Below are 57,393 nucleotides of genomic sequence, written 5' to 3' on the forward strand. Positions count from 1 at the left end.
CTGGCTGGTATTTACCGATGCGGACCGGGTCAGCGACGTCAACGCCTTCCTTCGCGGCGAGCGGGCGAGAGCGGTGGCGGACAATGTATCGCTTGCCCAGCTGAGCCGCTGTTTTAGCGACACGACCTTCACCTTCGAAAACACCGCCACGCTGACGTATCAGGAGATGCGGGTTTGCATGCTGTTTCATAAAGGATTTAGCCCGGCACGTATCGCGCAAATCCTCAATAAATCACCAAAAACGATCTACACCCACAAGCGTAACGCGATGAACAAATTTTGCTGCCATACCCTGGCGGAGTTTCATCGGAAGCTCTGCCTGCTGGACGCTCAGTCCTCTTCTTTGTCAATGCACCGTTAATCACGTTAGGAAATACAATCATGAGAATTATCTCCACCGCTGTATGTTGTTCAGTTCTCCTGCTTCCTGCCGCTGCAATCGCCGCAGACAACAGCACCGCGAGCGCGACGATGCACGTCTCACTGGAGGTGGTAAAGTCCTGCACCCTCAACGCCAACGATCTCAACTTCTCGCGCCACGGTACGGATGAAGCCGGTGAAATTGAGGCCAGGACGCAGGTCGATATCGTCTGCACCAACGGTACCCCGTTCACCCTTTCCGCGACCAGCAGCGACAGCAGCGAGAACGGGACCTTCTGGCTGAAGCCGGAAAACGGCGAAACGGGCGCGCAAAAGATTGCGTGGAAGCTGTTTGCTGACGAAGGCAAACAGACGCAAATCACCGGCACCGGGGGGCTCACCGATACCGGCAACGGGATGAAACAGGAAGAGACGCTGTATGGCGTGATTGATGCTGGCGCCCTGACGACTGCCCAGGCGGGTACCTACAGCGACGATGTTACCTTAAACCTGGAGTACTGATCGTGCGTCGCTTTCTTCCCTGCTTCATTATCTGGCTCATGATGCTGGCGCTGCTGTCACGCTACGCGCTGGCCGCCACGCTTCAGGTCGCGCCCGTGACGCTCGACATGCAGAGCGGTCAACGCGCAACGGCCGTTTACCTCACAAACAGCGGGAAAACGGCCATCCACGCTCAGATACGGGTGTACGAATGGTCCCAGAAAAACGGCAAGGATGTGCTGGAAGCGACCGAGGAAGTCGTCAGCAGCCCGGCGATGACCTCGCTGGCGCCGGGCCAGCAGCAACTGGTGCGTATTATCGTGATGCAGCCGGGTGCTCATGAACAGGAGCAAAGCTACCGGCTGATCATCGATGAGCTGCCAGACGCCGCGTCCCGTGCGGCCAACCCCAGCGCGGTCCACTTTCTGCTGCGCTATTCGATTCCGGTCTTCATCGCCGGAAGCCAGACAACGCCCGTCAGCCAGGCTGTCCTGAGCTGCGAACAGGCCGACATTCCGGCCACGCTGCGCTGCTATAACGCCGGAAACCGCCATATTCGCCTCAGCCACCTTCAGGTGCTGACGGCCGACGGGCAGGTTGCTGCCGCAGTCAAAGGACTGGCGGGCTATGTGCTGCCGGGACAGACCGCGCTTGTGCCGCTTAAGCAGACTCCCCGCCACGCGCTTAGCACGTTACGCGCCTACATCAATGACGATCGCCATGCCAGCCAGATCCCACTGCGCCCGCTCGCTGCTCGCGCTCCTGCTTTGGCTACCGCTCATGCTGCCAGCAGCCCGGGCTGAACCTCCGGTTGACGCCGTTCAGTGGCTGGCCATTACCGTAAACCACGCCCCGCGTGGCGAGCTGTGGGCCTGCCGCGTAGAGGGCGATGCGCTGTGGATTGGCCGCAGCGACATCGCAAAGCTGGGGCTTCGCGCCCCGGAAGGCCGCAGCGAGTGGGTTGAACTGACGTCCCTGCCGGGCCTGAAGGTCAGCCTCGACGTGCTTTCGCAGCAGGTGTCCATCAGCGCCGAGGCGAAGGCGCTTGAGGGAGAGCAGCACGTGACGTTCGGGAGGCCTCCCTCGCAGTACCGCTATCCTGAAGCGCAGCCCGTCAGCGCTTTTACGCTCGGGTACGCGCTCTATGCCAGCGAGTCCGAGGGAAAACGCCAGCTTAACGCGCAAACCACGCTGTCCGCCTCCGGGCCGCTGCCCGGCCTGTTCAGCAGCAGCTTTTCCAGCCATGCCGGGGAGGAAAACAGCGCGGGTCGCCCCACCCATACGCGCCTTGAAACCCGCTGGCAGCGGGATAACACAGACTCGCTGACCAGCCTGGCCCTGGGAGACAGCATCACCACCGGTACCCGCTGGAGCCGCCAGGTTCGCTTTGGCGGGCTGCACTGGGCGCGCAACTTTGAGCTCAATCCGCAGCTCAACACCGAACCGCGCAGCCGCTACAGCGACACGGCCGTGCTGCCTTCAACGGTCGATCTTTACATCGACGGCCTTAAGCAGAGCAGCCAGCAGGTAACGCCGGGAGATTTTCTGCTCGATACCCTGCCCGCCTTTACCGGCAGCGGGCAGGCGCAGGTGGTGATTACCGACATCAACGGCCAGCGGCGCACCGTTCAGCTCGATTTGTACGGCGCGCCGGGAATGCTGGCGGAGGGGCTCAGCAGCGGCTCGCTGGACATCGGCTGGATGCGGCAAAACTATTCGCTGCGCTCCGATGATTATGCCGCCTCGCCGATGCTCGACGCCGGCTGGCGCTATGGCGTGAATAACCAGCTAACGCTGGCGCTGCATACGGAACAGCAGCGAAAGCTGCGCAACGTGGGAACAGGCGCAGACTGGCTGATCTCTCCCAGTGCGGGCATTCTCAGCCCGCACGTTGCCCTGAGCGACAGCGCCTACGGTAAGGGGATGCAGTGGGGCATCGGCTGGCAGTGGAACGGTAACGGAACAGGATTTTCCGCCAGCACCGTTCGTACCGATGCCGCCTTCGCCGATAACGCCCGCATGAGCGGAGCCGAGCCCGTCCGGCGCAGCGACAGCGTATGGGTCAGCCACGCATTTCCCCACTTCGGCACGCTGGGTGCGGGCTGGGTGCAGCAAAATATACAGGGCAACCGGCAGCGCTATCTCAATGCCTCCTGGTCCGTTTCGCTCCCGGCCCATCTCTCTACCACGCTGAGCTATACCCGCTCGTTTACGGACGGGTCGAGCAACATCCAGCTTATGCTCTCCGTCCCGCTGGGCCGCCAGAATACCCTCTCGGTTCAGGCCAGCCGGGAAAGGCCGCGCGTGGACTATCGTCACCAGCCAGACAATCAGGCGGGCGGCTGGTCCTGGCAGCTGGGGCAGGGCTTTGGCCAAAACCGGGAAAGGTATGCAGACGTGGGCTACCTTGGCCGCGCCGGAGAGTGGCACGTCGGGCTGGAGCAGAGCACTAACGCGGTCAACCAGTACGCCTCGGCCGAAGGCAGCCTGACGCTGCTGGACAACAGCCTGCACGCTTTACGCTACAGCCAGCAGGGGCTGGCGCTGGTCTCCACGCGCGGTATCGGGCACGTGCCGGTGATGCTGGAAAACCGCCGGGCGGGCGAGACCGATGAGAAGGGATACCTTCTGCTGACCGACCTGCCGCGCTACCACAACAGCAAAGTCAGCATCGATCCGCTGGATCTGCCGCCCGACGTCATCGCCCCCGTCACCGACATGTATGCCAGACCGGGCAACAGCAGCGCGGTAAAAGTCGATTTTAACGTCCACCGCGCCGTGACGGTTCAGGCCCGGCTGGTCGACAGGCGCCGCCAGCCGCTGCCGCTGGGCAGCGTCGTTTCAACGCCACACGGCGCCACTATCGTGGGTCGCGACGGGTTTATCTGGCTTGAAGATCCGCCCCTGCCGGGCGAGCTGGTGGTGAAAACCGGTGAAGGCGAGTGTCGGGTCACGCTTCCGGCCCCGCGCACCGCGTCAACCGTAATCAATATTGGAGAACAGCTGTGTCAATAAAAACGCCGTTAACATTGTTGCTTGTGCTGTCCATGAAGGCGATGGCGGCAGCGTGCTGGATTACCTCCCCCGCGGTGATTAACTTCGGCAACGTCGTGCCGGGTAACGCCGCCTCGACCAACACCGAGGTAAAGTTTAGCTGTCAGGCCGATAACTTCGGCACGGCAGAGTACATCAACGTCTGTCTGAGCAGCATCGACGCCCCGCCCTTTCAGATGCTTTCGACGGGCGACCAGGAGGGAAAGCAGTACACCCTGCTGTTTCGCCTGCTTAACGGCCTCGCGCGATCGCAGGAGCTGGGCCCCGCCAGCCGCGGGGATCTCATCCAGCAGACCATCACGGCGCGAAGCAACGCCAGCGTCAGCGGCAGCTTTCCGCTTATCGCCACCCTGCCGGCGGGGCAAAGCCAGCTCCCCGCGACCCACTATTACAACTACAACATGAACCTGCGCATCGCCTGGCACAGCGCTACCCGCCAGGATGCCCTGCAAAGCTGTGCTGATGGCTCCGCAGAGGGGGAACAGGTGCAGGGCGGGAGCAATGCGCAGGCCGAAATCAGCGAGGGATGCTACATAGAGCGTGTCACCCCGCTGAACTTCGGCACCCTGACCAGCACCACCGCGCTGCGCCCCACGCGCTCGACGGCGACCCTCACCACGCGCTGCCCGGCCGGAACCGCATTCACGCTTGCCATGGGGAAAGGCAATCATGCCAGCGGCGACTGGCGGCAGCTTTGCAACGATGAGGGGCAGTGCCTGCGCTATGGGCTCTGGCAGGATGCGGGGGCGACGCAGCGCTGGGGCGATCAAAGCAGCGGCGATACGCTGAACGTCACCAACCCCGCCGGCGGCACGCAGGACTTCACCGTTTACGGGGAGGTTCCGGCCCAGCCCCTGAGCGGGACGGGGGAGTTCATTGACGACGTGATAGTCACGCTGACTTATTAAACTCACCAAAAAACCGTCTGGATCAATGTTATCGGTAACAGTGGCGCTAAAATAACCAACAACGCTGTTTGCTCAGGCGTAATGCCTGTTTTTTTTAATTGAATATCTCTGTTTGTATTACAACAACTTATGAAATACCTGCTTGCTGACGCCCTCGTTTACAACGACGAGGACGGTACCATTGCTCCTGTTAATGCGCCAGACGAGGATGCGCAGATCCTCACCTGTACGGCCAATACCATCCTGAAGCTGCTGGTGAAGCATCACGGGAACGTCGTCGAACGGGAAACGTTCCTCCATGAGGTCTGGGATCGGCGCGGGCTTCAGGGATCCAACAACTCGTTAAACCAGTACATCAGCATCTTGCGCAAAATGCTGGCCAGCCTGCTTCCCGACGTGCTGTTTATCGTCACGGTGCCGAAAACGGGCTTTATGCTCTGCGCGGACGTCACGGTCACGGCGCTGGAGGAAGAGGCGCCAGAGGGCGTAACGGCGAAACCGACATGGCGCGTTCGTCCGGAACTGCTGTTCTGCGGCGCGCTCACGCTGGCGATTGTTGCGCTGTGCGTCTGGATAACGGCCATTAAGCCAGATGCCCCGCAGAGTGAAATTCACCTGCTTACCCATATCGACACGTGTCCGGTTTACACCTTTACGCCGCTGGCGGATGTGTTCCACGACAGGGCAATTGCCCTGGCGCAAAAGCTTCAGCAGGACGGTCATCTCCCGTGTCTGAAAAATTCGATCTTTTACATGCACATCCAGAGAACGCTTTTCTACGGTCACGAAGGGCGGCTGGTGCTATCCCAGTGCTCGCTCACGCACGATAAAGCCAGCGCCTGTCGTACGCTTTACTATTACGAGTGGTGATATGAAACACAAAAAAGTGTGGCTAATACTGGTCCTCAACCTGCTGCTTCTGGGCGCCGCGCTGGCGTGGTATTACTACACGCCCCCGCTGTCGGTGGCCTGCGATGGCAACCTGACCTTCTCCGACAGGCGCGACAACCATGAATTCACGTTCGACGGGGAGATCATAATGCGTTTTCACCCGGATAAAACGGGCTACATCACGCTTAACGGCAACGTCGAGAATGCCCCGAACAGCTGGGAGGTTTCTCGTCAGGAGATGTTTAAATGGCGGCACGTGGAGGGAGAGCTGTATGAAATTATTATTCAAAAAGTGGAGCGCTTCAGCCATGACGCCATGCCGCCGGGGGTATTTGAAAAGTACGTCGCGGGCCTGACGCTGGGGAAAAAAAGGCTCCTGACGATAGAGCGCACGCCGCAGAGCGCGCTGGTGATCAGCAATTTTTACTCGCCGGTGCTGGTTTGCTCGGAGTAATAGCGGTCGCTCAGGCTATACTTCCCGCCATGAACATTGAAATCCGCCCCACAACCTGCGATGACGCAACCGCCCTGCCCGCGATCGAACGCGCGGCCGGGCAGCGGTTTCGCGACGTTCCTGAGCTGGCCTGGCTTGCCGACGGCGACGTAATTTCGGTTGAGGATCACCTCGGCTATGCCGCGCGGGGATTAAGCTGGCTGGCGCTGGCTGACGGGTGCCCGGTGGGCTTTATTCTCGCCGAAGCCCATCCATCATCGCTGTTTATCGTGGAACTGTCGGTTGATCTGGACTGGCAGGGACAGGGGATCGGACGCCAGTTGATTAACCGTGTTGCAGAGCGTGCCCGCGCGCTGGGGCTCGCCTCGCTGACGTTAACGACGTTTCGTGATGTCCCGTGGAACGCGCCGTTCTATGCGCGGCTGGGGTTTGACATGATGGCAACGCTGACGCCGGAGCTGCGTCAGAAACGTGAGGAAGAGGCGGCGCACGGTTTAGCGTATGGTTCCCGCTGCGCCATGCGCCTGCCTCTGTAAAATCGCCCGGTGGCGCTACGCTTACCGGGCCTACAAAAAACGCGTTCCGTAGCCGCGATCCCACACCGTAGGCCGGGTAAGGCGTAGCCGCCACCCGGCAACACGCACATCCCGTAGGCCGGGTCAGGCGCAGCCGCCACCCAGCAAAACGCACGCGATCAGAACGTTTCCCAGTTATCACCCGCATCTGCGGTCGCCGGTTTACGCGCTATCACCGGTGCGGCAACGCTTTTCGCGGAGGCAAACTCGCGCGCCTTCATCTGCTCCTGCTGGATACGGAACACCGCAACGGCCTGCGTCAGACGGCTCGCCTGCTCTTCCAGTGCCGCCGCCGCCGCTGCTGACTCTTCTACCAGCGAGGCGTTCTGCTGGGTCACGCGGTCCATCTCCGCCACCGCCAGGCCGACCTGGTCGATACCGCGGCTCTGCTCGTCAGACGCAGAGGCAATCTCGCCCATGATGTCCGTCACGCGGGTAACCGCATTCACGATTTCACCCATGGTTTCACCGGCGCTTTCCACCAGCGTTGAACCCACTTCCACCCGGCCAACGGAGTCCTCAATCAGGCTCTTGATCTCGCGCGCCGCCTGGGCGCTACGCTGCGCCAGGTTTCGCACTTCACCCGCAACTACCGCAAAACCACGGCCCTGCTCACCCGCACGCGCCGCTTCTACCGCCGCGTTCAGCGCCAGAATGTTGGTCTGGAAGGCAATGCCGTCGATTACGCTGATAATATCGGCAATCTTCTGCGAACTGCCAGCGATGTCGCGCATGGTCTGCACCACGTTATCCACCACTTTACCGCCTTTTTGCGCCGTCTCAGAGGCGCTCAGCGCCAGGTTGCTCGCCTGACGGGCGTTCTCGGCGTTCTGCTTCACGGTGGCAGTCAGCTGTTCCATGCTGGCCGCCGTCTCTTCCAGAGAGGCAGCCTGCTGCTCGGTACGGGATGAGAGATCGTTATTGCCCATCGAGATCTCGCTCGCGCCGCTGTAAATGGCGTTTGCGCCGTTACGCACGTCACCCACGGTACGCACCAGTTCACCCTGCATATGGCGCAGGGAGTCGGCCAGTTCGCCCATCTCGTTGGAGCCTTCCACGTCGATGCGCTTCACCAGGTCGCCGCTCGCGATATGACGAATGCTGTCGATCAGACGGTTCAGCGGCGATATCAGCGCCTGCTTAATGCCCAGCCAGACGGCGACAATCACCACCAGCACGGCAACCAGCACGCTAATCAGCACCCAGATAGCCTGGCGGTAAGAACTGTTGCTGTCTTCAACCGCGGTCTGGTACAGCGCGTCGTTCTGTTGCAGGTAGGCGACGTACTGCTTCTCAAAGCCGTCCTGATAGCTCTGGGTCGGCTGGTCGAAGAACGCATTGATCTTGCCTGCCCCCAGCAGCTGGATCAGCTCGGCCAGCGCGCCGTGGTAGATATCGTAATTACGTTTAATCTCCAGCGCCGCAGCGTCGCTCTGACGCGGGTCGCGCGGCAGCGCTTCGTAATCCGCCCAGTTTTTTTCCGCCTGCTTCAGGGACGCAGACGCAATTTGCATCAGCTCGGCGACGGTAGAGCCGCTGCCGATATTGTTCTGATCCATCATGTAGCGGATACCCGCGCGGTTCAGGGTATTACGGGTTTGCAACAGCGCCACCCAGCTACCGTTCAGGGTGGATTGTTGCTGGCGAATGGTTTGCAGGACGGTGAAATTCTCTTTGTCATGCTTCAGGGCATTGAAGAAAAGACCACCGGATGTGAGTTGTAAAAGGCCAAATATCGCTAAAACCAGCAGTAAGCTGGTGACAATCTTGATTCGGTTTAACATGTTTTCTCTTTCCTCAGACAGATACAGAATATTCGGCCTGGCATGAGAAAACTTTACGAAAATCATCCTGGAATTTAGGGTTTTTACGCTTCGTCCCGCGCGGCGATATGTCGGTTTCCGAGTTCAATAAACTCTTCCAGCAGCGCCGTGAGCTGCTTCATCTTCTCCGGCGTATATTCCGCCTCAATCTGCTGGTACGCCTCTTCCACCTGCGCCTGAGCACGCTGGTACAGCGCGTTACCTTCTTTCGTCAGCGACACGTACAGCTTGCGCTGGTCGTTCACCGGCTTTAAGCGCAGCACCAGACCGTCGCGCTCCATGCGCGTCAGAATGCCGGTCAGGCTCGGGCGCAAAATGCAGGTGCGAAACGCCAGATCGTGAAAATCCATGGAGGGATGCTCGGCCAGCACGCGGACGATACGCCACTGCTGCTCGGTCAGATTATGCTGCTTCACTATTGGGCGGAAGTAGCCCATCGCCGCTTCACGCGCCTGCAACAGCGCGATGGTTAATGAATCATGCATAGCCTTCCCCTTACATCATTAACAACTAAACAATTCAAAACAGATGCTTTTATCAACAGCACGTTTTTACCTAAAAAGTCTAACAGAAACAACTCGCTTTTTTTAATCCATTGATTCAATGATATATTTACCTGTTTATGTAAATTTATTGTTACTCATATCACAAATTATTCACTTCTGATTGCGAAACGTTCAGCAAAAGCATAAAACCAGATCATTAACATATTAATGAAATCCGCACCGGATATCCGGTCTGAGGAGTATGGGAATGAAAGGTACTGTTTTTGCCGTGGCGCTAAACCACCAGAGCCAGCGTGCTGCCTGGGCAGAGGCGTTTGAAAAAGCCCCCTATAACGCGCCGCCAAAAACGGCGGTGTGGTTTATCAAGCCACACAACACCGTTATCCGCGCAGGCGAACCGATTCCTTTCCCGCAGGGGGAAACGGTGTTAAGCGGTGCGACGGTGGCGCTGGTGGTAGGAAAAACCGCCAGCAAAGTACGCGCTGAAGAGGCGGCGGCGTACATCGCCGGGTATGCGCTGGCCAACGAAATCAGCCTGCCGGAGGAGAGCTTTTATCGCCCGGCCATTAAGGCCAAATGTCGGGATGGATTTTGCCCGCTCGGCGAGCCTGTCGCCGTTGATAGCGTGGACAACCTGACCATCATCACCGAGATCAACGGCCGCGAAGCGGACCACTGGAATACCGCCGATCTGCACCGCAACGCCGCCGAACTGCTGAGCGCCCTGAGCGAATTTGCCACCCTGAACCCCGGCGATGCCATATTGCTCGGCACGCCGCAAAGCCGCGTCGAGATCCGTCCGGGCGATCGGGTACGCATTCTGGCAGAAGGTTTCCCGCCGCTGGAAAACCCGGTGGTGGATGAGCGCGACGTCGCCCTTACCCGTACCGCGCCGCCGCACGCCACGCTGTTCGCACTCGGCCTTAACTACGCCGATCACGCCAGCGAGCTGGATTTCAAACCGCCCACCGAACCGCTGGTGTTTATCAAAGCGCCGAACACCTTTAACGGCGACAACCAGACCTCGGAGCGTCCAAACAATATCGAATACATGCACTACGAGGCGGAGTTGGTGGTGGTTATCGGTAAAACCGCGCGTAAGGTGAGCGAAGCCGAGGCGATGGAGTATGTCGCGGGCTATACGGTCTGCAACGACTACGCCATCCGCGACTACCTGGAAAACTACTACCGCCCGAACCTGCGGGTAAAAAGCCGCGACGGGCTGACCCCCATCAGCCCGCACGTCGTGCCGAAATCAGCGATTCCCGATCCGCACAACCTTCGTCTTCGCACCTACGTCAACGGCGAACTGCGTCAGGAAGGCACCACCGCCGATCTCATTTTCAGCATCCCCTACCTGATTGCGTATCTGAGCGATTTTATGACCCTGCAACCCGGCGACATGATTGCCACCGGCACACCGAAGGGGCTATCCGACGTGGTGCCGGGCGATGAAGTGGTGGTGGAGGTGGAAGGCGTGGGCCGCCTGGTAAACCGAATTGTCAGTGAGGAGACAGCAAAATGAAAAAGATTAACCACTGGATCAACGGTAAAAACGTCGCCGGAAGTGAGTACTTCCACACCACTAACCCGGCCTCCGGCGAGGTATTAGCGGAAGTCGCCTCCGGCGGTGAAGCGGAAATTCATCAGGCCGTTGCCGCCGCTAAAGAGGCGTTCCCGAAATGGGCCAACCTGCCGATGAAGGAGCGCGCGCGCCTGATGCGTCGCCTGGGCGAACTGATTGACCAGAACGTGCCGGACATTGCCGCAATGGAAACCGCCGACACCGGCCTGCCGATCCATCAGACCAAAAACGTGCTCATTCCGCGCGCCTCGCACAACTTCGAGTTTTTCGCTGAGGTGTGCCAGCAGATGAACGGCAAAACCTACCCGGTCGACGACAAGATGCTCAACTACACGCTGGTGCAGCCGGTGGGCGTCTGCGCGCTGGTGTCGCCGTGGAACGTGCCGTTTATGACCGCCACCTGGAAGGTCGCGCCCTGTCTCGCGCTGGGCAACACCGCGGTGCTGAAGATGTCTGAACTTTCGCCGCTGACCGCCGACCGTCTGGGCGAGCTGGCGCTGGAGGCGGGCATTCCGGCGGGCGTGCTGAACGTGGTGCAGGGCTACGGCGCCACGGCGGGCGATGCACTGGTGCGCCACCACGACGTGCGCGCCGTCTCCTTCACCGGCGGCACCGCCACCGGGCGCAACATCATGAAAAACGCCGGGCTGAAGAAATACTCCATGGAGCTGGGCGGCAAATCCCCGGTGCTGATTTTTGAAGATGCGGATATCGAGCGCGCCCTGGACGCCGCGCTGTTCACCATCTTCTCCATCAACGGCGAGCGCTGCACCGCCGGCTCGCGCATTTTCATCCAGCAGAGCATCTACCCGGAATTCGTCAAGCGCTTTGCCGAGCGCGCCAACCGCCTGCGCGTGGGCGACCCGACCGATCCGAACACCCAGATTGGCGCGCTCATCAGCCAACAGCACTGGGAAAAAGTCTCCGGCTATATCCGCCTCGGCATTGAAGAAGGCGCAACCCTGCTGGCGGGCGGCCCGGACAAACCGACCGACCTGCCCGCGCACCTGAAAGGCGGCAACTTCCTGCGCCCGACGGTGCTGGCGGACGTCGACAACCGCATGCGCGTGGCGCAGGAGGAGATCTTCGGGCCGGTGGCCTGCCTGCTGCCGTTTAAGGACGAAGCGGAAGGCCTGCGCCTGGCGAACGACGTGGAGTACGGCCTGGCGTCGTACATCTGGACCCAGGACGTCAGCAAGGTGCTCCGTCTGGCGCGCAACATTGAAGCGGGCATGGTGTTCGTGAACACCCAGAACGTGCGCGACCTGCGCCAGCCGTTTGGCGGCGTGAAGGCCTCCGGCACCGGGCGCGAAGGCGGCGAGTACAGCTTTGAGGTGTTCGCGGAGATGAAGAACGTCTGCATCTCCATGGGCGACCATCCGATTCCAAAATGGGGGATCTGACAATGGGCAAGCTAGCGTTAGCGGCAAAAATCACCCACGTGCCGTCGATGTACCTTTCCGAGCTGCCGGGGAAAAACCACGGCTGCCGCCAGTCGGCCATCGACGGGCATAAAGAGATCAGCAAGCGCTGCCGCGAGCTGGGCGTGGACACCATCATCGTGTTCGACACCCACTGGCTGGTAAACAGCGCGTACCACATCAACTGTGCGGATCATTTTTCAGGCGTCTACACCAGCAACGAGCTGCCGCACTTTATCCGCGACATGACGTATGACTACGACGGCAACCCTGAGCTCGGGCAGCTGATCGCCGACGAAGCGGTGAAGCTCGGCGTGCGCGCCAAGGCGCACAACATCCCGAGCCTCAAGCTGGAGTACGGCACCCTGGTACCGATGCGCTACATGAACGCGGATAAGCACTTCAAAGTGATCTCCATCTCCGCGTTCTGCACGGTTCACGATTTCGCCGACAGCCGCAGGCTGGGCGAGGCCATCGTCAGCGCCATCGAAAAGTACGACGGCACCGTGGCGGTGCTCGCCAGCGGCTCGCTGTCGCACAGGTTTATCGACGACCAGCGCGCCGAGGAAGGGATGAACAGCTACACCCGCGAGTTCGACCGCCAGATGGACGAGCGCGTGGTCAAGCTGTGGCGCGAAGGCCAGTTTAAAGAGTTTTGCAGCATGCTGCCGGAGTATGCCGACTACTGCTACGGCGAGGGCAACATGCACGACACGGTGATGCTGCTGGGGATGCTCGGCTGGGACAACTACAACGGCAAGGTGGAGTTTCTCACCGAGCTGTTCGCCAGCTCCGGCACCGGCCAGGTTAACGCCGTTTTCCCGCTGCCCGCGTAAGGAGTCGTTATGCCGCACTTTATTGCTGAATGTACCGACAACATCCGCGCGCAGGCCGACCTGCCGGGGCTGTTCGCCAAAGTGAACGAGGCGCTGGCCGCCACGGGGATCTTCCCGCTCGGCGGCATCCGCAGCCGCGCCCACTGGCTGGACACCTGGCAGATGGCGGACGGTAAGCATGATTACGCCTTTGTGCATATGACGCTGAAGATCGGCGCGGGCCGGAGCCTGGAGAGCCGGGAAGCCGTGGGGGAGATGCTGTTTGCGCTGATCAAAGCGCATTTTGCAGAGCTGATGGCGGAGCGCTATCTGGCGCTGTCTTTCGAGCTCGACGAGCTGCACCCGACGCTCAATTACAAACAAAACAACGTACACGCGTTGTTTAAGTAGACATCTTTTTCGCCCGGTGGCGCTTCGCTTACCGGGCCTACAACGGCTCGAACGTAGGCCGGGATCGCTACGCGCCACCCGGCAACAGCCGCACAAAGGATACGCCATGCTCGACAAACACACCCATACCCTGATCGCCCACCGCCTGCATCAGGCGGAACAGTCCCGGGAGCAGATCCGCGCGATCTCGCTGGAGTACCCGGAGATCACGATTGAAGACGCCTACGCCGTACAGCGCGAATGGGTGAGCCTGAAAATTGCCGAAGGCCGCGTGCTGAAAGGCCACAAGATTGGCCTCACCTCGAAGGCGATGCAGGCCAGCTCGCAAATCAGCGAGCCGGACTACGGCGCGCTGCTGGACGACATGTTCTTCCACGACGGCAGCGACATCCCCGTTGACCGCTTTATCGTCCCGCGCATTGAAGTGGAGCTGGCCTTCGTGCTGGCAAAACCGCTGCGCGGCCCGAACTGCACGATCTTCGACGTTTACAACGCCACGGACTACGTGATCCCCGCGCTGGAGCTGATCGACGCCCGCTGCCACAACGTTGACCCGGAGACCCAGCGCCCGCGCAAGGTGTTCGACACCATCTCCGACAACGCCGCCAACGCCGGGGTGATCCTCGGCGGCCGTCCGATTAAGCCCGACGCGCTGGATCTGCGCTGGATCTCCGCCCTGCTCTATCGCAACGGCGTGATCGAAGAGACCGGCGTCGCCGCTGGCGTGCTTAATCACCCGGCGAACGGCGTGGCGTGGCTGGCGAACAAGCTCGCGCCGTACGACGTGCAGCTTGAGCCCGGACAAGTCATCCTCGGTGGCTCGTTTACCCGTCCGGTTGCCGCCAGCAGAGGCGATACCTTCCATGTTGACTACGGCAGCATGGGTTCCATCAGCTGTCGCTTTGTGTAAGGAGGCGACCATGCAAAACGCATTCAAAGCGGCGCTGAAGGCGGGCCGTACGCAAATCGGCTTATGGCTGGGGCTGACCAGCAGCTACAGCGCCGAGCTGCTGGCCGGGGCCGGTTTTGACTGGCTGCTGATCGACGGCGAGCACGCGCCGAACAGCGTGCAGACCGTGTTAACTCAATTACAGGCTATCGCCCCCTATCCCAGCCAGCCGGTGGTGCGCCCGTCGTGGAACGATCCGGTGCAGATCAAGCAGCTGCTGGACGTGGGGGCGCAAACCCTGCTGGTGCCGATGGTGCAAAACGCTGACGAGGCGCGGCTGGCGGTAAGCGCCACCCGCTACCCGCCTGCGGGCATTCGCGGCGTCGGCAGCGCCCTGGCACGCGCGTCGCGCTGGAACCGTATCCCGGACTATCTGCATCAGGCTAACGACGCCATGTGCGTGCTGGTGCAAATCGAAACCCGCGAGGCGCTGAAAAACCTGCCGCAGATCCTGGACGTGGAAGGCGTCGACGGCGTGTTTATCGGCCCGGCGGATCTGAGCGCCGATATGGGCTTTGCCGGCAACCCGCAGCACCCGGAGGTGCAGGCCGCTATTGAGCAGGCGATCGCCCAGATCCTCAGCGCGGGCAAAGCGCCCGGCATCCTGATGGCGAATGAACAGCTGGCGAAACGCTATCTCGGCCTCGGCGCACTGTTTGTGGCGGTTGGCGTTGATACCACCCTGCTCGCCCGCAGCGCCGAAGCGCTGGCGGCCCGCTTTACCGACGTCACCACAGCAGTTGATAACAATAAATCCGTCTACTAAACGTACGATGTGGAGCGCAACATGACGACCTCAACCCTGCATAATAAAGATGTAGAACATCGCGCAATCAATAAGCTGTTCCGTCGTTTGATCGTGTTTCTCTTTATCCTGTTTGTTTTCTCGTTTCTCGATCGCATCAACATCGGCTTTGCCGGTCTGACGATGGGCAAAGATCTTGGCCTCACGTCGACCATGTTTGGCCTGGCCGCGACGCTGTTTTACGTCACCTACGTGCTGTGCGGGATCCCCAGCAACATCATGCTGGCGAAGGTCGGCGCGCGGCGCTGGATCGCCGGGATCATGGTGGTGTGGGGCATCGCCTCCACCTGCACCATGTTCGCCACCAGCCCCGAAACGCTTTACGTCCTGCGCATGCTGGTGGGCATTGCGGAAGCCGGTTTCCTGCCGGGGATTTTGGTCTATCTCACCTGGTGGTTCCCGGCCTATCACCGCGCCCGCGCCAACGCGCTGTTTATGATTGCCATGCCGGTGACCATGATGCTTGGCTCGATCCTCTCCGGGTATATTCTGGCGATGGACGGGCTGTGGAACCTGAAGGGCTGGCAGTGGCTGTTTCTGCTGGAGGGATTGCCGTCGGTGGTGCTCGGCGTAGTGACCTGGTTTTACCTCAACGACACGCCAGATCAGGCCACCTGGCTGGATGAAGACGAAAAGCAGGCGCTGAAAACGATGATCGCCCGTGAGCAGGAGGTCGCCATCGCCCAATCCGTCACGCCGCGATCGACGCTTCGCGAGGTGCTTACGCCCGCCGTGCTGCTCTACACGCTGGCCTACTTCTGTCTGACCAATACGCTGAGTGCGATCAACATCTGGACGCCGCAGATCCTGCAAAGCTTCAACACCGGCAGCAGCAATATCGTGATTGGCCTGCTGGCGGCGATCCCGCAGTTTTGTACCATTCTCGGGATGATCTGGTGGAGTCGCCGCTCCGACAGGCTGAAAGAGCGAAAAAAGCACACCATCCTGCCGTACCTGTTTGCAGCGGCGGGATGGATGCTGGCCTCCGCGACCGATCACAGCCTGATCCAGCTGCTTGGCATCATCATGGCCTCAACCGGATCGTTTACCGCCATGGCGATATTCTGGACCACGCCGGACCAGGTTATTAGCCTGCAATCCCGCGCGGTGGCGCTGGCGGTGATCAACGCCATCGGCAACGTCGGCTCTGCCGTCAGCCCGCTGTTGATTGGTATTCTGCGCGACGCGACCGGCAGCTTCAGCTCCGGGCTGTGGTTCGTGGCGGGTCTGCTGGTGGTCGGCGCGCTGGTGCTGACGCGCATCCCGATGACGCAGCGGGTTCAACAGAGGAACGAGCATGTGCCAGAGCCCTATCGCCAACATTGATATCAGCAAGGAGTACGACGAAAGTCTGGGCTCCGACGATGTGCACTACCAGTCGTTCGCGCGCATGGCGGCCTTTTTTGGCCGCGACATGCAGGCGCACCGTCACGACCAGTATTTTCAGATGCACTTTCTCGACACCGGGCAGATTGAGCTCCAGCTCGACGACCACCGCTATTCGGTGCAGGCGCCGCTGTTTGTGCTGACGCCGCCGTCGGTGCCGCACGCCTTCATCACCGAATCCGACAGCGACGGCCACGTGCTGACGGTGCGCGAGGATCTCATCTGGCCGCTGTTAGAAGTGCTCTACCCCGGCACGCGGGAAGCGTTCGGCCTGCCGGGGATCTGCCTGTCGCTTGCCGACAAGCCTGACGAGCTGGCGGCGCTGAAGCACTACTGGCAGCTCATTGCCCGGGAATCCACGGCACAGCTGCCGGGCCGTGAACATACGCTGGTCCTTCTGGCGCAGGCGGTCTTTACCCTGCTGCTGCGCAATGCGAAGCTCGACGACCACGCGGCCAGCGGCATGCGCGGCGAGCTGAAGCTGTTTCAGCGCTTTACCCAGCTGATCGACACCCACTATCACCAGCACTGGACGGTACCGGAATACGCCAGCGAACTGCACCTCACCGAATCCCGCCTGACGGACATCTGCCGCCGCTTCGCCAACCGCTCGCCGAAACGGCTGATCTTCGACCGGCAGCTGCGCGAGGCCAGGCGCCTGCTGCTGTTTTCCGACAGCGCGGTCAGCGAGATTGCCTGGCAGCTGGGATTTAAAGATCCGGCCTATTTCGCCCGGTTTTTCAGTCGCCTGACGGGCTGCTCGCCCAGCGCGTATCGGGCGCAGAAAGTACCGGTTTCCTGAGCGCATCGCGGTATGTAGGGCGGGTAAGCGCAGCGCCACCCGCCAAAAACCCGCACAGATCACAAATCCCAATCCCGCCCGAAAAGTACCCGCCGTTGTCCCAATCGTCCCTTCACGTTCCGCCCCTCTCACGCTTCAATTAAACAACAAAAACAAAACATAAATTTAACAACCATCTTCCGATACGAGGTCCCTATGAAGCCTGAAGATTTCCGCGCTGATGCCAAACGTCCGTTAACCGGCGAAGAGTATTTAAAAAGCCTGCAAGATGGCCGTGAGATTTATATCTACGGCGAGCGCGTTAAGGACGTCACTACCCACCCGGCATTTCGCAATGCGGCGGCGTCCATCGCCCAGATGTACGACGCCCTGCACAAGCCAGACATGCAGGATACGCTGTGCTGGGGCACCGACACCGGCAGCGGCGGCTACACCCACAAATTTTTCCGCGTGGCGAAAAGCGCCGACGACCTGCGCCAGCAGCGCGACGCCATCGCCGAGTGGTCGCGCCTGAGCTACGGCTGGATGGGGCGCACACCGGACTACAAAGCGGCGTTCGGCTGCGCGCTGGGAGCGAACCCTGCCTTCTACGGTCAGTTCGAGCAGAACGCCCGCAACTGGTACACCCGCATTCAGGAAACCGGCCTGTACTTTAACCACGCCATCGTCAACCCGCCGATCGATCGCCATAAGCCGGCGGACGAGGTGAAGGACGTTTACATCAAGCTGGAGAAAGAGACCGACGCCGGGATCGTTGTCAGCGGCGCGAAGGTGGTGGCGACCAACTCGGCGTTGACCCACTACAACATGATCGGTTTTGGCTCCGCGCAGGTGATGGGCGAAAACCCGGACTTCGCGCTGATGTTCGTCGCCCCCATGGACGCCGAAGGGGTGAAGTTGATCTCGCGCGCCTCGTACGAGATGGTGGCAGGCGCGACCGGATCCCCGTATGACTACCCGCTCTCCAGCCGCTTCGACGAGAACGACGCCATTCTGGTGATGGATCACGTGCTGATCCCGTGGGAAAACGTGCTGATTTACCGCGACTTCGACCGCTGCCGTCGCTGGACGATGGAGGGCGGCTTCGCCCGCATGTACCCGCTTCAGGCCTGCGTGCGCCTGGCGGTGAAGCTCGACTTCATCACCGCCCTGCTGAAAAAATCCCTGGAGTGCACCGGCACCCTGGAGTTCCGCGGCGTGCAGGCGGATCTCGGCGAAGTGGTGGCGTGGCGCAACATGTTCTGGGCGTTGAGCGACTCCATGTGCTCCGAAGCGACGCCGTGGGTGAACGGCGCGTACCTGCCTGACCACGCGGCGTTGCAGACCTACCGCGTGATGGCGCCAATGGCCTACGCGAAGATCAAGAACATCATCGAACGCAACGTGACCTCCGGACTGATCTATCTGCCGTCCAGCGCGCGGGACCTGAACAACCCGCAGATCGACCAGTATCTGGCGAAGTACGTGCGCGGCTCCAACGGGATGGATCACGTCGAGCGCATCAAGATCCTGAAACTGATGTGGGACGCCATCGGCAGCGAGTTTGGCGGTCGCCACGAGCTGTACGAGATTAACTACTCCGGAAGCCAGGACGAGATCCGCCTGCAATGCCTGCGTCAGGCGCAAAGCTCCGGCAACATGGACAAGATGATGGCGATGGTTGACCGTTGCATGTCCGAATACGACCAGCACGGCTGGACCGTGCCGCACCTGCACAACAACACTGATATCAACATGCTGGATAAGCTGCTGAAATAGCGCAGCGGGAGGTTTCAATGCAATCTGAAGAACGCCTGCGTTTTCGCGACGCGATGGCCAGCCTGTCGGCGGCGGTAAATGTGGTCACCACCGAGGGCGACGCCGGTCGCTGCGGTATTACCGCCACTGCGGTCTGTTCGGTAACGGATACTCCGCCCTCGGTCATGGTCTGCATCAACGCCAACAGCGCCATGAACCCGGTCTTTCAGGGCAACGGCAAACTGTGCGTCAACGTGCTGAACCACGAGCAGGAGATCATGGCCCGCCACTTTGCCGGAATGACGGGCATGGCCATGGAGGAGCGCTTCGCGCTCTCCTGCTGGCAGAAAGGCCCGCTGGCGCAGCCGGTGCTGAAAGGCGCGCTGGCAAGTCTGGAAGGGGAGATAACCCAGGTGCAAACTATCGGCACCCATCTGGTCTATCTCGTGGAAATCAAAAACATCATTCTCAGCAGCGAGGGGCACGGCCTGATCTACTTCAAACGCCGTTTCCACCCGGTGATGATGGAGATGGAAGCCACGGTTTGATCCCGTTGCACAAAAAGCGCTGCGTTTCCGCACAGGCCTGAACGGCCACGCCCGAAGCGCCAGATTATCCTTAGTGATCTCAATCACATATTTCTTTCCGCCGGGGGTGAGCCTTAACCACTCGCCCCCGCTTTTGACCGCTCACGCATCGCTTTCAACCACTCACCCATTTACCGTGCTTTACGCGTGCGGGGATCTGGCACGATCGCTCCAGCATTAATCAATACCTCCTCACAACGAACCCTGACCCTTTTTTCTTTACATAAAAAACCAGGTCTTACTATGGATACTAAAAAACTACTCAAGCACGTGCCCTGGGCCTTACTCGGGATCCTCGGTGCTTTCTGTCTGGCGGTTGTCGCATTACGCCGGGGCGAGCACGTCAGCGCCCTGTGGATCGTGGTCGCGTCGGTTTCCGTCTACCTTGTGGCTTATCGCTACTACAGCTTATACATCGCGCAAAAGGTCATGAAGCTCGACCCGACGCGCGCCACCCCGGCGGTCATTAACAATGACGGCCTGAACTACGTGCCAACCAACCGCTACGTGCTGTTTGGTCACCACTTTGCCGCCATTGCAGGCGCGGGTCCGCTGGTCGGCCCGGTGCTGGCCGCGCAGATGGGCTACCTGCCGGGCACGCTCTGGCTGCTGGCGGGCGTGGTGCTGGCGGGGGCGGTGCAGGACTTTATGGTGCTGTTTATCTCCTCGCGCCGTAACGGTTCGTCGCTGGGCGAGATGATCAAAGAAGAGATGGGCCGCGTGCCGGGCACTATCGCCCTCTTCGGCTGCTTCCTGATCATGATCATCATCCTGGCGGTGCTGGCGCTGATCGTGGTGAAAGCGCTGGCCGAAAGTCCGTGGGGCGTCTTCACCGTCTGCTCGACCGTGCCGATTGCGCTGTTCATGGGCATCTACATGCGCTTCCTGCGCCCGGGCCGCGTGGGTGAAGTGTCGGTCATTGGTATCGTGCTGCTGGTCGCCTCGATCTACTTCGGCGGCGTGATTGCGCACGACCCGTACTGGGGCCCGGCGCTGACCTTCAAGGACACCACCATCACCTTCGCGCTGATCGGGTACGCGTTTATCTCCGCCCTGCTGCCGGTGTGGCTGATTCTGGCTCCGCGTGACTACCTGGCAACCTTCCTGAAAATCGGTGTCATCGTCGGGCTGGCGATCGGGATTGTGATCATCAACCCTGAGCTGAAAATGCCGGCGGTGACCCAGTACATTGACGGCACCGGTCCGCTGTGGAAAGGCGCCCTGTTCCCGTTCCTGTTTATCACCATCGCCTGCGGCGCCGTTTCAGGCTTCCACGCGCTGATCGCCTCCGGCACCACGCCGAAGCTGATGGCTAACGAAACCGACGCGCGCTTTATCGGTTACGGCGCGATGCTGATGGAGTCCTTCGTGGCGATCATGGCGCTGGTGGCGGCGTCGATTATCGAGCCAGGCCTGTACTTCGCGATGAACACCCCACCGGCGGGTCTTGGCATCACCATGCCAAACCTGCATGAGATGGGCGGCGAAAATACCGCGCTGATCATGGCCCAGCTGAAAGAGGCCAGCGCACACGCGGCGGCGACCGTCAGCTCCTGGGGCTTCGTGATCTCGCCTGAGCAGATCATGCAGACCGCGAAAGACATCGGCGAACCGTCCGTGCTGAACCGTGCAGGTGGCGCGCCGACGCTGGCGGTAGGTATCGCACACGTGTTCCACAAAGTGCTGCCGTGGGCGGACATGGGCTTCTGGTACCACTTCGGTATTCTGTTTGAAGCGCTGTTCATCCTCACCGCGCTGGATGCCGGTACCCGTGCAGGCCGCTTTATGTTGCAGGATCTGCTGGGCAACTTCGTGCCATTCCTGAAGAAAACCGACTCTCTGGTGGCGGGTGTTCTGGGTACGGCGGGCTGCGTAGGCCTGTGGGGTTACCTGCTGTATCAGGGCGTTGTCGACCCGCTGGGCGGCGTGAAAAGCCTGTGGCCGCTGTTCGGCATCTCAAACCAGATGCTCGCAGCCGTAGCTCTGGTGCTGGGCACCGTTGTTCTCGTGAAGATGAAACGCACCAAATACATCTGGGTGACCGTGGTTCCTGCACTGTGGCTGCTGCTCTGCACCACCTGGGCGCTGGGTCTGAAGCTGTTCAGCACCAACCCGCAGCTGGAAGGCTTCTTCTTCATGGCTAACCAGTACAAAGAGAAGATTGCCGCAGGTGGCGCGGATCTGAGCGCGCAGCAGATTGCCAACATGAACCATATCGTGGTGAACAACTACACCAACGCGGGTCTGAGCATTCTGTTCCTGGTGGTGGTGTATAGCATTATCTTCTACGGGATTAAAACCTGGATGAAAGTGCGCAACGCCGATGGCCGTACGGATAAAGAGACCCCGTACGTGCCAGTGCCGGAAGGCGGCGTGAAGACCTCTTCACACCATTAAAAAAATGGCGGGTGGCGCTACGCTGACCCGCCCTACAACGGTACTGTAGGCCCGGTAAGCGTAGCGCCACCGGGCTTTGTCTTATCAGGATGCATTATGTTTGGTAACTTAGGCGAAGCGAAAAAATACCTCGGTCAGGCGGCGAAGATGCTGATTGGCATTCCGGACTATGACAACTACGTTGAGCATATGAAGACCAACCATCCGGATAAGCCGTACATGACCTATACCGAATTCTTCCGCGAGCGTCAGGAAGCGCGCTACGGCGGAAGTGGAGAAGGCGGCGTCCGCTGCTGCTAAAGGAGAGACCATGACCCCGATTGCCGTTACCCTGCTGACCGGTTTTCTCGGCGCAGGCAAAACCACCCTGCTGCGCCACATCCTGAACGAGCAGCACGGCTTCAAAATCGCCGTTATCGAAAACGAGTTCGGTGAAGTCTCGGTGGACGACCAGCTGATTGGCGATCGCGCCACGCAAATCAAAACCCTGACCAACGGCTGCATCTGCTGCACCCGCTCTAACGAGCTGGAAGACGCCCTGCTGGATCTGCTCGACAGCCGCGATCGCGGCGACATCGACTTTGACCGTCTGGTGATCGAATGCACCGGCATGGCCGACCCGGGCCCGATTATCCAGACCTTCTTCTCCCATGACATTCTGTGCCAGCGCTACCTGCTGGACGGCGTCATCGCACTGGTGGATGCGGTGCACGCCGACGAGCAGATGAACCAGTTCACCATCGCCCAGTCTCAGGTTGGCTACGCCGACCGCATCCTGCTGACCAAAACCGACGTGGCGGGCGACAGCGAAAAACTCCGCGAGCGCCTGACGCGCATTAACTCGCGCGCGCCGATTTACACGGTAACGCACGGCGATATCGACCTGTCACAGCTGTTCAACACCAACGGCTTTATGCTGGAGGAGAACGTCACCACGAAACCACGCTTCCACTTTATGGGCGACAGGCAAAACGACGTGGCGTCGATTGTGGTGGAGCTGGACTACCCGGTGGACATCAGCGAAGTCTCCCGCGTGATGGAAAACCTGCTGCTGTCGTTTGCCGACAAGCTGCTGCGTTACAAAGGGATGCTGTGGATCGACGGCGAGCCAAACCGCCTGCTGTTCCAGGGCGTACAGCGCCTGTACAGCGCCGACTGGGACCGCCCGTGGGGCGATGAAGCGCCGCACAGCGTGATGGTGTTTATTGGAATACAGCTGCCGGAAGAGGAGATTCGGGCAGCGTTTGCGGGGCTGAAAAAGTAAATAGCCGCTCCCTTGTCCGCGCGCAAGGGAGCGTATTTTTCTGAGGCAGATTTGCTCGTATCGCGCTTTCTGTTTGCCATATTGTCTGTTAATGTCATTAATAATAACAAATTATGCTTCAATTAATATTGTCTGAAATATTAATTGAATGGAATTATATAATTTTCATGAATTGGTAGGCGTATTATGGCAATCATTATTCCCACAATCAGCAGCTGTAGTGAGAAGATAACGGCCGGAGAAAAAAGGCTGGCAAGGCTTCTGGAGGGTGGGCTCAGCGAACAGTGTACCTGCTGGTACGACACCCGAATGGGAGACAGGCAAGAGCATCCTGACTTTGTGATTCTGGCACCCGAAAAAGGTTTGTTGTTTATTGAGGTGAAAGACTGGTTTATCACGAAAATAAAATCCGCGAATAAAACGCATATTGATTACGAGACCAAAAACGGCATTGAGCCGCTGAAAAACCCGCTCGAACAGGTTCGACAATATACCTTCCACATCATCGACAGCCTGAAAAAAGATCCTCTACTTCGCCAGCAGCAGGGTGATTATGAGGGCAGTTTTATTATGCCGTACGGATACGGGGTGTACTTGAGCAATATCACCCGGGCGCAGCTGGAAAAGAATTTTACACCCGACGAGCTGAATGAAATATTGCCCGCCAGCCAGGTGATTTGCAAAGATGAACTCACCGAGTTTATGACCCGAGAGCAGATCTCCGCCCGGCTCGAATCCCTTCTCAGACATCGCTTCGTTCATCATACTACGCCACAACAGCTCGACCGCATTCGCTGGCATCTTTATCCCGACGTACGCATTAACGCGTCCGTGACGCGAGTCGATCTGGATCATTTTACCTTCCATACTCCCGATGTGGTTTGCATGATGGACAGGAATCAGGAGCAGCTGGCCCGCAGCATGGGAGCCGGACACCGGGTTATTCACGGCGTGGCAGGCTCCGGCAAAACGCTTATTTTGCACCACCGCTGTATTGAACTTGCCAACAACATTGAAAACACTAAACCGATACTGGTGATTTGCTACAACATTACGCTGGCTAAAAAGCTGAAAGCGCAGCTCGAACAGCACAGCCTCAGGCTTCCAGTCGAAATTACCCATTTCCACGCCTGGTGTTATCAGCAATTAAAAGCGCATCGGCGTCTGCCACCTAAGAGCAAAAACTTTATTGAACTGATGGAAAATGCGCTGACGGAGGCATTTGAAGAGGGAGCGATCAAACCGGAGCAGTACAGCGCCGTTTTGATAGATGAAGGACACGATTTTAAGCCGGAGTGGCTAAGGATCCTCGCCAAAATGCCAGACAATAAAGATAGCTCCTTGCTTTTCCTGTACGATGATGCTCAGTCAATTTATCAGAAAAAGAAAGCGCTCGATTTTACCCTGTCCAGCGTGGATATAAAGGCTCAGGGCCGCACAACTATTCTGGATACCAATTATCGCAACACCCGGCAAATACTCCATTTCGCCAGCAGCGTAGCGTTTAATTATCTCAATAATCACATAGAAGCTTCCCTCAAATACCAGCAGCCTGCCGCAGGAGGACTGTCCGGGAAATATCCGGCGCTGGCCAGCTTTGATAATCAGGACGAGGAGATTACACGCGTCCTGGATTGGGTCACAGAGCAGCGACAGCAGGGTGTTCCATGGTCGGAAATTGCTATACTGTGCCCCTCAACCTACAGCATTTCAGGTATTCTCGCACCAAGGCTTGAAGCCCGTAAGATCCCATACCAGATGATTGTCTCCAGCGATGATAAAAAGCACTGGTCTCCGCAGAATGATTACCTCTGCGTCATGCCGCTGCCCAGCAGCAAGGGGCTTGAGTTTAACTCGGTTGCCATTATGGATGCGGCAAAGGAAAGGGAAAGTGAAGATCTGAGTGACGATATCAAGCGCCTTTACGTCGGCTTTACCCGCGCGCGACAGAATCTTTTGGTAACAATGCACGGGACCGGAAGCCTGCGAGATCATCTGGTCGAAACCTGGGAAAAGAGCGTTAAGACGATTTAGCTGTCCAATAAATGTCTGCCCCGAACAATCCCCTCTCCCCTTTGGGGAGAGGGCTAGGGTGAGGGGTAAGCCCTGGTATTATTTCAACGCCTCCGGCAGCGTCACTACCCACAATTCGCTGTCAGATTCCGGCTTCTTCAGCGGCTTCACGCTGAGCGTGGTCTCCACCGGTTTGTCATCCAGCGTCAGCTTGCCTTCCGCGTTTACCCGATAATCCTTCAGCTTCTTGCCGTCGACCGGATTCTGCATCGCGACCTTCACGCCAAAGTCGTTATCGTTCGCCACCGCAAGCGTTTTGCCGTCTATCAGCGCCAGCCCTTCGGCCTTTTCCTGCTGCCAGCCCAGGGCACGCAGATTGACCACCTGCGTTTTTGCAGCAAGGGTAATGCCGCGCTGCGCCAGCGTTTTCTCATCGTCAAACTCCGGGTAGTCGCCCGGCTTGTCGAAGGCGGTCAGGTCGCTCGCTTTGCTCAGATCCACCTTGTAGATGAGGTTACGCATCGCGTCGTTTTTATCCTCACCCTGTTCAATCAGCAGGATCGTGTGGTTATCCAGCGCCACGATATCGCCGATTTTAGCGTCGCTGTTTTTGCTGTAGGCCGCGCTGTCAACGGGGTAACCGTACATCGCGGTTTTCCCGGTCGCCGGATCGAAGCTAACCAGACGCGTAAACAGCGCCTGCTTTTTGCTCTTACCGTCGATATCCAGCGTGCTTTGCACGGCGGCGATAATGCGCCCGTCCGGCATCCGGGTCAGGCCCTCAAAACCACGGTTCGCCTGGCGCCATTTGATGATGTTTGGCAGACCGCCCGCAATGGATTTCTCCCCTTCCGTCGCCTGCGGGCCGTGGATCGCGAGGATTTTCCCTTTGCTGTCGATATTGATCAGGAACGGACCATACTCATCGCACAGCCAGTAACCGCCCTTCCCGTCCGGCGTGATGCCTTCCGTATCCAGCCCGCGGTTATCGCCTTTGAGCACGTTTAAGGTGTCGCTGAACGCCACTTCATTGGTCGAGCCAATCACGCCGCTTTCCAGCGGCAGGCCGTTAATCTCGCCTTTATCATCATGCAGCGGGCGAGCATCGACGGCCTCCGCTTTGCCGTTCTGGACGCGGATGGTCATCAAGAGCGGCGCGAAATCCGGCGTAACAAAAATTTTGGCTTCGTTTTTGCCCTTCTTTGGCGCGTCGGCGTTTGGACCGCGATCGGTCACGGTCGCGAAGGTCAGGGTATCGCCCTGCTTGCCGGTGAACAGCAAACCAGAACCCACCCCCACAGGAAGCCCGTTCGGAAACGCGCTGGCAAACGCACCGCTGTATTTAACATGCGATCCTTCGGGGAAGCTGACGACGTAGCGCTCCGCGGTTGGCTGTGCCGCCAGGGCAGAGAAAGAGAGCGCACAACCGATTAGCACAGGAATGATTTTTCTTTTCATATTGTTAGCATCCAGTAAGTGAAGCCAACAACGTAATGAAGAAACGTGTCAGAAAAATGACATGTAACGACAGCGGATCGGCAAAGAAATACGTATAGCAATCACCAGAAATGTAAACCTCTGTCTTTATCTGTGACAGCTGAAATATTTTTGGAAATTATTAGAAACTTAATTAATTCACCTCAAACGGCTTTCTTCGCCTCGTTCATTAAACGTTTAGCCAAAAATATAAACTTTCCCTAAACGCGAATGGATTGGGGATTGACGATTTGCCATAAAAACATCTCATCAACATTTAAGATTAAAAAACCCAACAAAAACAGCATAAAACTGCGACACTCATCACATTTGCAGTCATAAACATCCCTTGTTAAGGTGCCCTCAGATTAATTTGATGACGAGGAAACACTCATGAAAAAGCTTAACGTTCTCATCCTTTCTGCTCTTACCGCCGTATCGGGCTCCGCACTGGCAATGGGCGGCAGCATTGAGCAGGGTAAAAACTTTACCAACCTGAATGTGGAAATGGGCAAATCTACCTCTGGTCTGTACACCGAAGGTAACTGGCTGAAAAACACCGACGACGGCACCACGACCGGTGGCGTGGGTGCAGGCTACAACTTCGAGGTCGGCCCGGTGATGCTGAACGCAGGCGCTAAGGCCCTCTACGTTGGCCCGAAGAAAGGCGATAACGGCGTGGCGTTCCCGGTCGGCGGCGGTGTGAACGTTGCCCTGACCGACAGCATCAGGGTATTCGGTGAAGGCTACGTTGCGCCAGACGGCCTGAACAACAGCGTGAAGAACTACGTTGAAGCTAACGGCGGCGTAAGCTGGACCCCGATCAAACCGGTTACGCTGAAAGTGGGCTACCGCCACGTGAGCGTTGATGGCAAAGACGGTCGTCCAAACCACACGCTGATTGACGGCGCATATGTTGGCGGCGGCGTGTCCTTCTAAGACTGATTGCCCGTTTCGCCCGGCGGCGCTACGCTTGCGCGGGCCTACAATGAAGGGTGCAATAAAGTAAAATTATTGCACATTGTAGGCCGGGTAAGCGCAGCGCCACCCGGCAAGAAAGGCGATGAGACTGTTAATAAAAAACCTGCCGGATGGCAGGTTTTTTTTATTTCCGACATTACTTGCGAACAACCACCAGCTTCTGGTTCACAAACTCTTTGATCCCCAGGTCCGACAGCTCGCGTCCGTAACCCGAACGTTTTACGCCGCCGAACGGCAGTTCTGCCGCCGTATCGGTGAGCCAGTTGATGTACACCATCCCAGTCTCAATACGCGACGCCATTTTCTTCGCGCGCTCGATATCCTGGCTGAACACCGCGCCGCCCAGACCGTAGTGCGAGTCGTTCGCCAGAGCAACCGCCTCGTCGTCATTTTTCACTACGTAGATCTGCGCCACCGGGCCAAAGAACTCTTCGAAGTACGCCGGGTTCTCACGCGATATATTCGTCAGGATGGTCGGTTCAAAGAAGCTCCCGTCACGCTGTACTGGTTTACCGCCATAGTGCAGCGTTGCGCCGTTTTTCACCGCCTCGTTGACCTGTTTGGTCAATGTTTCAAGCGCGTCTTTCGACGACAGCGGCCCCAGCGTGGTGCTTTCGTCCAGCGGATCGCCAATCTTCACCTGCTTAAACGCCTCGGTGAATTTCTCGAGGAAGGCGTCTGCGATGCTCTCGTGCAGGATAAAGCGCTTCGCTGCGGTACAGACCTGCCCGGCGTTATTAAGCCGCGCGTTAACGCCGATCTTCACGGCCTTCTCCAGGTCCGCATCGTCCAGCACCACGAACACGTCGTTCCCGCCCAGTTCAAGGGTCGATTTTTTGATGTGCTTCGCTGCCTGCGCCGCAACCACGCTACCCGCTTTTTCAGAACCGGTCAGCGCCGCCCCCTGTACGCGATCGTCGGCGATGATGTTTGCTACCTGATCGGACGAGATAAACAGGTTGGTCCACGCCCCTTCCGGCGCGCCCGCCTCACGTACCAGGTGGGCAAAGGTCTCGGCACAGTGCGGCACGATGCTGGCGTGCTTGGCGATCACCGGGTTACCCGCCGCCAGGTTTGGCGCCAGAACGCGCATCAGCTGATAGTACGGGAAGTTCCACGGCTCTACGGCCATCAGCACGCCGATGGGGTGATGTTCCACCCACGCTTCCCCGAGTTCAGACGGATATTTCACCGGGGCCAGGAACTGCTTCGCATTGTCCGCATAATAGCGGGCGATTTGCGCGCACAGCTTCACTTCGCCGCGGCTTTGTTCGATGAGCTTACCCATCTCCTGACTGGCAATTTTCGCCAGCTCCTCGGTGCGCTCGTCGATCAGGTCGGCAAGCTTATGCAGTACCGGCAGGCGCTGGCTGATGTCGCCTTTGGCCCAGTCAGAATGATAGAGCGCATCGGCCGCCTTCAGCGCCGCTTCAACATCCGCGTCGGTATGTGAGGGGTATTCTTTGATGAGCTGGTTGGTGGCAGGATTTACTGTCTGGTAAGCCATATCGAATCTCCTTGTTTTACCGCTTAGGGTATTAAGGGTAGTCAATGTGACTGGCTATGAAGGTAAAGTTGGGTATATACGGAAGGTTCTTAGTAAGACGCTGCCAGAGCAGGCGCATACATGGTATAAAAAAAGCTCATCACTGGAGCTCTTATGACTGATACCCGCCACATCCGCCAGACCTTTCATCGCGCCGCAGGTCTTGAGCTGCGCAGTACGTGGCAGAGCACCCGGGCGTACAAACGTCATTGTCATCCGCAGCTCTCCATCGGCGCGATTATGGAAGGCCAGACCTGCTGCGTCAGTCATGGCAGAGAGTCTATCCTGAACCCCGGCGATCTCATTGTCATCCCGGCTTACGCGCCGCACAGCTGCAACCCCGTCAATGGGCAACCGCGCAGCTACCATATGCTCTATATCGACACCGATCTTCCTCTGGCGTTCCAGGTGATTCGCGACCCTGCGCTCTTCAAGCGCTACCTTGATGTTGTTGAGACGATGTCACCTGCATCCGTGGACACGCTACTTTCTGCTCTTCCCCGCTGCGTGGAAAACGCAGACGCGCTTCGCTCAATCAGTCAGCACCTTCAGCAGGCATTTCTTGCCGACCTGGCCGCTCCGCCTTCGCTTGACGAACTAGCCCAACGATTCTCGCTGCGCAAGGAGACGCTGATCCGTACCTTCCGGCAGGACACCGGCCTGACGCCGGTCAGCTTTCTCAACGTCTCCCGCGTGGAGTTCGCCAAAGCGCGGCTGCGTGCCGGGGACGACATCGCCGACGTCGGCTACCAGAGCGGGTTTGCCGACCAGAGCCATTTTCATAAGACCTTTGTCAGCTATACCGCGGCCACGCCGCGTCAGTATGCGACAGGCCGATCAATATCTGACAATAAATAGCGTTTGCATCACCGTAGGCTGACCTCAGATTGTTAACCGAGGTTGCTATGGAACTGTTCTTCCCTTCCGCTTTTCTCGCCCTGGCGCTGGCGCATTTTGTCGCCCTGTTAAGCCCGGGCCCGGACTTCTTCCTGTTGGTGGGCTACGCCGCGCGCTACCGACTGCGCGGCAGCGCCGGGTTGTGCTTCGGTATCGCCGCGGGTAACGGGCTGTATATCTTACTGGTGATTATCGGCTGGAGCGCACTGCGCCAGTTTGCCTGGCTGTTTACGCTGATAGAGCTTTGCGGGGCGCTGTATCTGCTGTGGATCGGCTCGCATCTGGTGCGCAGCCAACCGCAGGCGCTGGCGCTTGCAGAAACCCGACAGCGGTGCCCTTCTTTGATGAAGCAGATCCTGCTGGGGCTGGGGTCGGCGCTGTTAAATCCGAAGAACGCGCTGTTCTACCTGGCGCTGATGACGGCGTTACTCGGGCCGGACGTCACGCTGCTTCAGCAGACAACGTGCGGCGTCTGGATGGTGACGGTGGTGCTGGTGTGGGATCTGGCTCTGGTGTCGATGATGGGGCTATCGGCGGTGCAACAGAAGCTTAGCCGTTCGCTGTGGTGGATTGAGCGCACGGCGGGCGTGGTGCTGATGGGGTTTGGCGGGTGGGTGCTGTGGCGGTTTTTGCACATTCCCCCCGTCTCCCTCTATCCTTAACCCATGGAAAAAATAGCTGAACTCAAACGCGCCAAGCTTCTTGCGCTGTCGCTGCTGCTGATTGCCGCTGCGGCCTTTATCACCACCCTGTTTCTGCCGCAGACCTTCTGGGTACGCGGCGTGAAGGCCATTGCCGAGGCGGCGATGGTCGGCGCGCTGGCGGACTGGTTTGCCGTCGTCGCGCTGTTTCGCAGGGTGCCCATTCCGTTCATTTCACGCCATACGGCAATCATCCCGCGCAATAAGGACCGGATTGGCGACAATCTCGGCCAGTTCGTGCAGGAGAAGTTTCTGGATACCCAGTCGCTGGTCGCGTTAATTCGCCGCTACGAGCCGGCGCAGATGATCGGTGCCTGGTTCAGCAAGCCCGACAACGCCCAGCGCGTCGGGCTGCATCTGATGCAGGTGATGAGCGGTTTTCTTGAGCTGACCGACGACGGGCGCATTCAGCGCCTGCTCAAACGCGCGGTGCATAAGGCTATCGACAAGGTCGATTTCACCGAAACCAGCGCCGTGATGCTGGAAAGCATGACTAAAAACAACCGCCACCAGGTGCTGCTGGACGCCATCATCAACCGCCTGATTACGCTGATTCAGCGGGAAAGCACGCGGGAGTTTATCTCTGACCAGATTGTCCACTGGCTGAAGACCGAGCACCCCCGCAAGGCGATGGTGCTGCCCACCGAGTGGCTGGGCGATCAGAGCGCAGAGATGGTGTCGAACGCGGTGAACACGCTGCTGGACGATATCAGCCACGACCGCACGCACCAGATCCGCCGGGCATTTGATCGCGCCACGCTGAAGCTTATCGACAACCTGAAAAACGACCCGGAGATGGCGGCCAAAGCCGACAACATCAAGCATTATCTGAAGAATGATGAAGCGTTTAACCGTTATCTGGGTGAAATGTGGGCCGACCTTCGCCAGTGGCTAAAGGCGGATATGCAAAGCGAGGACTCGCGCGTGAAGCAGCGCATCGCCAACGCCGGGCTGTGGTTTGGTGAGACGCTATCGAATGATGCCAGCCTGCGCGCGTCGCTGAACGAGCATCTGGAGCAGGCGGCGCACCGCGTCGCGCCGGATTTTGCGGCGTTCCTGACGCGCCATATCAGCGACACGGTGAAAAGCTGGGACGCCAAAGATATGTCACGCCAGATCGAGCTTAACATAGGCAAAGACCTACAGTTTATCCGCGTCAACGGCACATTAGTGGGCGGGACGATTGGCCTGATCCTGTTTTTACTCTCGCAACTGCCAGCCGTGCTGGCGCACTAATCCGCTTTTGGCGGCGCGATAACGTAGCGCGTCGCCTCGAAGCGGTTCAGGATCAGGTGCACCAGAAAGACCATCGTCAGGGTGACCACCAGCGCGAAGGTGACGGAGGTGATGCGGTACAGATCGCTGAACACCAGGTCGCTGTCCGGGTGCATGTTCTGTCCGAACATGATGCCGATGGTGGTAATACTGGCGAAGCCTACCCCGGCGCCAACCTTCTCCATCACGTGCAGACGTGCCCCAAACGCCAGCCCAAGGCCGATTAGCGGCATCATCAGCAGCATATGGCTGCTGTGATCGTACAGAATAAGCTGAACGACAAGGATATAGAGACACCCCAGCACCACGCCGACCACGCGCCAGATAGAGCTGATCACCGAGCCGCGATAGTGCATCGGGAACAGGATCAGAATGCCCGCCATCAGCGCCGACAGGGAATCGCTGAGATCGCTTAGCTGGAAAACCACGAAAATCAGCGTCGCCACGGTGCCGGAGAGCAGCGACTCGTGGCGCACGCGGGCATCGTTTTTCTCGATCAGCGGCGGCGGCTTACGCGGCTCAACGTCCGGCAGCAGGTAATTCATCAGCGCGCTCAGACACACCGCCATCACGCTCGCTTCGATGTTTGAGAACAAAAGCGTGTGCCAGTTAGTGGTGGGGTAGCTCATAAAGTTGAGCATCACGCTCTGGCATACCACGCCCATTGAACCGAACAGGAACAGCGGCCCCTTGCTCATAAAGCGAAAACGCATCACGTACAGGGCGAACACCACCAGCGTCATAATGATCGGCCATTGCGATAAATAGCCGATGATAATCACCATTTCGACGCAGTTCAGCGATGCGCTGAAGATAAACTGCTTCGCCACGTGGCGGTTAAATACCGGCACCAGCGAGAGGAGCATGATCGGGTAGACCACGAAAAACACGCCGTAGCTGGTGTTGTAGAAGCTCGAAATGCTCAGCGCAATCATCCCGGCGAAGACGATGCGCAGGGTCTGGCGAAAGTCGTTTGCCGTGTAGACAATGTTGCCGTGCGGGGTAAAGACCCGCGCCAGGGTGCTAATAGACATAGTGAAGCAGGCTCACCAGATGGATTTGCATCCCGGAGAAGAATCGCGCAAACGGCCCTTCGCTATTATAGAGCTGCACGGTGGCGCGCGCGCCGGTCGGCAGCGGCTTCGGTAAGGCTTCATCCAGCGCCACGTGAATGCGCATACGCTGGGCATCACGCACCCAGCGGTTGGACGTTTCCGGTTCAGAGAGTTGGCCGTTCACCGCCTCCTGGCCTGCAAGGATCCCCGCGTCGCTGCTGGTCACGTGGGCACGGAAGACCTGCCCCGGGAAGGCGTCAAACACCACGGCAGCGTCCGTCCCCTGGTGGGTATGACGCAGGCTCTTCTCGCGGAAATCCGCCACGATATCGGTCTGGGTGTTCACCAGCGCCAGCGCGGCCGAACCGGACGAGGCGTAAAAACCGGGGCTTAATTGCAAATTACTGACCGTACCGTCCGCCTCGGCGTAGACCTTCGTCCAGCCAAGGTTCAGCTCCGCGTCATCCAGCGCGTTACGGTATTTTTGCAGCGTCACGTTACGGTGCTCGTCCCGCTCGCCGCGCTGAATGCGCAGGTTATGAATATTCGCCTGAATCGAGCTGACGGACTGCTCGCTGCTCTGCCAGGTGGTGCGAACTTTATCCAGATCCGCCTGCGACACGTTCTGCAAGGTGCTCAGTTTCTGGTAGCGGTCGAAGGTCACCTTGTCGTTACGCGCCGTCAGCACGGCGGTTTTCAGGCTGGCCTGCGCCGCGGCAATCTGCGCGTCCAGCTGATCGTTAGACAGACGCGCCTGCTCCAGCGCGATTTGCGCCGCTTCGACCTTATTGCGAAACGGCGTGGGGTCGAGCTCAAACAGCAGATCGCCTTTCTTGACCTGACTGTTATTGTGGACATGTACCGCCGCCACATAGCCGGAGACGCGCGCGGACACCGGGGTCACCACGCGCATCACGGTGGAGTCCGGCGTCAGCGGGATCCAGATATCCGCGACGATAAAGTAGACAAACATCAGCAGGAAAGAGGCAATACTCACCCTTACCCAGCGGGCAAACTTTTGTTCAGGAGTCATTATTTTTCGGTCTTATTATCTTCTTCGCGGATTGTCCGCAAATTGCAGGCGATTTGATTGAGCGTGGCGCTGAAAATGTCGATATGTTCCGGCGCGATGTTTTGCGATACGCGCGCCTGAAACGTCTCGATCACCTGAGTGAGCCTCGCAAGGATGGCTTTGCCCTCGGGCGTCAGCGTCAGCAGCCGGATACGCTTGTCGTATGGCGAGACGGTGCGCAGCAGATAACCCTGCTTTTCCAGCTGCGTCAGCGTGCGCATCAGCGGGGGCAGTTCGATACCCTGCACTTCCGCCAGCTCGCTGACCGAGACGTTATCCCCGAGCTGATGAAGCTGCATCATCACCGTCCAGCTCGACTGGGTTAGCCCGGTGTCGAGAATGGCGTCGTCGATGACGGCGCGCCACTGACGCACGATCATCGCCATCCGCATGCCCATCGGCCTGCGGCTAAACAGATCTTCTTCACGCATGGGGAATCCTCTCGTAATACGCCACTACGATAATAGTTATCAGGGTAAGTATCAAGAAACGAGAAGTTAAAGCGCAGGAATTGCGAAAGAGAGTTCGCCCACTCAGTGTGGGCTGAATGATATGCACGGATTAATCCCCTCGCCCCTTTGGGGAGAGGGTTAGGGTGAGGGGAGCAGGCCGCACTGTAGGCCCGGTAAGCGCAACGTTATCGGGATTATTCCAGATTAGCCTTATTCAGCCCATATGCCGCATCCAGCGAGCCCGGCTCCATGCGGGAGGTAATGCCCAGGCGGTTCCAGGCGTTGATCGCGACAATGGCGAAGTTCAGCTCTGAAATCTCCACGTCCGAGAAGTGCTCCGCCACGCTGCGGTACAGCGCGTCGCTCACCCCGTGTACGCCAATCTGGGTCAGCGCTTCGGTGAAGGCCAGCGCGGCTTTCTCGCGGGCGCTGAACAGCGGAGATTCGCGCCACGCCGCCAGATGGTACAGGCGCAGCTCGCGCTCGCCGGCGATTTTGGCCTCTTTAGAGTGCATATCCAGGCAGAAGGTACAGCCGTTCAGCTGCGACACGCGGATGTCGATCAGGTGCTTCAGCGCCGGGTCAATGGAGGTTTTCGCCAGTTCCATGCTCAGGGCGGAAAGCGCGTTGGCGAGTGCAGGTGTGGCTTTATGGTGGTTTACGCGAGTGCTCATTGTCTTTCCTCTTTTTTTGCCGTTTTTGTCATGCGATGAGGCAAATCTACGCCGTTAATGACATAGTAAAAAGACACAAAAAACATGAAATGAGGTAGGACATGAAGCCGGGCTATCACGAGATTTATACCCGCTACCGCGATAATATCACGCGCGGCGTGCTGAAGCCCGGCGACAAGGTGCCTGCCATCCGCGTGCTGGCGGAAGAGCTGAAGGTCGCGCGAAAAACCGTTGAAACGGCCTATGCCATTCTGACGGGGGAAGGGTATCTGGTAAGCCAGGGCGCGCGCGGGACGCGGGTGAACCCGGATCTTCTGCTGCCCGCGCAAAACGCCCCCGCAGAACAAGCGACCGGCACGCTGCCACCGTCGTTGATTAGCCAGCGCGAACGGGCCGGTTTTCTGCGTCCCGGCATTCCCGCGCTCGACAGCTTCCCCTACAAAAAATGGCTGCTGCTGGCGGGCCAGGCGACGCGCGCCATGCGTCAGGATGAAATGCTCAATCCGCCGGTGCTTGGCTGGTATCCGCTGCGCGAGGCGATTGCCCGCTATCTGAATATCTCGCGCGGGTTATCCTGCACTGCGGAACAGGTGCTGATTACCAGCGGCTACAGCGGCAGCCTGCGCCTGATCCTCGACACGCTCGCCAGCCGCAGCGACAAGGTGGTGTTTGAGGATCCGGGCTATTTTATGGGCCAGCAACTGCTCAAGCGGATTGTGCCCCGCCTGCACACCGTGCCGGTCGATCGCGCAGGGATGGATACGGACTACCTGCTGCGCAATCACCCCGATGCCCGCTTCGCCATTGTCACCCCGTCGCACCAGAGCCCGCTGGCGGTAACGCTCTCCCTGCCGCGCAAGCAGCAGCTGCTCGACTGGGCCAGCCAGAACGAGGCGTGGATCGTTGAAGACGATTACGACGGAGAGTTTCACTACACCCGCAAGGTGCTGCCGTCGCTGAAAAGCCTCGACCAGCACGACCGGGTGATCTTTATGGGCACCTTTAGTAAAACCATCATGCCGTCGCTGCGCATGGGCTACGTGGTGATGCCCGCCAGCACTGTCGACGCGTTTACCGACTGCGCGGATATCACCACCAGCGGCCAGCCAATCCTGACGCAAAAAATTCTCACCGCGTTTCTCAACGAGGGGCATTTTTTTCGCCACCTCAAGAAGATGCGCGCCCTCTATCAGACCCGCCGCGACTGGATGATAGCCGCCCTGCGTGAGGTCTATGGTGACCTGTTCTTCACCGAACAAAACGACGGCGGGATGCATATTGTCGCGTTCCTAGCAAAGGGAAGCGCGGACCGGGAGATCGCCCGCTGCTGGCAGGAACACCAGCTCCAGGTAAATGCCCTCTCAGCGTGGTATCGCGGCTCGGGCAAACGCTACGGGCTGGTGATGGGCTATAACAACGTGCGGACGTATCAGGAGGCGGTGGATTTACTGGAAAGGCCGAAACGGCAGACGCTTGAACTGTTGAGCTGAACATCGCCGGGTGGCGGCTGCGCCTTACCCGGCCTACGATCCGCGTTATACATCATGTCGCGATAACCCTACGTCCCTGAGTTGCTCGTCGCTCATCTGGCTCAGGATGCGGCGGGTCCGGTTGATGCGATACCAGTTGCGGATCGTTTTGCCGATCCAGACAAATACGACGAACGGACGTTTTGAACGGTTCTCGTAGAATTCCATGATGCTCTCCTCACTGTGCCAGTGGGGTTATCATCCTGGAAATCGGCCTGCGCAATACAGATGCAAAAACAACTTTTGTTTAACATACAGATCCGCTAAAACGGTATCTGCATGCCGTTTTTTGCGGCAATCTGTACTGGTTTAACAATCTGTATGGTGAAAATAAAGGATACAGCATGACGCGCTATCAACACCTCGCCAACCTTCTGGCAGAACGCATTGAACAAGGGCTGTATCGCAGCGGCGAGCGTCTGCCGTCGGTGCGCGCCCTGAGCCAGGAGCACGGCGTGAGCATCAGCACCATACAGCAGGCCTACCAGATCCTCGAAAACCTTCAGCTGATCACCCCCCAGCCGCGCTCCGGCTATTTTGTCTCGAAACGCAAAGCCCAGCCGCCCGTTCCGGCGATGACGCGCCCGGTGCAGCGCCCGGTGGACGTCACCCAGTGGGATGAGGTGATGATGCTGCTGGACGCCCGCGCCGACAAAGAGATGATTTCGTTTGGCGGCGGCTCGCCGGACATCAACCAGCCAAGCCTGAAGCCCCTGTGGCGCGAGATGAGCCGCCTTGCGCAGCATAACCCGAGCGAGATGCTGAGCTATGACGTGCTCGACGGCCGCCTTGAGCTGCGCGAACAGATCGCCCGCCTGATGCTGGACGGCGGCTCTACCGTCGCAGCAAACGAGATTGTCATCACCAACGGCTGCCACGGCGCGCTGTCGATCGCCCTGCTCTCGGTGTGTAAACCGGGGGACATCGTGGCGGTGGAGTCCCCGTCGTTTCACGGCACCATGCAGATGCTGCGCGGGTTTGACATCAAGGCGATTGAAATCCCTACCGATCCCGAGACCGGGATCAGCATTGAGGCGTTAGAGCTGGCGCTGGAGCAGTGGCCGATAAAAGCGGTGATCCTGGTGCCCAACTGCAACAACCCGCTCGGGTTTATCATGCCGGAAGCGCGCAAGAAGCAGGTGCTGGCGCTCGCCCAGCGGCACGATATCGTGATTGTGGAGGATGATATCTACGGCGAGCTGGCGGCGGAGTACCCGCGCCCGCGCACCATTCACTCGATGGACATTGATGGCCGCGTGATCTTGTGCAGCTCATTTACCAAGACCGTGGCGCCCGGGCTGCGCGTCGGCTGGATTGTCCCGGGGCGCTATTACGACCGGGTGATGCACATGAAGTACGCCGCGGGCGGGTTTAACGTGCCGGGCACGCAGATGGCGGTGGCGGCGTTTATTCGCGACGGGCATTACCATCGCCACGTGCGCCGTATGCGCCAGATTTATCAGCAGAATATGGAAACCTACACCTGCTGGGTGCGGCAGTATTTTCCGGCGGAGATTTGCGTCACCCGCCCGCAGGGAAGCTTCCTGCTGTGGGTCGAGCTGCCGGAGACGGTGGATATGGTGTGTGTGAGCAAGCAGCTGTGTCGGCTGAAGATCCAGGCGGCGGCCGGGTCGCTGTTTTCCGCATCAGGGAAGTACCGCAACTGCCTGCGGATCAACGTGGCGCTGCCGCCGACGGATAAACATCGCGAGGCGTTGAAAAAGATGGGTGAAGCGATTGTGATTGCGATGGAGGAGTAGTTCGTTTTTTAGCGCCGGTGGCGCTACGGAATAGAGTAGGCCGGGTAAGGCGAAGCCGCCACCCGGCAAAATCAACGACTCAGAACTTCCACGAAACGCTGCCCACAATGCTGCGTTCTGCGCCGAAATAGCAGTAAGAGAGCGAGTTACACGCCGCAACGTAGCTTTTGTCCGTCAGGTTATTGACGTTCAGCTGCGCGCTCACGCCCGTGAGCCCCACTTTCGACAGGTCATACCCCACGACCATGTCCACCAGCGTGTACGACGGAAGCGTATGGGTGTTCTGGCGATCGCTGGCGATCCCGTTGACATAGCGCACGCCGGAGCCGACGGTCAGGCCGTCCAGCGGGCCGGTTTTGACGTCGTAGCTCAGCCAGGCGCTGGCCATGTTACGCGGGGCATAGACGGCGCGCTTGCCCTCCTCTTCCGGGCTGCTCTTCTTATAGCGAATATCCGTGTAGGTATACGCCGCCTGCATGCGCAGGCTGTCGGTCAGCTGACCAATCGCCTCCAGCTCAACGCCTTCAGATTCGATTTCACCGATGGAACGGTACGGATCGGTCGGCTCCTCTTTGGTGGCAATGTTCTTCTGGTTAATGCGGAACACCGAGGCGCTGAACTGGCTGTTCATCCCTTCTGGCTCATACTTCACGCCCGCTTCCCACTGCTTGCCCTTCATCGGATCCAGGATATTGCCCTGCTCGTCGGCAAAGCTGGTCGGCGTAAAGGCGGTGGAGTAGCTGACGTACGGGGCAACGCCGTTATCAAACAGATACAGCAGCGCCGCGCGACTGCTGAAGTTGTTTTTATCCAGATCGCTGCGGGTGTGGTTAAAGTTGTCGACGTTCGACACGCTCACCTGGTCGTAACGCCCGCCGAGCGTCAGGCGCCAGCGGTCAACGGACATCTGATCCTGTAGGTAGTAGCCGGTCTGGCGAAGCTTATGCTTTTCCCTGCTGTACTGGGTGATGTAGTCCGGCTTTGCGCCGTAAACCGGGTGGAAGGCGTCAATCGGCGGGAAGCCGCCATAGTAGCCGGTCACGTTGTTGGTGCGGTCCTGGTAGTCCATGCCGATCAGCACGCGGTGGTTTACCGCCCCGGTGTCGAAGCTGCCGTCGACCTGATTATCCAGGGTGATGGCGTTCATCTTCTCGTCGGAGCCGGAATAGCCGCGGTTCAGCTCGGTGTCATTCAACCAGCCTGCGGCATACACCTGGTTCAGCTCCACTTTGGTGTGCAGGTAGCGCAGCTTCTGGCGCACGGACCAGCCGCTGTCAAACAGGTGCTCAAGGTTATAGCCGACCATGTTTTCCCGACGATCGTACTTGTCGTAATCGTCTTCACCTTCAAAGAACGTGTTGGAGATTTTCTTCCCGCTGTGCGGCACAACGGTGCCCTCATACGGCAGGCCGGAGTGGCTGCCGCCTTCCGGATCGCGGTGCAGGTAGGCCATCAGATCCAGACGGGTGTTATCGGTGATACGCCAGGTCAGGCTCGGCATCAGCGCGTAACGCTCTTCCTTCAGCGGATCGAACTGGGAATCGGCATAGCGGGTCATCCCGCTGAGGCGCACCGCCACGCGGTCGTTATCATCAACCGGGCCGGTGACGTCGAACATCGCCCCACGCTGGCTATTGTTCCCGGCGAAGAGCTTGATCTCCCCGCCCGGATCGAACGACGGCTTACGGGAGGTAAGCGCCACAATCCCGCCCGGCGATGAACGGCCATAGAGCACGGAGGCCGGGCCGCGCACGACTTCGATACTGTCCAGGAACCACGGATCAACCACCAGCGAGCTGTGGGAGTTGGTGTCGCCCATCATCTTCAGGCCGTCCAGGTAGACGTTGTCCAGGCTGCCGTCAGAGAAGCCGCGCAGCACCATGTAGTCAAAGCGGTTAGACGCCCCAATCTGGTTGCTGTAGACCCCCGGCGTGTAGCTCACGGCCTGACGCACACTGGTTGCGCCCTGCTCTTCGAACTGCTCGCGCGTGACGATAGAGACCGACTGCGGAGTCTCAATATCCGGCGTTTCAAGCTTGGTGGCCGCAGACTGCATCTGCGAGGTCACCACCACGGTGTCAGTTTTTTGCGCATCCTGCGCCAGTAAAGGAAAAGCGACGCTACCGGTAACCCATCCCACCAGCAGTGCCAGACGCGATTTAGCAAACATAACCCTCTCCAGAGATATTTCTTATTGTTAATAAGAATTATTACCTTTTTGAGAGTGCAAACGGCTATGCGCGCCGCCAGGTTACGTATGCGCGATGCTAAACCGCACGGGATGCGTTCGCGCGATGGGCGAAATTACGTTAGCGGAGTTTGCGCACGTCGCCCGGAGAAATCCCGTAATGACGACGAAACGCGGTGGCGAAGTTGGTGGCATGCTGATACCCGCACATCCAGGCCGCCTGCTGCACGCTGTGGCCTTCCAGCAGATAACGGCGCGCCAGCGCAAGGCGACAGTCGCGGAGATAATCGAAAAGCGTGCAGCCGTAGCGCTGACGGAACTTGCTGCGCAGGCTGCTTGGGCTCATTGCAGCCAGGGCCGCCAGCTGCGCGAGAGTATGATCCCGTTCAGGAGACTGTTCCAGCATGCTCCGCACGCGTTCCAGACGCGCATGCTCAGGGCGACTCGGGCAGGGCTGCTGGCGCTGATTCAGGCCGTAGCCGAGCAGCTGGTACATCAGCCCCTCCAGCAATAGCTTACGCGCGAGCACGCTTCCCCTCTGCTGCTGCGCATGCTGAATGCCTGACATAACAAACTCGGGAACGTGCCAGACAAACGTGGGTGTATTCAGGTTTTGCCATTCCAGCAGCAGCGACTCAAGCAGAGCTTCACGCCCGGCTTCATGCGGGTACACGCCAAACGAGAGCGTTTTCAGCGAGCTGTCGGCGTCGTGACGCGCGCTCATCACCTGTTCCTCACTCAGACGGGCGCTGAACGCCATGCCGGGACGCACGTGATAGTCGATACCATTGAGCGCGATCGTAACGCACCCTTCCAGGACGACCAGCATATAGAGCGGGCTGCTGTGGCGGGATGTGGTTTCGTAGGGTTGTAATACATGCACGTCGGAGTGGGTCAGCGAAATGCCGGACGAGAGCGTCATCTCTTCCACATTCCCCTGCAACACCGGGCTGCCGCTGACCTGCTCCCCTTGTAACAGCGGGAAACGGTAGTCGATGCCGTAGCGCTCGCCGAATATCTGAAAATCTTCAACAAAAAATAGGCGTTTCGCTGATCTATTTTCACTCTGGAGCATAATTCGGGGCCTGCATCGGGGAAAGGTCAGGCAAAACAGTACCATCCCTTTGCCATATCAGCAATCACCGGGCGCAGACACTATTACGCTCCGGACAAAGCCGGAGCGAAGGCGTATATTTCTTAACGAGAAATATATTTTATGCTTCCTGCCACTCAGCAAAAACCTCTTTATGGTTTTTGGTCAGGACAACTTTATTATCTTCGACCTTATCGACCCAGCCGAGAGGAATAAAGTGGTGCTTGCCGCCCGATTCCGGGTCGCTCTTCGCAAGCTTGATACGCTCGCCGTCTAAATGGTCCACAACCCCGACGTGCGTTCCGCAGCTGGCGACAACCTGAGTGTGATCCTTAATTGCGCTTTTATCTACCATAATCATTCTCCTGTTTCGGTTATTTGCCTGTTGCACGAAATTAACTGTAGCGCATAAATTCAGGCTTAAAAGGCTTATTAGCATTTTGAAACATCATTGACAGAATGGAATATTATGTCTATTTAACGCCGAATTGAAAAAATAAGAATGAGATGAATTATTACCGAGTGATTATTTCCCGTTCATAATTAAATTATCGCAACCAACGAGGAGGTATTTATGACGATTCGCAACAATAATCGGGCAGAAATTTCGCTGGCTCTTGGTGAAGCGGTCTTAGACATCGTGCAAAAAGGCCATGAGGTATCGCGAGAGAATCTGGCCCAGGCGATGAAAATCAAAGCGGAGAAAGAGCGGGACGACGAGCGGCTTTTGAACTACTGGAAGGCGTGTAACATGCTGGTTTGAACGTAGCGGCGTTTAGGCTGACTAAACGCCGCCTGCTGTTACTCGTCGAAGAACCAGTAGCCCTGGTTAATCAATCCGGTCAGCTCGTCCACAAACGCCGGATTATTCAGCGCGTCGCCCAGCTCGGCCTGGCCGAGCTCGGTGTAGCGGCACAGCGCGTCTGCCCCGTTCATATCCGCCGTTTCCAGCTGTTCACTGTTGATAAACACGCTACCGTTGACGTTCAGCACGCGCAGCCCGCTCAGGCGGGAGAGCGTTTCGCCCCCTTGCAGCGCGTCGAGCACCTCTTCCGCTGAATACGGCGGCTCGGCGGCGGCAATATCCAGCTCGTGACGCGGCGTGGAGACGAAGCTGCCAAACCATTTCGTGAAATCGTCCGGCTTGCTAATCATGTCGATCATCATCTGGCGGATACGATCGAGTTCATACTGCTCGACGCGGCCCGGGTGTTCGCGGCAGGTCAGATCCGGATCGCTGTAGTGCTCGCCGCCCAGATCGTTTTCCAGCGCGTAATCAGCAAAGCTGCTGATCAGATCGCGGCCGTTCGGCCCGCGGAAGCCGACGGAGTAGTTGAGCGCGGTTTCATGGGTGAAGCCGTCATGCGGGAATCCAGGCGGAATATAGAGGATATCGCCCGGCTCAAGATCTTCGTCGATGATCGGCTCAAACGGATCGACATGCAGCAGCGCCGGATGCGGGCAGAACTGACGCATCGGCAGCTTGTCACCCACGCGCCAGCGACGGCTGCCCATCCCCTGGATGATAAACACATCGTACTGATCAATATGCGGCCCCACGCCGCCCCCCGGAACGGAGAAGGAGATCATCAGGTCATCAAGACGCCAGTCCGGCAGCACGCGGAACGGACGCACCAGTTCGGCGGCGGGCATATGCCAGTGGTTCACCGCCTGCGCCAGCAGGGACCAGCCGGTTTCACCGAGGTTATCGAAATGCTCAAACGGACCATTGCTCGCCTGCCACTTGCCGTTGGCATGGCTTACCAGGCGGCTATCGACTTCCGGCTCCATCGCCAGACCCGCCAGCTCGTCCGGCGTAATCGGATCGACAAAATTCGGGAAGGCATTTTTCAGCACAACGGGTTGTTTTTGCCAGTATTTTTCAAGAAATTCCGGCCAGTTCAGGTTCAGTTGATACGCCATGGTTAGCACCAGTGAGAGGGTAAACAGGCGCGATTATAGGGGAGACGGCTGGGGGGGAACTTGTCATGGGTCAAACGAGCGCGCGTAGGTCGGGTATGGCGAAGCCGTCACCCGACGCACGCGCGGGCTAAAACTTAATCCAGGTTCAGCTCGTCATAATGGGTAATCAGCTTGCCCACAATCCCGTAGTCCAGCGCTTCCGCCGGCGACATCCAGAAGTTGCGGTCAGTGTCTTTCTTCACTTTCTCCAGCGGCTGGCCGGTGGCGTCAGCAATCAGCTTGTTCACGCGTTCCAGCATGCGGATGATCTCGCGCGCTTCGATCTCGATATCCGTCGCCTGACCTCGCACGCCGCCCAGCGGCTGGTGGATCATAAAGCGAGTATTCGGCAGCGAGTAGCGGTGCTCTTTTTTCGCTGCCAGGAAGATGGTGATCCCGGCGCTCGCCACCCAGCCGGTGCCGATCACGTGCACTTCCGGACGGATGAACTTGATGAAGTCGTGGATGGTGTCGCCCGCTTCCACGTGGCCGCCCTGACTGTTGATGTACAGCTTGATCGGATCGTTACTGACGCTTTGCAGCAGGATCAGCTGGGTGATGACCTTCTGGGCCAGCTCCTGGTTAATCTCGCCGGAGATGACAATCGAACGGGATTCCAGCAGTTTTTGCTGTAGAGCGCCCGCGCCGGTCGTTCCTTCCGCTTTTTCTTTATCGTCACTGCTTTTCAGTGTGTAGTGCATTGTTATGTCCTCAGCTTGTCGCGCTCAAAACCAGAGTGTAGCCTGTTTTACCCGTCTCCGTCCTCACTCAAAAACATCGCGGGTTAAGATGCATATCGCCTTGCGGGCGTTCGGGTTCCGCAACCGGAAAGTCTCTAAAAACAGCGTTTCGATACTAACTAAATCGCCACATTTTTATTACACTTTCATATCATCTTCATATTGATAAATGATAATGATAATTAATGTGTTAGTATGAATGAGCATAGCAAACAGTCCCTTACGTTCATTTCGGGGCCGTTTTTATTCTCAATGATTTACTGAGCGCACACCGGGGCGGTGAATGGAACACATAGTTTATGTGGTTGATGACGATGATGCAGTCAGGCAGTCCGTTATCAGGCTGCTGGAATCCGCGGATTTACACGCCCTTGGCTTTTCCTCGGCAGAAGCCTTTCTTCAGCACCCCTTTGACGATTTGCCCTCCTGCGTGATCCTCGACATGCAAATGCCCGCCATCTCGGGTTTTGAGGTGGCGGACGCGCTCAAAGACAGCGGACGCGAGATCCCGATTATCTTTCTCACCGGGCACGGCACTATTCCCATGTCGGTGCGCGCCATTAAAGGCGGGGCTTATGAATTTCTCACCAAGCCCGTCGAATCCAGCGCGCTGCTCGACGCTATTGAATCCGCCCTTCAGCTGGCGGAAAACAACGCCGAGCGCAACAAAGAGCACTACGCCCTGAAGCAGCGCCATATGTCCCTCACCCCGCGCGAGCGTGAGGTGCTTGAGCTTGCCATCATCGGCAAGCTCAACAAGCAGATCGCCGCCGAGCTGGGCGTCAGCGAGATCACGGTGAAAGTGCACCGCCGCCGGGTGATGGAGAAAATGCAGGTTCGTTCCGTGGCCGAGCTGGTCAGGGCCGTCGAGCGCCTGACCCAAAGCCAAACCGTGGAATAACCCTTACGCCTCCGGGCCGGCAAGCGGCAGCGCAAAGGCAAACACCGTGCCGTGCGGCTCCCTGCGGCGCGCGCTCAGTTTTCCCCGGTGCCGCTCAATGATGCTGGCGCTGATGGTCAGCCCCATCCCCATTCCCTGCGCCTTGGTGGAGTAGAACGAGTCGAAGATCCGCTCGGTAAGCTCCGGTTCAATGCCGCTGCCGGTATCGGCAATCTCGAAGATCACCTTTCCTTCAATGCAGTTCGCGGTGGAGATCGTGATGCTGCACGGGCGATCTTTTATCTCCGCCATCGCTTCCACCGCGTTCATCACGAGGTTAAGCAGCACCTGCTGGATCTGTACGCTGTCGCCAATAATAAAACTGTCGTGAGCGTTTAAAAGGTAATCAACGCTAATGTGTCGCAGCTCAAGCTCGCTGCGGGAAAGCATAATAATGTGGTGGATCAGGAAGTGCAGATCGATGCGCGTAAGCGTGGGATCCTGCTTGCGGGTCAGGGACTGAATGCTGCGGATGATCTCCCCCGCCCGCTCGCCCTCGGCGGCGATCTCCTCCAGCCCCTCGCGCACCTTGTCGAGCCGTGCCGGATCGCGGCCAAGCCAGCGCAGGCTCGCCCCGGCGTTCGAGACAATCGACATCAGCGGCTGGTTGATCTCGTGGGCGATCGAGGAGGTCAGCTGCCCGACGGTGGTGGCCCGGGACACCCGCGCCAGATCCGCCTGCGCCACCCGCATCGCATCCTCCGCCGCCCGCTGGCTGGTGATGTCGGTGATGATGCCGTAATACTCGTTCACCTCGCTGCCCACGCCCACCGGATCGCCAATCCCCAGAATGTAGCGCACGGAGCCGTCGGTGCGGATAATGCGAAACTCCGCGCGCATGGACAGCCCGTCGCGCACGCTCTGGTTAACGAGGGCGCCAATCCGGCCATAGTCGTCCTCATGGACGTAGGTCAAAAACTCCGCCATTGACAGCATTTTTTGCTGTTCCGGCAGGCCGAGAATGCGGGCGTACTCTTCGGAGATAAACATCAGATCCTGCACCAGCTCCCAGCGCCAGCTGCCGGTGTGGCTGATCTGCTCGCCCAGCATGAGGGACGTCTGGCTGGCACGCAGCTCTTTCTCCACGCGCCGACGGTGGATGTTTTCCGCCAGCAGCTCGGCGTAAAGCCGCGCCGTCTCCAGCGAAACCGCCGCCTGCGCGCCCAGCAGGCTGACCACGCGCGAGTGCTCGGCGGTAAACACCTCCGGCATCAGGCGGTTTTCCAGATACAGCACGCCCACCAGCCGCGCCTGCTTAAACATCGGCACGCACATCACGGCAGCGCCGGACGTCACCAGGTACGGATCCTGACTGAACGGGTGGAACGCCTCCGGCTTGCCGGTGCGGATCTCCTGCCCGGTGCGGATCACCGCGGCCAGCACCGACAGCGGCATGTCCGTCGCCATCGGTGACTCTTTCACGATGCGTACCCGCACGCCGTCGGTGCTGGTCCAGGCGCTGGCTTCAATTTCCGGTATATGATTATCGCTGACGCGCAGCAGCAGACCGCGCTGCGCCCCGGCCCGTTCGAGCAGCAGCGTCATCAGGTTTTCGATTAAGCGTTCGAGGTTAATCTCTTCGGACAGGGCGCGCGAGGCTTTGATGACGCTCTGTAAATCGCGGATCACCTCGTCCTGGGCGAACGCCACCGACTCATACGCCCGGCTTTGTCCGGAGGCCAGCAGGTGCGGGAAATCCTGCTCCAGCTGGCGCACCTTGGCCTGCGCCCCGGCGCGGCCCCAGGCGGCAATCGACCCGCGGAAATGGGCGTCGGAGGCGGTCGGGTAGCCGCAGGCCAGCGAGAAACGCCCCGCCAGCTCGTGCGCCAGGGCATTGACCGGGTTAAACCCGCCCTCCCGCGAGAGGCGCACCGCCTTTTCATACTGCTCCAGCGCGATGCTGTTCATGCCGTCCAGACGGACGATTTCGGCGTAAATCAGCGCCTCTTTATCGGCAAACGTGCCCGGATTGATCCGCGCCCAGAGGGCAATTTTGTCGTAGTGGTGATGAATGCTGCGGCGATAATCCGCCGAAAAGGTCTCCGGCGTGAGCTGGCGCGAGAGGGCCAGCGCGCTGTAAAGATGGTAATCCAGCAGATGGATATGGCCCGGCGCGGACCACGCATACCAGCCCGCCATCTCTAAATCCGCCTGCGCGTCGGCATATTCGCCGCAGGTAAAGTGCGCCATCCCGCGATAGAGCCAGTACCAGAACAGCATGGTCGACGTCTGCTCGGGCGCCTGCTCCGGCGGTGCGGGCAGCAGATCGTCAGGCAGCGCCTGGGCGGCGCTCCAGGTGCCCGTCACCGGCGTGCGTAAAAACTCCACGTAGCGGCGCTGAATGTGCAGAACGGTTTCAATGTCCTGGAAATCCGTTTTACGCACGAAGGCCAGACCGCGATCGATGCTGGTCAACACGCCGTCCAGATGATCGCCCCGGGAGAGGAAGTTAATGATTTGATGACAGGCTGCGAAGCAGGCCATCGTCGTGTCGCCGTGCGTCACCGCTGAGGTAAAACAGGCTTTCGCGCACTCGATAGTGTACGACAGCGGCTGGGTCCAGACGCTGAGCTGGTCGAGCGGCAGCAGGGTTTTGGCTTCATAGGCATCATAACCGTGGCGGTTTACCAGCTCGCGAGCCAGCGTGCCGTACTCAAACCCGAGACGGTATTCGGCGTAGCGGTGGCCAATCAGCACGCCAAACCAGGCCATCGCCGTGGTGGATGCCCCGGTAATGCCGTGGTCGAGCGTGAGGTGCATCATCCGGCACAGGAGTAAAAAGTGCAGCCGAGGGCAGGTAAAGCTGGCGAACATACTGGCACTGTAAAGCAGGTTCATTACCGCTTCAGTCTCTGCATTCTTCATCAGCGTCAGCTGAGAAAACGGGTTCTGCGGCGCGTCGGCGATGCGTTCGCAGAACTGCTGCCAGGCCTCGTCACAATCGGCATTTTCCGGGTAGCGGCTGACCTGGATCCCGAACACGCCCAGCCAGCACAACGAGGCCTCCAGCGCCAGGCGGATCTCCGACTGGCGCATATAGACTTCCGCCAGCAGGTTGGCCGCCAGCGCTTTCTCCGTCAGCCCGCCCGGTGAGCCGAGGATCGTATCGCACAGCGCGCGCGTACGCTCCAGGTGCCCGAGCGCAAACTCGCAGCCCGCCTCTTCGATATCCAGCATAAAGTCCGAGACCGGACCCGCATTCCCGAGCGCTCTGGCAGTCTGGATATAGCTCAGGGCAGAGAGGTAATCCCCGGTACGCTTCGCACGCCGCGCGGCCTGGAGGCTCAGCTCACGGAATCTCTGGCGCTGCGGCGCAGGCTGGATGCAGTCCAGCGCGGCGCTGACGTGGTGAACCGCGCGGAACAGCAGCTCATTGCCTGCCGCCTGGCGCGCGGCGTCCGCCAGCAGGCTGGCGGTGGTCAGGTGCAGATGGCTTTTCTCGCCCTCATCCAGCAGGGCAAAGGCGGCTTCCTGCACCCGATCGTGGGTAAAGGCGTACTCTTTTTCCGTCAGCACAATCAGCTGAGCGGTCACCGCCGGGTGAAGCGCGTAGCGGATTTCCGCCGCCGACAGTCCCACCACGCGGCACAGCATCTCCAGCTCGCCCGTGCAGCCGAGGCAGGCGATGCTGCCCAGCAGACGGCGCGTTTCGTCAGGCATCTCCTTGAGCTGTTCCAGCACCAGCGTTACCACGTTTTCGGTGTAGTGCCGGGCGCGGATCGCCTGAAGATCGTAATGCCATTTACCCTGATATTTGTTGTGCACTACCAGCCCGTCATCGACGATGCGGCGGAAAAATTCCTGCACGAACAGCGGGTTGCCGCCGGTTTTTTCATGGATCAGCGTGGCAAGATCGGTGGTGCCGGCGCTGCGGGCATGAAAAATCCCTCCGAGCCAGCGCGCCACGGCCTTCACCGACAGCGGCTGCGGAACGATCGTCGTGGCGTGCTGCGCCGCTTCCGGCAGGCTCGCCAGCGCGGTCTGCAAGCTGGGGTCAGAAAGCGAACTGAGATCGCGGTGCGCCACCACCACCAGCAGCGGAATGGCGCCGCAGGTACGCAGCAGGTGATCGAGCGTTTGCAGGCTGGCGACGTCGATCCACTGCACATCATCCAGCAGCAGCACCAGCGGCGTGCCCTGGGTGGTGAAGGTTTTCACCAGCGCCAGCACCATATGGCTGAAGCGCGCCCGCGCGTCGATGGAAAACGTATCCGCTGAGAAACGCGGTTTGTTCTCCAGGAGTAAATTCAGCTCCGGCACCAGGCTGACGGCCAGCTCCTCGTAGCCTTCCAGCGCGCGCGTCAGGCGGATCTTCCACGTCGCCACCTCCCCGGCTGGCAGCCCGAGCAGGTGCAGCGTGAGCGTCCGAAACGCCGAACTCAGCACGCCGTAGGGCAGCGTGGGGGAATATTGATCGACCTTGCCCACCGCCAGCAGCACCTTGCGCTGTTGCAGCGATTTCAGCGTGGTGGCGATCACGGAAGATTTGCCGATCCCCGACGGTCCGCCAATCGTAACCAGTTCCGGCGCACCGCTCTGGCTCACCCGCTCAAACGCGGCGATGACGTCGCTGGCCTGCGGATGAGCGGAAAAAAGCGAATCGGCCAGATGGATCGCCGGAGAGCGATCCTGCTGGCCGGGAATAAAGTCGACAATTTCGCCTTCAACCGTCAGCGTCGCCTGGCAGCGCCTGAGGTCGGCAATCAGCCCGTCGACGGTCTGATAGCGGTTCTCCGGATTCTTCTCCAGCAGCTTAAGGATGATGGTCGACAGCATGCCGGGGACGTCCGGGCGCACCCGGCCCGGCGCAAGCGGCTCAGAGGCAATGTGGTAATGCGCCCAGCTGGTCTGGTCATCCGCGCTCAGTTCAAACGGTAATCGCCCGGTCAGAAGTTCATACAGCACGATACCCAGGCTGTAGAGATCGCTCCGGCTGTCGACGGCGCGCCGGGTACGGGTGGTGTGTTCCGGTGACATGTAGGCGGGCGTGCCGCCAGACGCGGCAAGCCGGGTCTGGGAGAACGCGTCGGAGGTGCCGCAGGCAAGGCCAAAGCTGCACAGACGGCAGGTGGCGTCATGGTGAACGAAGATCGACCCGGGTTTGATATCGCCGTGGATCAGGTTGTGCAGATGCATCTGACGCAGGGGACCGCAGATGCGGATTGCCATCTCAATAAAGCGGGCGATCCCGGAAATCGCCTTGCCTGCCCGGCACGCCAGCAGTTCAAAGCAGAACGGCGCGTAGACCAGCGCAAAACGTCCGCGGTACTGGGTAGAGGCGACGGGCCGGATGGCCCAGCCGTCATGAAGCCGATCGCGCAGGGCAAACTCGTTCTTCAGCAGGCGGGTTGCCCGCTCCTCTTCTTCATCGCTGACCGCGGTGGCAATAATAAACGAACCGCCGGACTGGGGATGCCGCGCGTTCATCCAGGAGATGCCGCCCTCCTGCGCCAGCACGGTAAAAATAACATCCTCTTTCAGAACAAAAGCCCGCCCTTCATGGAGACTTCCCCGGGCGGGCCAAAATGCAGGCGACGTATGTTCGTTCATCCGCGATCCTTATTGTCGGCGGGTCAGCTCCCGCTGAATATGATCCAGCAGAATATCGATGTTAATCGGCTTACGCAAAAATGCAGCGGCGCCCAGACTGAGTGCATACCGCTGCATATTTTCATCAGCATGGCCGGAGATAAACAGTATTGGCGGCGGCGGCGCGGCCAGCAACCGCAGCTTCTCAAACAACTCGATGCCGTTCATGCCGCGCAGCTTGATGTCGGCGATCACCAGCGACGCGCCGGACAGGGCGAGAGGGTGGCTTAAAAACACCTCTGCCGAATCGAAGGTATCGGTAGCATACCCTTCCGATTGCAGCAGATTACTGAGCCCGCTGCGAACAGAGCGTTCGTCATCGATGATGGCAATGCGCCACGGCAGCGTCATGCTGTCTTTCCTCAAACAAATCGTTACGCGTCGCGGCTTTCCTTCGCGGGCGCGGGGGGCGCAGTACCGCTGATTTTCGGTACGCATTCATGACGAAACCAGGCCAGGGTCAGCGGTTCGCGGCTCACCAGACGACGCCCGATGGGGATCAGCTGTTCACCCACCAGCATGCCGAACAGGCCTAGCAGCGCGACGACCGGCGGCGCCGGGGAATGTACGTCGAGCAGGGCGTAAAGTACCCCAGCCGCGACCCCGCACACCAGCGAAATAATCCAGGCCTTCATGATGACGCTCCGGTCGGGTGTTGAACGTGGGGAACCGTCACCTGCACGGCAGCCGGATTATCGCGGGATAAAAGATGACGCATCGCCTGTTCGCCTGCCAGCATGCCCAGCAGGCCAATCAGCGCCAGCGCGGGCGGCGCGGGGGACCGCACCTTCAGCACGGCGTACATCAGGCCAATCAATACGCCTGCCGCGAGGGATATCAACCCTGTACTCATTGAGAACTCCAGAGAAAAAGGCGCGGCGAGCCGGATGAGGGACCAGCCCGCCGACGAGGCTTAGCGTGCCGGGACCGGCGCTAAGGTGCGGTGCTCGCTCTTCTGGCGAGACGGCGCTTTGTGCACCATGGTGTAGGCGTAGTCCACGCCCATGCCGTAGGCGCCGGAGTGCTCGCGCACGATATCCATCACCGCGGTGTAGGTCTCTTTGTGCGCCCAGTCACGCTGCCACTCCAGCATGACCTGCTGCCAGGTCACCGGGATCACGCCCGCCTGGATCATGCGCTGCATCGCGAAGTCGTGGGCCTCTTTGGAGGTGCCGCCGGACGCGTCCGCCACCATATAAATTTCGTAGTCGCCTTCCAGCATCGCGCACAGGGCAAAGCTGTTGTTGCACACTTCAGTCCACAGACCGGCGACAACCACTTTCTTCTTGCCGTTGGCCTTCAGCGCGTCACGCACTTTCTGGTCGTCCCAGGAGTTCATGGAGGTACGCTCCAGAATGTCCTGGCCCGGGAACACGTCCAGCAGCTCCGGATAGGTGTTGCCGGAGAAGCTTTCGGTTTCAACGGTGGTGATGATGGTCGGGATGTTGAACACTTTTGCCGCTTTCGCCAGCGCTACGGTGTTGTTTTTCAGCACCTGGCGGTCAATAGACTGCACGCCAAACGCCATCTGCGGCTGGTGGTCGATGAAGATGATCTGACAGTTGGCAGGGGTTAAGACTTCGAGCTTTGAAGTGGTCATAAGATTATCCAGTGAGGTTAAAGGTTAAAATCGTCGCGAAAGACACGCCGATAAAATCGCATTCATCCTATGACCCGCGCCGCCGGGGCGTAATTATCTCTTCGTATAGTTAACCTTAGGTATAGTTATACTTTGGTATACCTATCCTATTGTATAACTGGATCTTTCCCGAAACCGGTTCCCATAATCCTGACCATTCCCCTCTTAGTCTGGAGCTATTATGGTTACCCTCGGTAAAGCCGATCTCATTCTGGTTAACGGCCAGTTTCACACCGTCGATCGCGAGAATCCCCTCGCGGAGGCCGTTGCCGTGCGCGACGGAAAATTTCTGGAAGTGGGTACCGTCGCCGAGGTGATGCAACACCACTGCGACGGCACCAAAGTGGTTGATTTGAAAGGCCACACCGCCATCCCCGGCCTGAACGATTCGCACCTGCACCTTATCCGCGGCGGGCTGAACTACAACCTTGAGCTGCGCTGGGAAGGCGTGCCGTCGCTGGCTGATGCCCTGCGCATGCTGAAAGAGCAGGCCCTGCGCACGCCGTCGCCGCAGTGGGTACGCGTGGTGGGCGGCTGGAGCGAGTTCCAGTTTGCCGAGCGCCGTATGCCGACGCTGGATGAGATTAACGACGCCGCGCCGGATACCCCGGTCTTCATTCTGCACCTGTACGACCGCGCCCTGCTCAACCGCGCCGCGCTGAAGGTGGTTGGCTATACCAGGGATACGCCGAACCCGCCGGGCGGCGAGATCCAGCGCGACGCCAACGGCAACCCGACCGGGATGCTGATCGCCCGCCCGAACGCCATGATCCTCTATTCAACCCTCGCCAAAGGGCCGAAGCTGCCGCTGGAGCAGCAGGTCAACTCCACGCGCCAGTTTATGCGCGAGCTGAACCGCCTGGGGCTGACCAGCGCCATCGACGCGGGCGGCGGCTTCCAGAACTACCCGGAAGATTACGAGGTGATTGCCGAGCTGCACGAGAAAAAGCAGATGACTATCCGCATCGCCTATAACCTGTTTACCCAGCGTCCGGGCCACGAGCTGGAAGACTTTGAAAAATGGACCGACATGCTCACGCCGGGCCAGGGCAGCGACTTCTTCCGCCACAACGGCGCGGGCGAGATGCTGGTCTTCTCCGCCGCCGACTTTGAAGATTTCCTCGAGCCGCGCCCGGATCTCGCGCCGGGCATGGAGGACGAGCTGGAGCGCGTGGTGCGCCATCTGGTGGAGCACCGCTGGCCGTTCCGCCTGCACGCCACCTACAACGAATCCATCAGCCGCATGCTGGACGTGTTCGAGAAGGTGAACCGCGACATTCCGTTCAACGGGCTGCACTGGTTCTTCGACCACGCCGAAACCGTATCGCAGGCCAATATCGACCGCATCAAAGAACTGGGCGGCGGCATTGCCGTGCAGCACCGTATGGCCTTCCAGGGCGAGTACTTTGCCGAGCGCTACGGCATTGAAGCCACTCGCCACACGCCACCGGTGGCCAAAATGCTTGAGACCGGCGTGCCGGTGGGCTTAGGCACCGACGCCACCCGCGTGGCGAGCTACAACCCGTGGACCGCGCTCTACTGGCTGGTCTCTGGTCGTACCGTTGGCGGGATGCAGATGTACGATCACAGCGCCCGTCTGGATCGCGATACCGCCCTGATGCTCTGGACCCAGGGCAGCGCGTGGTTCTCCAGCGAGCAGAATCAGAAGGGGCAGATCAAAGCGGGCCAGCTCGCGGATCTGGCGGTGCTCAGCAAAGACTACTTCCGCGTGCCGGAAGAGGAGATCAAGGGCATTGAGTCCGTCCTCACCGTGGTGAACGGCGATATCGTCTATGCCGCTGGCACCTTTGGCCCGCTCGCGCCGCCGGCCATTCCGGTCCTGCCCGAGTGGTCCCCGGTGGTGAAAGTGCCGGGCCACTACCGCAGCGCGCCGCCGCAGGCCGCACGCGTGGGTATGAGTGTGGCTCACCACTGTAGCGGCCCGTGCGGGGTTCACAGCCACCAGCATGATTTTGCCCGCACGTCAGAGATGCCGGTATCCGACGATAACGCTTTCTGGGGGGCGCTGGGTTGCAGCTGCTTTGCATTCTGATGAAACATTATGACGCTTCGCCCCGGATCGATCCGGGGCTGTTTTTCCTGCGCCTGACCGGCAGCCTGCTGTTGCTTTACGTGCACGGCCTGCCGAAGGTGCTCCACTTTAGCGAAGAGCTGACGCGCATCGAAGATCCGTTTGGCTTCGGGCCGTATGCCAGCCTGATCCCGGCGATCGTCGCCGAGGTCATCTGCCCGCTGTTTATCATTGCAGGCGTCTACACCCGCCTGGCGTGCCTGCCGATTATCGCCGTGCTGCTGGTGGCGATGCTGGTGGTCCACCCGGGCTGGTCGATTGCCGAGGGGCAGTTTGGCTGGCTGCTGCTGATTATCTTCACCACCCTCGCCCTCACCGGGCCAGGCCAGTGGCGGTTGCAGCGTAAGGCGACGGAGAGGTTCGCATGACCCAGGTTAACGACGTTCGCGACGCACACGTCGAGACGACGCCCGCACCTGCGGCTTCGCCGTGGCAGCCGCTGAGCCAGCCGGTGTTCCGCATGCTGTGGATCGCCACGGTGGTCTCTAACGTCGGCTCATGGATGAGCGACGTCGGCATCAACTGGAGCATGCTGACGCTCAGCGCCGATCCGCTGGATATCGCGCTGGTGCAGGCGGCCAGCAGCCTGCCGATGTTCCTCTTCGCCCTGCCGTCCGGGGTGATGGCGGACATCGTCGACCGGCGTAAATACCTGCTCTTCTCCCAGCTGTGGGTGTTCATCGCCGCCGCTGGGCTGACGGTGCTCTCTTTTACCGGACACGTCACCCCCACCGTTCTGCTGGCGGCAACGTTTCTGCTGAGCGTGGGCGCGGCCATGAGCTCGCCGCCGTTCCAGGCGATTGTGCCTGACCTGGTGAGCAAGCCCGAGCTGGGTTCCGCCGTGGCGCTTAACTCGCTCGGGGTCAACATCAGCCGGGCGATTGGCCCCGCGCTGGGCGGTTTTCTGCTGTCGCTGGCCGGGCCGTGGATGGTGTTTGCCCTGAACGCACTCTCCGTAATGGGCGTGGCGTGGGTGCTGTGGCGCTGGCGTCCGGCGCCGTCCGTGCAGCGCCTGCCGCCGGAGCACTTCTTCTCTGCGGTGCGGTCCGGCATCCGCTACGTGCACGCCGCCCCGGTGCTGCGCAACGTGCTGGTGCGTACCGTGGCCTTTTTTGTCTTCGGCAGCGCGGGCTGGGCGTTACTGCCGCTGGTGGCGCGCCGCGAGCTGGGCTTAGGCCCGGCGGGCTACGGCGTGATGCTGGCGTGTATCGGCCTGGGGGCGATTGCCGGAGCCATCCTGCTGCCGCGCCTGCGCCAGCGGCTGAACGCCGACCGCCTGATGGTGGCCGCCAGCCTGACGTTTGCAATCACCATGCTGGCGCTGGCGTTCGTGCGCCACTTCTGGCTGCTGAACCTGTTTGAGTTCCTTACCGGCTTCGCGTGGATTGCGGTGCTTTCCACCCTCAACCTTGGCGCGCAGCGCAGCGCCGCCCGCTGGGTGAAGGCCCGGGCGCTGGCGGTTTATCTGACGGTGTTCTTCGGCTCGATGACCGCAGGCAGCGCCGTCTGGGGCCAGCTCGCCTCGCAGTTTGGCACCCCGACCTCGCTGGTGGTCGCCACGCTGGGCATGGTGCTGGCGAGCGCAACGGTGTTCCGCTGGAAGCTGGAGAAAGATCCGGATTTAAATCTCGACCTCAGCGGCCAGCCGCTGGACGGCGTGGAGATTGAGCTGCCGAACGAGCGCGGCCCGGTGCTGGTGTCGCACGAGTACATCATCGACCCACAGAACGCGAAAGCGTTTTTGCAGGCCGTGCACGAGCTACGCCGGGTACGCCGCCGCGCCGGGGCGATGAGCTGGGCGGTGTACGAGGATATCGAACGTCCGGGGCTGTTTATCGAGACTTTCCTGATGGGTTCCTGGATCGAGCATTTGCGCCAGCAGGAACGCCACACCATGAATGACCTCCTGTTGCAAAGCCGCGTTCTGGCTTTTCATCAGGGCACAACATCACCGGCAATTCGCTATCTGGTCGCGCCGGTATAACCATAACAATCACCTGCACAGGAACACACTATGGCACTGTTTAAGGCAAAAGACGGCACGCAGATTTACTACAAAGACTGCGGCGCGGGCAAACCGATCCTCTTCAGCCACGGCTGGCCGCTGGACGGCGACATGTGGGATAGCCAGCTGAACTATCTGGCCGAACGCGGCTTTCGCGCCATCGCCTTTGACCGTCGCGGGTTTGGCCGCTCCGAACAACCGTGGAACGGCTACGACTACGACACCTTTGCGTCCGACATTAACGACCTGATTACCACCCTGGATCTGCGCGACGTGACGCTGGTGGGCTTCTCCATGGGCGGCGGCGACGTGACGCGCTACATCAACAACTACGGCAGCGAACGCGTGGCCGGGCTTGCGCTGCTGGGCGCGGTAACGCCGATTTTCGGCAAATCCGATAGCTACCCGGAAGGCGTGGATCAGAGCGTGTTCGACGGTATTCGCGACGGACTGCGTAAAGATCGCGCCCAGTTCATCAGCGAT

General features: G+C 59.4%; 53 protein-coding genes (2 of these 53 cut by a window edge). 34 read left to right on the forward strand and 19 right to left on the reverse strand.

The window, feature by feature from the left end:
• The 8 genes from N5C09_RS15090 to N5C09_RS15125 form a co-directional block, all read left to right on the forward strand.
• Nucleotides 1-361 carry the 3' portion of a LuxR C-terminal-related transcriptional regulator gene (locus N5C09_RS15090; protein WP_131636643.1) on the forward strand. Its footprint begins 194 nt before the window's first position, so the window shows 361 of its 555 coding nt (coding positions 195-555); its start codon lies beyond the left edge, outside the window; its stop codon occupies nt 359-361.
• 20 nt (nt 362-381) lie between these two features.
• Nucleotides 382-882 carry a spore coat protein U domain-containing protein gene (locus N5C09_RS15095; RefSeq protein ID WP_063450747.1) on the forward strand — a complete coding sequence of 167 codons (501 nt, stop codon included), beginning with the start codon at nt 382-384 and terminating at the stop codon, nt 880-882.
• A 2-nt stretch (nt 883-884) separates the two neighbouring features.
• On the forward strand, nt 885-1,664 hold the full coding sequence (locus N5C09_RS15100) for a molecular chaperone (RefSeq protein WP_279749323.1): 780 nt from the start codon (nt 885-887) through the stop codon (nt 1,662-1,664).
• A complete protein-coding gene (locus N5C09_RS15105; RefSeq protein ID WP_279749324.1) occupies nt 1,582-3,876 on the forward strand; it encodes a fimbria/pilus outer membrane usher protein in 2,295 nt (764 codons plus the stop codon). Before N5C09_RS15100 ends, N5C09_RS15105 begins: the two co-directional genes overlap by 83 nt.
• Entirely contained in the window at nt 3,867-4,823 is a 957-nt protein-coding gene (locus N5C09_RS15110; RefSeq protein ID WP_193033993.1) for a spore coat U domain-containing protein, read from the forward strand. The genes N5C09_RS15105 and N5C09_RS15110 overlap by 10 nt, the downstream gene beginning before the upstream one ends.
• A 129-nt stretch (nt 4,824-4,952) precedes the next feature.
• A complete protein-coding gene (locus tag N5C09_RS15115) occupies nt 4,953-5,693 on the forward strand; it encodes a winged helix-turn-helix domain-containing protein (protein WP_279749325.1) in 741 nt (246 codons plus the stop codon).
• Between the two features lies 1 nt (nt 5,694).
• Nucleotides 5,695-6,168 (forward strand): hypothetical protein, encoded by a 474-nt coding sequence (locus N5C09_RS15120; RefSeq protein WP_063867381.1) that lies wholly within the window; start codon nt 5,695-5,697, stop codon nt 6,166-6,168.
• A 29-nt stretch (nt 6,169-6,197) separates the two neighbouring features.
• Entirely contained in the window at nt 6,198-6,704 is a 507-nt protein-coding gene (locus N5C09_RS15125; protein WP_279749326.1) for a GNAT family N-acetyltransferase, read from the forward strand.
• Nucleotides 6,705-6,862: 158 nt separating this feature from the next.
• Here N5C09_RS15125 and tsr read toward each other — a convergent pair whose 3' ends face one another.
• A complete protein-coding gene (gene tsr, locus N5C09_RS15130; protein WP_063450753.1) occupies nt 6,863-8,527 on the reverse strand; it encodes a methyl-accepting chemotaxis protein in 1,665 nt (554 codons plus the stop codon).
• 83 nt (nt 8,528-8,610) lie between these two features.
• Nucleotides 8,611-9,051, reverse strand: a complete 441-nt coding sequence (gene hpaR / locus N5C09_RS15135; protein ID WP_063867379.1) for a homoprotocatechuate degradation operon regulator HpaR — start codon at nt 9,049-9,051, stop codon at nt 8,611-8,613.
• Nucleotides 9,052-9,319: 268 nt separating this feature from the next.
• Between hpaR and hpaG the strand changes: the two genes are divergently transcribed.
• The 14 genes from hpaG to N5C09_RS15205 all read left to right on the forward strand — a co-directional run bounded on the left by hpaG (nt 9,320) and on the right by N5C09_RS15205 (nt 25,265).
• Nucleotides 9,320-10,597: a 4-hydroxyphenylacetate degradation bifunctional isomerase/decarboxylase gene (gene hpaG / locus N5C09_RS15140; RefSeq protein WP_279749327.1), complete on the forward strand. Its 1,278-nt coding sequence runs from the start codon at nt 9,320-9,322 to the stop codon at nt 10,595-10,597.
• Nucleotides 10,594-12,060, forward strand: a complete 1,467-nt coding sequence (gene hpaE / locus N5C09_RS15145; protein ID WP_112792023.1) for a 5-carboxymethyl-2-hydroxymuconate semialdehyde dehydrogenase — start codon at nt 10,594-10,596, stop codon at nt 12,058-12,060. The genes hpaG and hpaE overlap by 4 nt, the downstream gene beginning before the upstream one ends.
• Nucleotides 12,061-12,062: 2 nt before the next feature.
• Nucleotides 12,063-12,914: a 3,4-dihydroxyphenylacetate 2,3-dioxygenase gene (hpaD, locus tag N5C09_RS15150; RefSeq protein ID WP_063867376.1), complete on the forward strand. Its 852-nt coding sequence runs from the start codon at nt 12,063-12,065 to the stop codon at nt 12,912-12,914.
• A gap of 9 nt (nt 12,915-12,923) precedes the next feature.
• Nucleotides 12,924-13,304: a 5-carboxymethyl-2-hydroxymuconate Delta-isomerase gene (locus N5C09_RS15155; protein WP_279749329.1), complete on the forward strand. Its 381-nt coding sequence runs from the start codon at nt 12,924-12,926 to the stop codon at nt 13,302-13,304.
• Nucleotides 13,305-13,410: 106 nt separating this feature from the next.
• Complete coding sequence (gene hpaH, locus N5C09_RS15160) at nt 13,411-14,214, forward strand: 2-oxo-hept-4-ene-1,7-dioate hydratase (protein ID WP_279749330.1); 804 nt, start codon at nt 13,411-13,413, stop codon at nt 14,212-14,214.
• Between the two features lie 10 nt (nt 14,215-14,224).
• Nucleotides 14,225-15,019: a 4-hydroxy-2-oxoheptanedioate aldolase gene (gene hpaI / locus N5C09_RS15165; RefSeq protein WP_279749331.1), complete on the forward strand. Its 795-nt coding sequence runs from the start codon at nt 14,225-14,227 to the stop codon at nt 15,017-15,019.
• A 21-nt stretch (nt 15,020-15,040) separates the two neighbouring features.
• On the forward strand, nt 15,041-16,384 hold the full coding sequence (gene hpaX, locus N5C09_RS15170) for a 4-hydroxyphenylacetate permease (RefSeq protein WP_064910200.1): 1,344 nt from the start codon (nt 15,041-15,043) through the stop codon (nt 16,382-16,384).
• Complete coding sequence (gene hpaA / locus N5C09_RS15175; RefSeq protein WP_279749332.1) at nt 16,356-17,246, forward strand: 4-hydroxyphenylacetate catabolism regulatory protein HpaA; 891 nt, start codon at nt 16,356-16,358, stop codon at nt 17,244-17,246. Before hpaX ends, hpaA begins: the two co-directional genes overlap by 29 nt.
• 195 nt (nt 17,247-17,441) lie before the next feature.
• A complete protein-coding gene (hpaB, locus tag N5C09_RS15180; protein ID WP_102750121.1) occupies nt 17,442-19,004 on the forward strand; it encodes a 4-hydroxyphenylacetate 3-monooxygenase, oxygenase component in 1,563 nt (520 codons plus the stop codon).
• A gap of 17 nt (nt 19,005-19,021) precedes the next feature.
• Nucleotides 19,022-19,531: a 4-hydroxyphenylacetate 3-monooxygenase reductase subunit gene (locus N5C09_RS15185; RefSeq protein WP_063450762.1), complete on the forward strand. Its 510-nt coding sequence runs from the start codon at nt 19,022-19,024 to the stop codon at nt 19,529-19,531.
• Nucleotides 19,532-19,813: 282 nt separating this feature from the next.
• Nucleotides 19,814-21,967 (forward strand): carbon starvation CstA family protein, encoded by a 2,154-nt coding sequence (locus N5C09_RS15190; RefSeq protein ID WP_279749333.1) that lies wholly within the window; start codon nt 19,814-19,816, stop codon nt 21,965-21,967.
• A 96-nt stretch (nt 21,968-22,063) separates the two neighbouring features.
• On the forward strand, nt 22,064-22,267 hold the full coding sequence (locus tag N5C09_RS15195; protein WP_003856610.1) for a YbdD/YjiX family protein: 204 nt from the start codon (nt 22,064-22,066) through the stop codon (nt 22,265-22,267).
• A 10-nt stretch (nt 22,268-22,277) separates the two neighbouring features.
• The gene (gene yjiA / locus N5C09_RS15200) at nt 22,278-23,231 is read left to right on the forward strand and encodes a GTPase (protein WP_279749334.1); all 954 of its coding nucleotides are present in this window, start codon (nt 22,278-22,280) and stop codon (nt 23,229-23,231) included.
• A gap of 186 nt (nt 23,232-23,417) precedes the next feature.
• The gene (locus N5C09_RS15205) at nt 23,418-25,265 is read left to right on the forward strand and encodes a 3'-5' exonuclease (RefSeq protein ID WP_279749335.1); all 1,848 of its coding nucleotides are present in this window, start codon (nt 23,418-23,420) and stop codon (nt 25,263-25,265) included.
• Nucleotides 25,266-25,343: 78 nt separating this feature from the next.
• Here the strand turns inward: N5C09_RS15205 and N5C09_RS15210 are convergent, their stop codons facing one another.
• The gene (locus N5C09_RS15210) at nt 25,344-26,702 is read right to left on the reverse strand and encodes an esterase-like activity of phytase family protein (RefSeq protein ID WP_279749336.1); all 1,359 of its coding nucleotides are present in this window, start codon (nt 26,700-26,702) and stop codon (nt 25,344-25,346) included.
• 411 nt (nt 26,703-27,113) lie between these two features.
• Between N5C09_RS15210 and N5C09_RS15215 the strand changes: the two genes are divergently transcribed.
• Nucleotides 27,114-27,659 (forward strand): YfaZ family outer membrane protein, encoded by a 546-nt coding sequence (locus tag N5C09_RS15215; RefSeq protein ID WP_279749337.1) that lies wholly within the window; start codon nt 27,114-27,116, stop codon nt 27,657-27,659.
• A gap of 178 nt (nt 27,660-27,837) precedes the next feature.
• Here N5C09_RS15215 and N5C09_RS15220 read toward each other — a convergent pair whose 3' ends face one another.
• Complete coding sequence (locus N5C09_RS15220; RefSeq protein ID WP_193526897.1) at nt 27,838-29,208, reverse strand: NAD-dependent succinate-semialdehyde dehydrogenase; 1,371 nt, start codon at nt 29,206-29,208, stop codon at nt 27,838-27,840.
• A 153-nt stretch (nt 29,209-29,361) separates the two neighbouring features.
• Here N5C09_RS15220 and N5C09_RS15225 point away from each other — a divergent pair, with 153 nt between their 5' ends.
• Genes N5C09_RS15225 through N5C09_RS15235 form a run of 3 tightly spaced genes read left to right on the forward strand, consistent with a single transcriptional unit; the run spans nt 29,362 to nt 32,081 of the window.
• Complete coding sequence (locus N5C09_RS15225) at nt 29,362-30,105, forward strand: AraC family transcriptional regulator (protein WP_279749338.1); 744 nt, start codon at nt 29,362-29,364, stop codon at nt 30,103-30,105.
• A gap of 47 nt (nt 30,106-30,152) precedes the next feature.
• Nucleotides 30,153-30,806 (forward strand): LysE family translocator, encoded by a 654-nt coding sequence (locus tag N5C09_RS15230; protein WP_063867352.1) that lies wholly within the window; start codon nt 30,153-30,155, stop codon nt 30,804-30,806.
• A 3-nt stretch (nt 30,807-30,809) separates the two neighbouring features.
• Nucleotides 30,810-32,081 (forward strand): DUF445 domain-containing protein, encoded by a 1,272-nt coding sequence (locus tag N5C09_RS15235; RefSeq protein ID WP_107534626.1) that lies wholly within the window; start codon nt 30,810-30,812, stop codon nt 32,079-32,081.
• Here N5C09_RS15235 and N5C09_RS15240 read toward each other — a convergent pair.
• The 4 genes from N5C09_RS15240 to N5C09_RS15255 form a co-directional block, all read right to left on the reverse strand.
• Entirely contained in the window at nt 32,078-33,154 is a 1,077-nt protein-coding gene (locus tag N5C09_RS15240; protein WP_279749339.1) for a DUF2955 domain-containing protein, read from the reverse strand. The genes N5C09_RS15235 and N5C09_RS15240 overlap by 4 nt on opposite strands.
• Entirely contained in the window at nt 33,144-34,211 is a 1,068-nt protein-coding gene (locus N5C09_RS15245; RefSeq protein ID WP_107534625.1) for an HlyD family secretion protein, read from the reverse strand. The genes N5C09_RS15240 and N5C09_RS15245 overlap by 11 nt, the downstream gene beginning before the upstream one ends.
• Nucleotides 34,208-34,678 (reverse strand): MarR family transcriptional regulator, encoded by a 471-nt coding sequence (locus tag N5C09_RS15250; protein WP_193033981.1) that lies wholly within the window; start codon nt 34,676-34,678, stop codon nt 34,208-34,210. Before N5C09_RS15250 ends, N5C09_RS15245 begins: the two co-directional genes overlap by 4 nt.
• A 215-nt stretch (nt 34,679-34,893) precedes the next feature.
• Complete coding sequence (locus tag N5C09_RS15255) at nt 34,894-35,373, reverse strand: carboxymuconolactone decarboxylase family protein (protein WP_279749340.1); 480 nt, start codon at nt 35,371-35,373, stop codon at nt 34,894-34,896.
• A 101-nt stretch (nt 35,374-35,474) separates the two neighbouring features.
• On the opposite strand from N5C09_RS15255, the gene N5C09_RS15260 reads away from it, so the two are divergent.
• Nucleotides 35,475-36,863, forward strand: a complete 1,389-nt coding sequence (locus N5C09_RS15260; protein ID WP_279749341.1) for a PLP-dependent aminotransferase family protein — start codon at nt 35,475-35,477, stop codon at nt 36,861-36,863.
• A 45-nt stretch (nt 36,864-36,908) separates the two neighbouring features.
• Here N5C09_RS15260 and N5C09_RS15265 read toward each other — a convergent pair whose 3' ends face one another.
• Nucleotides 36,909-37,070 (reverse strand): DUF1127 domain-containing protein, encoded by a 162-nt coding sequence (locus N5C09_RS15265; RefSeq protein ID WP_107534623.1) that lies wholly within the window; start codon nt 37,068-37,070, stop codon nt 36,909-36,911.
• Between the two features lie 176 nt (nt 37,071-37,246).
• Here N5C09_RS15265 and N5C09_RS15270 point away from each other — a divergent pair, with 176 nt between their 5' ends.
• Nucleotides 37,247-38,662, forward strand: a complete 1,416-nt coding sequence (locus N5C09_RS15270; protein ID WP_193033976.1) for a PLP-dependent aminotransferase family protein — start codon at nt 37,247-37,249, stop codon at nt 38,660-38,662.
• 79 nt (nt 38,663-38,741) lie between these two features.
• Here the strand turns inward: N5C09_RS15270 and foxA are convergent, their stop codons facing one another.
• The 3 genes from foxA to N5C09_RS15285 form a co-directional block, all read right to left on the reverse strand.
• On the reverse strand, nt 38,742-40,850 hold the full coding sequence (foxA, locus tag N5C09_RS15275; RefSeq protein ID WP_112792168.1) for a ferrioxamine B receptor FoxA: 2,109 nt from the start codon (nt 40,848-40,850) through the stop codon (nt 38,742-38,744).
• A 121-nt stretch (nt 40,851-40,971) separates the two neighbouring features.
• Nucleotides 40,972-41,925 carry an AraC family transcriptional regulator gene (locus N5C09_RS15280; protein WP_279749342.1) on the reverse strand — a complete coding sequence of 318 codons (954 nt, stop codon included), beginning with the start codon at nt 41,923-41,925 and terminating at the stop codon, nt 40,972-40,974.
• 139 nt (nt 41,926-42,064) lie between these two features.
• A complete protein-coding gene (locus tag N5C09_RS15285; RefSeq protein ID WP_003863067.1) occupies nt 42,065-42,298 on the reverse strand; it encodes a DUF2171 domain-containing protein in 234 nt (77 codons plus the stop codon).
• Between the two features lie 219 nt (nt 42,299-42,517).
• Here N5C09_RS15285 and N5C09_RS15290 point away from each other — a divergent pair, with 219 nt between their 5' ends.
• Nucleotides 42,518-42,706, forward strand: coding sequence for a hypothetical protein (locus N5C09_RS15290; RefSeq protein WP_047363975.1), 189 nt, complete (start codon nt 42,518-42,520; stop codon nt 42,704-42,706).
• Nucleotides 42,707-42,744: 38 nt separating this feature from the next.
• Here the strand turns inward: N5C09_RS15290 and N5C09_RS15295 are convergent, their stop codons facing one another.
• Nucleotides 42,745-43,866, reverse strand: a complete 1,122-nt coding sequence (locus tag N5C09_RS15295) for a cupin domain-containing protein (protein ID WP_107534619.1) — start codon at nt 43,864-43,866, stop codon at nt 42,745-42,747.
• 134 nt (nt 43,867-44,000) lie between these two features.
• Complete coding sequence (locus N5C09_RS15300) at nt 44,001-44,606, reverse strand: ATP-dependent Clp protease proteolytic subunit (protein ID WP_063450782.1); 606 nt, start codon at nt 44,604-44,606, stop codon at nt 44,001-44,003.
• A gap of 322 nt (nt 44,607-44,928) precedes the next feature.
• Between N5C09_RS15300 and N5C09_RS15305 the strand changes: the two genes are divergently transcribed.
• Nucleotides 44,929-45,546, forward strand: a complete 618-nt coding sequence (locus tag N5C09_RS15305) for a response regulator (protein ID WP_204642600.1) — start codon at nt 44,929-44,931, stop codon at nt 45,544-45,546.
• Between the two features lie 3 nt (nt 45,547-45,549).
• On the opposite strand, the gene N5C09_RS15310 is transcribed toward N5C09_RS15305, so the two are convergent.
• From N5C09_RS15310 to N5C09_RS15330, 5 genes are read right to left on the reverse strand one after another with little or no spacing between them, the layout of a single operon-like run.
• Nucleotides 45,550-51,135: an ATP-binding sensor histidine kinase gene (locus tag N5C09_RS15310; RefSeq protein WP_279749343.1), complete on the reverse strand. Its 5,586-nt coding sequence runs from the start codon at nt 51,133-51,135 to the stop codon at nt 45,550-45,552.
• Between the two features lie 9 nt (nt 51,136-51,144).
• A complete protein-coding gene (locus N5C09_RS15315) occupies nt 51,145-51,525 on the reverse strand; it encodes a response regulator (protein WP_045894247.1) in 381 nt (126 codons plus the stop codon).
• Between the two features lie 23 nt (nt 51,526-51,548).
• Nucleotides 51,549-51,809 (reverse strand): XapX domain-containing protein, encoded by a 261-nt coding sequence (locus N5C09_RS15320; protein WP_003863056.1) that lies wholly within the window; start codon nt 51,807-51,809, stop codon nt 51,549-51,551.
• Entirely contained in the window at nt 51,806-52,027 is a 222-nt protein-coding gene (locus N5C09_RS15325; protein WP_003863054.1) for a DUF1427 family protein, read from the reverse strand. The genes N5C09_RS15320 and N5C09_RS15325 overlap by 4 nt, the downstream gene beginning before the upstream one ends.
• A 60-nt stretch (nt 52,028-52,087) precedes the next feature.
• The gene (locus N5C09_RS15330) at nt 52,088-52,774 is read right to left on the reverse strand and encodes a hydrolase (RefSeq protein WP_023315321.1); all 687 of its coding nucleotides are present in this window, start codon (nt 52,772-52,774) and stop codon (nt 52,088-52,090) included.
• A gap of 220 nt (nt 52,775-52,994) precedes the next feature.
• Here N5C09_RS15330 and N5C09_RS15335 point away from each other — a divergent pair, with 220 nt between their 5' ends.
• The 4 genes in view from N5C09_RS15335 to N5C09_RS15350 are tightly spaced (at most 30 nt apart) and all read left to right on the forward strand, a layout consistent with a single transcriptional unit that may run on beyond the window.
• Entirely contained in the window at nt 52,995-54,866 is a 1,872-nt protein-coding gene (locus N5C09_RS15335; RefSeq protein WP_107534614.1) for an amidohydrolase, read from the forward strand.
• Nucleotides 54,866-55,273, forward strand: coding sequence for a DoxX family protein (locus N5C09_RS15340; RefSeq protein ID WP_063450788.1), 408 nt, complete (start codon nt 54,866-54,868; stop codon nt 55,271-55,273). Before N5C09_RS15335 ends, N5C09_RS15340 begins: the two co-directional genes overlap by 1 nt.
• The gene (locus N5C09_RS15345) at nt 55,270-56,889 is read left to right on the forward strand and encodes an MFS transporter (protein WP_279749344.1); all 1,620 of its coding nucleotides are present in this window, start codon (nt 55,270-55,272) and stop codon (nt 56,887-56,889) included. Before N5C09_RS15340 ends, N5C09_RS15345 begins: the two co-directional genes overlap by 4 nt.
• Nucleotides 56,890-56,919: 30 nt before the next feature.
• Nucleotides 56,920-57,393: the 5' portion of an alpha/beta hydrolase gene (locus N5C09_RS15350; protein ID WP_279749345.1), read on the forward strand. 348 nt of this gene lie beyond the right edge of the window; 474 of the gene's 822 nt are visible here — the first part of the coding sequence; its start codon is at nt 56,920-56,922; the stop codon falls past the right edge of the window.

Origin of the sequence: Enterobacter sp. GD03975 (genome assembly GCF_029838645.1) — a bacterium.
GTDB classification, from domain to species: Bacteria; Pseudomonadota; Gammaproteobacteria; order Enterobacterales; family Enterobacteriaceae; genus Enterobacter; species Enterobacter quasihormaechei.

Bases quoted from the DNA above. Each gene is read 5' to 3' on its own strand.
- N5C09_RS15095 (WP_063450747.1), top strand. From the start codon at position 382: ATGAGAATTATCTCCACCGCTGTATGTTGTTCAGTTCTCCTGCTTCCT.
- N5C09_RS15105 (WP_279749324.1), top strand. From the start codon at position 1,582: ATGCCAGCCAGATCCCACTGCGCCCGCTCGCTGCTCGCGCTCCTGCTT.
- N5C09_RS15115 (WP_279749325.1), top strand. From the start codon at position 4,953: ATGAAATACCTGCTTGCTGACGCCCTCGTTTACAACGACGAGGACGGT.
- N5C09_RS15120 (WP_063867381.1), top strand. From the start codon at position 5,695: ATGAAACACAAAAAAGTGTGGCTAATACTGGTCCTCAACCTGCTGCTT.
- N5C09_RS15125 (WP_279749326.1), top strand. From the start codon at position 6,198: ATGAACATTGAAATCCGCCCCACAACCTGCGATGACGCAACCGCCCTG.
- tsr (WP_063450753.1), bottom strand. From the start codon at position 8,527: ATGTTAAACCGAATCAAGATTGTCACCAGCTTACTGCTGGTTTTAGCG.
- hpaR (WP_063867379.1), bottom strand. From the start codon at position 9,051: ATGCATGATTCATTAACCATCGCGCTGTTGCAGGCGCGTGAAGCGGCG.
- hpaG (WP_279749327.1), top strand. From the start codon at position 9,320: ATGAAAGGTACTGTTTTTGCCGTGGCGCTAAACCACCAGAGCCAGCGT.
- hpaE (WP_112792023.1), top strand. From the start codon at position 10,594: ATGAAAAAGATTAACCACTGGATCAACGGTAAAAACGTCGCCGGAAGT.
- hpaD (WP_063867376.1), top strand. From the start codon at position 12,063: ATGGGCAAGCTAGCGTTAGCGGCAAAAATCACCCACGTGCCGTCGATG.
- N5C09_RS15155 (WP_279749329.1), top strand. From the start codon at position 12,924: ATGCCGCACTTTATTGCTGAATGTACCGACAACATCCGCGCGCAGGCC.
- hpaH (WP_279749330.1), top strand. From the start codon at position 13,411: ATGCTCGACAAACACACCCATACCCTGATCGCCCACCGCCTGCATCAG.
- hpaI (WP_279749331.1), top strand. From the start codon at position 14,225: ATGCAAAACGCATTCAAAGCGGCGCTGAAGGCGGGCCGTACGCAAATC.
- hpaX (WP_064910200.1), top strand. From the start codon at position 15,041: ATGACGACCTCAACCCTGCATAATAAAGATGTAGAACATCGCGCAATC.
- hpaA (WP_279749332.1), top strand. From the start codon at position 16,356: ATGTGCCAGAGCCCTATCGCCAACATTGATATCAGCAAGGAGTACGAC.
- hpaB (WP_102750121.1), top strand. From the start codon at position 17,442: ATGAAGCCTGAAGATTTCCGCGCTGATGCCAAACGTCCGTTAACCGGC.
- N5C09_RS15185 (WP_063450762.1), top strand. From the start codon at position 19,022: ATGCAATCTGAAGAACGCCTGCGTTTTCGCGACGCGATGGCCAGCCTG.
- N5C09_RS15190 (WP_279749333.1), top strand. From the start codon at position 19,814: ATGGATACTAAAAAACTACTCAAGCACGTGCCCTGGGCCTTACTCGGG.
- N5C09_RS15195 (WP_003856610.1), top strand. From the start codon at position 22,064: ATGTTTGGTAACTTAGGCGAAGCGAAAAAATACCTCGGTCAGGCGGCG.
- yjiA (WP_279749334.1), top strand. From the start codon at position 22,278: ATGACCCCGATTGCCGTTACCCTGCTGACCGGTTTTCTCGGCGCAGGC.
- N5C09_RS15205 (WP_279749335.1), top strand. From the start codon at position 23,418: ATGGCAATCATTATTCCCACAATCAGCAGCTGTAGTGAGAAGATAACG.
- N5C09_RS15210 (WP_279749336.1), bottom strand. From the start codon at position 26,702: ATGAAAAGAAAAATCATTCCTGTGCTAATCGGTTGTGCGCTCTCTTTC.
- N5C09_RS15215 (WP_279749337.1), top strand. From the start codon at position 27,114: ATGAAAAAGCTTAACGTTCTCATCCTTTCTGCTCTTACCGCCGTATCG.
- N5C09_RS15220 (WP_193526897.1), bottom strand. From the start codon at position 29,208: ATGGCTTACCAGACAGTAAATCCTGCCACCAACCAGCTCATCAAAGAA.
- N5C09_RS15225 (WP_279749338.1), top strand. From the start codon at position 29,362: ATGACTGATACCCGCCACATCCGCCAGACCTTTCATCGCGCCGCAGGT.
- N5C09_RS15230 (WP_063867352.1), top strand. From the start codon at position 30,153: ATGGAACTGTTCTTCCCTTCCGCTTTTCTCGCCCTGGCGCTGGCGCAT.
- N5C09_RS15235 (WP_107534626.1), top strand. From the start codon at position 30,810: ATGGAAAAAATAGCTGAACTCAAACGCGCCAAGCTTCTTGCGCTGTCG.
- N5C09_RS15240 (WP_279749339.1), bottom strand. From the start codon at position 33,154: ATGTCTATTAGCACCCTGGCGCGGGTCTTTACCCCGCACGGCAACATT.
- N5C09_RS15250 (WP_193033981.1), bottom strand. From the start codon at position 34,678: ATGCGTGAAGAAGATCTGTTTAGCCGCAGGCCGATGGGCATGCGGATG.
- N5C09_RS15255 (WP_279749340.1), bottom strand. From the start codon at position 35,373: ATGAGCACTCGCGTAAACCACCATAAAGCCACACCTGCACTCGCCAAC.
- N5C09_RS15260 (WP_279749341.1), top strand. From the start codon at position 35,475: ATGAAGCCGGGCTATCACGAGATTTATACCCGCTACCGCGATAATATC.
- N5C09_RS15265 (WP_107534623.1), bottom strand. From the start codon at position 37,070: ATGGAATTCTACGAGAACCGTTCAAAACGTCCGTTCGTCGTATTTGTC.
- N5C09_RS15270 (WP_193033976.1), top strand. From the start codon at position 37,247: ATGACGCGCTATCAACACCTCGCCAACCTTCTGGCAGAACGCATTGAA.
- N5C09_RS15280 (WP_279749342.1), bottom strand. From the start codon at position 41,925: ATGCTCCAGAGTGAAAATAGATCAGCGAAACGCCTATTTTTTGTTGAA.
- N5C09_RS15285 (WP_003863067.1), bottom strand. From the start codon at position 42,298: ATGGTAGATAAAAGCGCAATTAAGGATCACACTCAGGTTGTCGCCAGC.
- N5C09_RS15290 (WP_047363975.1), top strand. From the start codon at position 42,518: ATGACGATTCGCAACAATAATCGGGCAGAAATTTCGCTGGCTCTTGGT.
- N5C09_RS15295 (WP_107534619.1), bottom strand. From the start codon at position 43,866: ATGGCGTATCAACTGAACCTGAACTGGCCGGAATTTCTTGAAAAATAC.
- N5C09_RS15300 (WP_063450782.1), bottom strand. From the start codon at position 44,606: ATGCACTACACACTGAAAAGCAGTGACGATAAAGAAAAAGCGGAAGGA.
- N5C09_RS15305 (WP_204642600.1), top strand. From the start codon at position 44,929: ATGGAACACATAGTTTATGTGGTTGATGACGATGATGCAGTCAGGCAG.
- N5C09_RS15310 (WP_279749343.1), bottom strand. From the start codon at position 51,135: ATGAACGAACATACGTCGCCTGCATTTTGGCCCGCCCGGGGAAGTCTC.
- N5C09_RS15315 (WP_045894247.1), bottom strand. From the start codon at position 51,525: ATGACGCTGCCGTGGCGCATTGCCATCATCGATGACGAACGCTCTGTT.
- N5C09_RS15320 (WP_003863056.1), bottom strand. From the start codon at position 51,809: ATGAAGGCCTGGATTATTTCGCTGGTGTGCGGGGTCGCGGCTGGGGTA.
- N5C09_RS15325 (WP_003863054.1), bottom strand. From the start codon at position 52,027: ATGAGTACAGGGTTGATATCCCTCGCGGCAGGCGTATTGATTGGCCTG.
- N5C09_RS15330 (WP_023315321.1), bottom strand. From the start codon at position 52,774: ATGACCACTTCAAAGCTCGAAGTCTTAACCCCTGCCAACTGTCAGATC.
- N5C09_RS15335 (WP_107534614.1), top strand. From the start codon at position 52,995: ATGGTTACCCTCGGTAAAGCCGATCTCATTCTGGTTAACGGCCAGTTT.
- N5C09_RS15340 (WP_063450788.1), top strand. From the start codon at position 54,866: ATGAAACATTATGACGCTTCGCCCCGGATCGATCCGGGGCTGTTTTTC.
- N5C09_RS15345 (WP_279749344.1), top strand. From the start codon at position 55,270: ATGACCCAGGTTAACGACGTTCGCGACGCACACGTCGAGACGACGCCC.